Annotated in this window: 56 protein-coding genes, 1 tRNA gene and 1 pseudogene (2 of these 58 only partly in view); 32 read left to right on the forward strand and 26 right to left on the reverse strand. The window is 58.7% G+C overall.

Features of this window, described 5'->3' with window-relative positions; genetic code table 11:
- The 6 genes in view from ACI2JX_RS00815 to ACI2JX_RS00840 are tightly spaced (at most 18 nt apart) and all read left to right on the forward strand, a layout consistent with a single transcriptional unit that may run on beyond the window.
- Positions 1 to 413 carry the 3' portion of a lipopolysaccharide biosynthesis protein gene (locus ACI2JX_RS00815; protein WP_404689144.1) on the forward strand. 1,006 nt of this gene lie to the left of the window's left edge, so the window shows 413 of its 1,419 coding nt (coding positions 1,007-1,419); its start codon lies off the left edge, out of view; it ends in the stop codon at positions 411 to 413.
- Positions 410 to 1,633, forward strand: coding sequence for a glycosyltransferase (locus ACI2JX_RS00820; RefSeq protein ID WP_404689145.1), 1,224 nt, complete (start codon positions 410 to 412; stop codon positions 1,631 to 1,633). Before ACI2JX_RS00815 ends, ACI2JX_RS00820 begins: the two co-directional genes overlap by 4 nt.
- Positions 1,630 to 2,358 carry an acyltransferase gene (locus ACI2JX_RS00825; RefSeq protein WP_404689146.1) on the forward strand — a complete coding sequence of 243 codons (729 nt, stop codon included), beginning with the start codon at positions 1,630 to 1,632 and terminating at the stop codon, positions 2,356 to 2,358. The genes ACI2JX_RS00820 and ACI2JX_RS00825 overlap by 4 nt, the downstream gene beginning before the upstream one ends.
- Before the next feature lie 2 nt (positions 2,359 to 2,360).
- The gene (locus ACI2JX_RS00830; protein WP_404689147.1) at positions 2,361 to 3,554 is read left to right on the forward strand and encodes a hypothetical protein; all 1,194 of its coding nucleotides are present in this window, start codon (positions 2,361 to 2,363) and stop codon (positions 3,552 to 3,554) included.
- Positions 3,542 to 4,645 carry a DUF1972 domain-containing protein gene (locus ACI2JX_RS00835; RefSeq protein ID WP_404689148.1) on the forward strand — a complete coding sequence of 368 codons (1,104 nt, stop codon included), beginning with the start codon at positions 3,542 to 3,544 and terminating at the stop codon, positions 4,643 to 4,645. Before ACI2JX_RS00830 ends, ACI2JX_RS00835 begins: the two co-directional genes overlap by 13 nt.
- A gap of 18 nt (positions 4,646 to 4,663) precedes the next feature.
- Positions 4,664 to 5,548: a methionyl-tRNA formyltransferase gene (locus ACI2JX_RS00840; RefSeq protein ID WP_404689149.1), complete on the forward strand. Its 885-nt coding sequence runs from the start codon at positions 4,664 to 4,666 to the stop codon at positions 5,546 to 5,548.
- 58 nt (positions 5,549 to 5,606) lie between these two features.
- On the opposite strand, the gene ACI2JX_RS00845 is transcribed toward ACI2JX_RS00840, so the two are convergent.
- Both ACI2JX_RS00845 and ACI2JX_RS00850 read right to left on the reverse strand, forming a co-directional pair.
- Positions 5,607 to 6,863 carry an O-antigen ligase family protein gene (locus tag ACI2JX_RS00845; RefSeq protein ID WP_404689150.1) on the reverse strand — a complete coding sequence of 419 codons (1,257 nt, stop codon included), beginning with the start codon at positions 6,861 to 6,863 and terminating at the stop codon, positions 5,607 to 5,609.
- The gene (locus ACI2JX_RS00850; protein WP_264235188.1) at positions 6,853 to 8,232 is read right to left on the reverse strand and encodes an undecaprenyl-phosphate glucose phosphotransferase; all 1,380 of its coding nucleotides are present in this window, start codon (positions 8,230 to 8,232) and stop codon (positions 6,853 to 6,855) included. The genes ACI2JX_RS00845 and ACI2JX_RS00850 overlap by 11 nt, the downstream gene beginning before the upstream one ends.
- A 495-nt stretch (positions 8,233 to 8,727) precedes the next feature.
- Between ACI2JX_RS00850 and rfbC the strand changes: the two genes are divergently transcribed.
- The 5 genes from rfbC (at position 8,728) to ACI2JX_RS00875 (ending at position 12,827) form a co-directional block, all read left to right on the forward strand.
- Positions 8,728 to 9,273, forward strand: coding sequence for a dTDP-4-dehydrorhamnose 3,5-epimerase (rfbC, locus tag ACI2JX_RS00855; protein ID WP_264235189.1), 546 nt, complete (start codon positions 8,728 to 8,730; stop codon positions 9,271 to 9,273).
- 177 nt (positions 9,274 to 9,450) lie between these two features.
- Entirely contained in the window at positions 9,451 to 10,521 is a 1,071-nt protein-coding gene (gene rfbB / locus ACI2JX_RS00860; protein ID WP_264235190.1) for a dTDP-glucose 4,6-dehydratase, read from the forward strand.
- Complete coding sequence (rfbD, locus tag ACI2JX_RS00865; protein WP_404689151.1) at positions 10,518 to 11,414, forward strand: dTDP-4-dehydrorhamnose reductase; 897 nt, start codon at positions 10,518 to 10,520, stop codon at positions 11,412 to 11,414. The genes rfbB and rfbD overlap by 4 nt, the downstream gene beginning before the upstream one ends.
- A gap of 4 nt (positions 11,415 to 11,418) precedes the next feature.
- On the forward strand, positions 11,419 to 12,300 hold the full coding sequence (gene rfbA / locus ACI2JX_RS00870) for a glucose-1-phosphate thymidylyltransferase RfbA (RefSeq protein ID WP_392464783.1): 882 nt from the start codon (positions 11,419 to 11,421) through the stop codon (positions 12,298 to 12,300).
- A 185-nt stretch (positions 12,301 to 12,485) separates the two neighbouring features.
- A complete protein-coding gene (locus ACI2JX_RS00875; protein ID WP_186554780.1) occupies positions 12,486 to 12,827 on the forward strand; it encodes a ComEA family DNA-binding protein in 342 nt (113 codons plus the stop codon).
- A gap of 46 nt (positions 12,828 to 12,873) precedes the next feature.
- Here the strand turns inward: ACI2JX_RS00875 and ACI2JX_RS00880 are convergent, their stop codons facing one another.
- Complete coding sequence (locus ACI2JX_RS00880) at positions 12,874 to 13,041, reverse strand: DUF2897 family protein (protein WP_186554781.1); 168 nt, start codon at positions 13,039 to 13,041, stop codon at positions 12,874 to 12,876.
- A gap of 363 nt (positions 13,042 to 13,404) precedes the next feature.
- On the opposite strand from ACI2JX_RS00880, the gene pyrF reads away from it, so the two are divergent.
- Complete coding sequence (gene pyrF, locus ACI2JX_RS00885) at positions 13,405 to 14,106, forward strand: orotidine-5'-phosphate decarboxylase (protein WP_186554782.1); 702 nt, start codon at positions 13,405 to 13,407, stop codon at positions 14,104 to 14,106.
- Between the two features lie 83 nt (positions 14,107 to 14,189).
- Here the strand turns inward: pyrF and ACI2JX_RS00890 are convergent, their stop codons facing one another.
- Entirely contained in the window at positions 14,190 to 15,191 is a 1,002-nt protein-coding gene (locus tag ACI2JX_RS00890) for an NADP-dependent oxidoreductase (RefSeq protein WP_264235196.1), read from the reverse strand.
- Between the two features lie 229 nt (positions 15,192 to 15,420).
- Here ACI2JX_RS00890 and ACI2JX_RS00895 point away from each other — a divergent pair, with 229 nt between their 5' ends.
- Positions 15,421 to 16,182: an SDR family oxidoreductase gene (locus ACI2JX_RS00895; RefSeq protein WP_404689152.1), complete on the forward strand. Its 762-nt coding sequence runs from the start codon at positions 15,421 to 15,423 to the stop codon at positions 16,180 to 16,182.
- A 7-nt stretch (positions 16,183 to 16,189) separates the two neighbouring features.
- On the opposite strand, the gene ACI2JX_RS00900 is transcribed toward ACI2JX_RS00895, so the two are convergent.
- Positions 16,190 to 17,035: a lipopolysaccharide kinase InaA family protein gene (locus ACI2JX_RS00900; RefSeq protein ID WP_368973568.1), complete on the reverse strand. Its 846-nt coding sequence runs from the start codon at positions 17,033 to 17,035 to the stop codon at positions 16,190 to 16,192.
- A 94-nt stretch (positions 17,036 to 17,129) separates the two neighbouring features.
- A complete protein-coding gene (locus ACI2JX_RS00905; RefSeq protein ID WP_404689153.1) occupies positions 17,130 to 18,293 on the reverse strand; it encodes an MFS transporter in 1,164 nt (387 codons plus the stop codon).
- A 224-nt stretch (positions 18,294 to 18,517) separates the two neighbouring features.
- Here ACI2JX_RS00905 and ACI2JX_RS00910 point away from each other — a divergent pair, with 224 nt between their 5' ends.
- The 3 genes and pseudogenes from ACI2JX_RS00910 (at position 18,518) to ACI2JX_RS00920 (ending at position 21,973) form a co-directional block, all read left to right on the forward strand.
- Positions 18,518 to 19,915, forward strand: coding sequence for a PLP-dependent aminotransferase family protein (locus tag ACI2JX_RS00910; RefSeq protein WP_404689154.1), 1,398 nt, complete (start codon positions 18,518 to 18,520; stop codon positions 19,913 to 19,915).
- Positions 19,916 to 20,887: 972 nt separating this feature from the next.
- A pseudogene (locus ACI2JX_RS00915) lies at positions 20,888 to 21,112 on the forward strand (HAMP domain-containing protein); the annotation flags it as partial.
- Positions 21,113 to 21,130: 18 nt separating this feature from the next.
- Complete coding sequence (locus ACI2JX_RS00920) at positions 21,131 to 21,973, forward strand: methyl-accepting chemotaxis protein (RefSeq protein ID WP_404689515.1); 843 nt, start codon at positions 21,131 to 21,133, stop codon at positions 21,971 to 21,973.
- Between the two features lie 95 nt (positions 21,974 to 22,068).
- On the opposite strand, the gene ACI2JX_RS00925 is transcribed toward ACI2JX_RS00920, so the two are convergent.
- Positions 22,069 to 23,259: a benzoate/H(+) symporter BenE family transporter gene (locus ACI2JX_RS00925; protein WP_404689155.1), complete on the reverse strand. Its 1,191-nt coding sequence runs from the start codon at positions 23,257 to 23,259 to the stop codon at positions 22,069 to 22,071.
- A 142-nt stretch (positions 23,260 to 23,401) separates the two neighbouring features.
- Here ACI2JX_RS00925 and ACI2JX_RS00930 point away from each other — a divergent pair, with 142 nt between their 5' ends.
- On the forward strand, positions 23,402 to 24,004 hold the full coding sequence (locus ACI2JX_RS00930) for a glutathione S-transferase family protein (protein WP_368973563.1): 603 nt from the start codon (positions 23,402 to 23,404) through the stop codon (positions 24,002 to 24,004).
- Between the two features lie 121 nt (positions 24,005 to 24,125).
- On the opposite strand, the gene ACI2JX_RS00935 is transcribed toward ACI2JX_RS00930, so the two are convergent.
- The 5 genes from ACI2JX_RS00935 to ACI2JX_RS00955 form a co-directional block, all read right to left on the reverse strand.
- The gene (locus ACI2JX_RS00935; protein ID WP_186554791.1) at positions 24,126 to 24,497 is read right to left on the reverse strand and encodes a glutaredoxin; all 372 of its coding nucleotides are present in this window, start codon (positions 24,495 to 24,497) and stop codon (positions 24,126 to 24,128) included.
- Positions 24,498 to 24,557: 60 nt separating this feature from the next.
- Positions 24,558 to 25,103: a GTP cyclohydrolase I FolE gene (folE, locus tag ACI2JX_RS00940; protein ID WP_186554792.1), complete on the reverse strand. Its 546-nt coding sequence runs from the start codon at positions 25,101 to 25,103 to the stop codon at positions 24,558 to 24,560.
- 70 nt (positions 25,104 to 25,173) lie between these two features.
- Positions 25,174 to 25,734 carry a Smr/MutS family protein gene (locus tag ACI2JX_RS00945; RefSeq protein WP_186554793.1) on the reverse strand — a complete coding sequence of 187 codons (561 nt, stop codon included), beginning with the start codon at positions 25,732 to 25,734 and terminating at the stop codon, positions 25,174 to 25,176.
- A 242-nt stretch (positions 25,735 to 25,976) separates the two neighbouring features.
- The gene (locus tag ACI2JX_RS00950) at positions 25,977 to 26,297 is read right to left on the reverse strand and encodes a hypothetical protein (protein WP_264237107.1); all 321 of its coding nucleotides are present in this window, start codon (positions 26,295 to 26,297) and stop codon (positions 25,977 to 25,979) included.
- Between the two features lie 80 nt (positions 26,298 to 26,377).
- Positions 26,378 to 26,968 carry a cysteine hydrolase family protein gene (locus ACI2JX_RS00955; protein WP_264237109.1) on the reverse strand — a complete coding sequence of 197 codons (591 nt, stop codon included), beginning with the start codon at positions 26,966 to 26,968 and terminating at the stop codon, positions 26,378 to 26,380.
- Positions 26,969 to 27,146: 178 nt separating this feature from the next.
- On the opposite strand from ACI2JX_RS00955, the gene prmB reads away from it, so the two are divergent.
- Positions 27,147 to 28,055 (forward strand): 50S ribosomal protein L3 N(5)-glutamine methyltransferase, encoded by a 909-nt coding sequence (gene prmB / locus ACI2JX_RS00960; protein WP_404689156.1) that lies wholly within the window; start codon positions 27,147 to 27,149, stop codon positions 28,053 to 28,055.
- Positions 28,056 to 28,194: 139 nt separating this feature from the next.
- Here prmB and ACI2JX_RS00965 read toward each other — a convergent pair whose 3' ends face one another.
- Positions 28,195 to 28,980, reverse strand: coding sequence for a hypothetical protein (locus ACI2JX_RS00965; RefSeq protein ID WP_368973582.1), 786 nt, complete (start codon positions 28,978 to 28,980; stop codon positions 28,195 to 28,197).
- Positions 28,981 to 29,088: 108 nt separating this feature from the next.
- Positions 29,089 to 30,051, reverse strand: coding sequence for an alpha/beta fold hydrolase (locus tag ACI2JX_RS00970; protein ID WP_404689157.1), 963 nt, complete (start codon positions 30,049 to 30,051; stop codon positions 29,089 to 29,091).
- A gap of 235 nt (positions 30,052 to 30,286) precedes the next feature.
- Between ACI2JX_RS00970 and aroC the strand changes: the two genes are divergently transcribed.
- The 3 genes from aroC (at position 30,287) to ACI2JX_RS00985 (ending at position 33,196) form a co-directional block, all read left to right on the forward strand.
- Positions 30,287 to 31,378, forward strand: a complete 1,092-nt coding sequence (gene aroC, locus ACI2JX_RS00975; RefSeq protein ID WP_368973583.1) for a chorismate synthase — start codon at positions 30,287 to 30,289, stop codon at positions 31,376 to 31,378.
- Positions 31,379 to 31,505: 127 nt separating this feature from the next.
- Positions 31,506 to 32,660, forward strand: a complete 1,155-nt coding sequence (locus ACI2JX_RS00980; RefSeq protein ID WP_368973584.1) for an MFS transporter — start codon at positions 31,506 to 31,508, stop codon at positions 32,658 to 32,660.
- Entirely contained in the window at positions 32,660 to 33,196 is a 537-nt protein-coding gene (locus ACI2JX_RS00985) for an oxidase (protein WP_404689158.1), read from the forward strand. The genes ACI2JX_RS00980 and ACI2JX_RS00985 overlap by 1 nt, the downstream gene beginning before the upstream one ends.
- Before the next feature lie 228 nt (positions 33,197 to 33,424).
- Here the strand turns inward: ACI2JX_RS00985 and ACI2JX_RS00990 are convergent, their stop codons facing one another.
- Positions 33,425 to 33,697: a DUF3509 domain-containing protein gene (locus ACI2JX_RS00990; protein WP_186554802.1), complete on the reverse strand. Its 273-nt coding sequence runs from the start codon at positions 33,695 to 33,697 to the stop codon at positions 33,425 to 33,427.
- Positions 33,698 to 33,965: 268 nt separating this feature from the next.
- Between ACI2JX_RS00990 and ACI2JX_RS00995 the strand changes: the two genes are divergently transcribed.
- Both ACI2JX_RS00995 and ACI2JX_RS01000 read left to right on the forward strand, forming a co-directional pair.
- On the forward strand, positions 33,966 to 34,487 hold the full coding sequence (locus ACI2JX_RS00995; protein WP_404689159.1) for an ankyrin repeat domain-containing protein: 522 nt from the start codon (positions 33,966 to 33,968) through the stop codon (positions 34,485 to 34,487).
- A gap of 59 nt (positions 34,488 to 34,546) precedes the next feature.
- The gene (locus ACI2JX_RS01000) at positions 34,547 to 35,077 is read left to right on the forward strand and encodes a hypothetical protein (protein ID WP_404689160.1); all 531 of its coding nucleotides are present in this window, start codon (positions 34,547 to 34,549) and stop codon (positions 35,075 to 35,077) included.
- A 70-nt stretch (positions 35,078 to 35,147) separates the two neighbouring features.
- Here ACI2JX_RS01000 and ACI2JX_RS01005 read toward each other — a convergent pair whose 3' ends face one another.
- A complete protein-coding gene (locus ACI2JX_RS01005; RefSeq protein ID WP_264237119.1) occupies positions 35,148 to 36,086 on the reverse strand; it encodes a ZIP family metal transporter in 939 nt (312 codons plus the stop codon).
- Positions 36,087 to 36,212: 126 nt separating this feature from the next.
- Here ACI2JX_RS01005 and ACI2JX_RS01010 point away from each other — a divergent pair, with 126 nt between their 5' ends.
- The 4 genes from ACI2JX_RS01010 (at position 36,213) to ACI2JX_RS01025 (ending at position 39,602) form a co-directional block, all read left to right on the forward strand.
- Complete coding sequence (locus ACI2JX_RS01010; RefSeq protein WP_264237154.1) at positions 36,213 to 36,404, forward strand: PLDc N-terminal domain-containing protein; 192 nt, start codon at positions 36,213 to 36,215, stop codon at positions 36,402 to 36,404.
- A gap of 221 nt (positions 36,405 to 36,625) precedes the next feature.
- Entirely contained in the window at positions 36,626 to 38,701 is a 2,076-nt protein-coding gene (locus tag ACI2JX_RS01015) for an LTA synthase family protein (protein WP_264237120.1), read from the forward strand.
- A gap of 144 nt (positions 38,702 to 38,845) precedes the next feature.
- Positions 38,846 to 39,082, forward strand: coding sequence for a hypothetical protein (locus tag ACI2JX_RS01020; RefSeq protein WP_186554807.1), 237 nt, complete (start codon positions 38,846 to 38,848; stop codon positions 39,080 to 39,082).
- Between the two features lie 187 nt (positions 39,083 to 39,269).
- Positions 39,270 to 39,602, forward strand: a complete 333-nt coding sequence (locus ACI2JX_RS01025) for a ribonuclease E inhibitor RraB (protein WP_264237122.1) — start codon at positions 39,270 to 39,272, stop codon at positions 39,600 to 39,602.
- Between the two features lie 238 nt (positions 39,603 to 39,840).
- Here the strand turns inward: ACI2JX_RS01025 and ACI2JX_RS01030 are convergent, their stop codons facing one another.
- Positions 39,841 to 40,641 carry a c-type cytochrome gene (locus tag ACI2JX_RS01030; RefSeq protein WP_404689161.1) on the reverse strand — a complete coding sequence of 267 codons (801 nt, stop codon included), beginning with the start codon at positions 40,639 to 40,641 and terminating at the stop codon, positions 39,841 to 39,843.
- 527 nt (positions 40,642 to 41,168) lie between these two features.
- Between ACI2JX_RS01030 and ACI2JX_RS01035 the strand changes: the two genes are divergently transcribed.
- Positions 41,169 to 41,903 carry an amidotransferase gene (locus ACI2JX_RS01035; protein WP_264237124.1) on the forward strand — a complete coding sequence of 245 codons (735 nt, stop codon included), beginning with the start codon at positions 41,169 to 41,171 and terminating at the stop codon, positions 41,901 to 41,903.
- Between the two features lie 338 nt (positions 41,904 to 42,241).
- Here ACI2JX_RS01035 and ACI2JX_RS01040 read toward each other — a convergent pair whose 3' ends face one another.
- The 3 genes from ACI2JX_RS01040 to ACI2JX_RS01050 all read right to left on the reverse strand — a co-directional run bounded on the left by ACI2JX_RS01040 (position 42,242) and on the right by ACI2JX_RS01050 (position 44,838).
- Positions 42,242 to 43,213: a magnesium and cobalt transport protein CorA gene (locus ACI2JX_RS01040; protein WP_264237125.1), complete on the reverse strand. Its 972-nt coding sequence runs from the start codon at positions 43,211 to 43,213 to the stop codon at positions 42,242 to 42,244.
- A 66-nt stretch (positions 43,214 to 43,279) separates the two neighbouring features.
- Positions 43,280 to 43,999 (reverse strand): 1-acyl-sn-glycerol-3-phosphate acyltransferase, encoded by a 720-nt coding sequence (locus ACI2JX_RS01045; protein WP_264237126.1) that lies wholly within the window; start codon positions 43,997 to 43,999, stop codon positions 43,280 to 43,282.
- 149 nt (positions 44,000 to 44,148) lie between these two features.
- Complete coding sequence (locus tag ACI2JX_RS01050) at positions 44,149 to 44,838, reverse strand: crotonase/enoyl-CoA hydratase family protein (protein ID WP_264237127.1); 690 nt, start codon at positions 44,836 to 44,838, stop codon at positions 44,149 to 44,151.
- Positions 44,839 to 45,126: 288 nt separating this feature from the next.
- Between ACI2JX_RS01050 and ACI2JX_RS01055 the strand changes: the two genes are divergently transcribed.
- Positions 45,127 to 45,216, forward strand: a tRNA-Ser gene (locus ACI2JX_RS01055).
- Between the two features lie 228 nt (positions 45,217 to 45,444).
- On the opposite strand, the gene ACI2JX_RS01060 is transcribed toward ACI2JX_RS01055, so the two are convergent.
- The 3 genes from ACI2JX_RS01060 to ACI2JX_RS01070 all read right to left on the reverse strand — a co-directional run bounded on the left by ACI2JX_RS01060 (position 45,445) and on the right by ACI2JX_RS01070 (position 49,447).
- The gene (locus ACI2JX_RS01060) at positions 45,445 to 47,601 is read right to left on the reverse strand and encodes a TonB-dependent siderophore receptor (RefSeq protein ID WP_404689162.1); all 2,157 of its coding nucleotides are present in this window, start codon (positions 47,599 to 47,601) and stop codon (positions 45,445 to 45,447) included.
- A gap of 157 nt (positions 47,602 to 47,758) precedes the next feature.
- Complete coding sequence (locus tag ACI2JX_RS01065) at positions 47,759 to 48,136, reverse strand: hypothetical protein (protein ID WP_264237129.1); 378 nt, start codon at positions 48,134 to 48,136, stop codon at positions 47,759 to 47,761.
- Positions 48,137 to 48,259: 123 nt separating this feature from the next.
- Positions 48,260 to 49,447, reverse strand: a complete 1,188-nt coding sequence (locus ACI2JX_RS01070; RefSeq protein ID WP_368972887.1) for an MFS transporter — start codon at positions 49,445 to 49,447, stop codon at positions 48,260 to 48,262.
- 108 nt (positions 49,448 to 49,555) lie between these two features.
- Here ACI2JX_RS01070 and ACI2JX_RS01075 point away from each other — a divergent pair, with 108 nt between their 5' ends.
- Entirely contained in the window at positions 49,556 to 50,428 is an 873-nt protein-coding gene (locus ACI2JX_RS01075; protein WP_404689163.1) for a LysR family transcriptional regulator, read from the forward strand.
- A 68-nt stretch (positions 50,429 to 50,496) separates the two neighbouring features.
- On the opposite strand, the gene ACI2JX_RS01080 is transcribed toward ACI2JX_RS01075, so the two are convergent.
- Positions 50,497 to 51,246: a 3-oxoacyl-ACP reductase family protein gene (locus ACI2JX_RS01080; RefSeq protein WP_372353345.1), complete on the reverse strand. Its 750-nt coding sequence runs from the start codon at positions 51,244 to 51,246 to the stop codon at positions 50,497 to 50,499.
- Between the two features lie 117 nt (positions 51,247 to 51,363).
- Here ACI2JX_RS01080 and ACI2JX_RS01085 point away from each other — a divergent pair, with 117 nt between their 5' ends.
- Positions 51,364 to 52,302, forward strand: coding sequence for a LysR family transcriptional regulator (locus ACI2JX_RS01085; RefSeq protein WP_404689164.1), 939 nt, complete (start codon positions 51,364 to 51,366; stop codon positions 52,300 to 52,302).
- A gap of 53 nt (positions 52,303 to 52,355) precedes the next feature.
- Here the strand turns inward: ACI2JX_RS01085 and ACI2JX_RS01090 are convergent, their stop codons facing one another.
- Complete coding sequence (locus ACI2JX_RS01090) at positions 52,356 to 52,838, reverse strand: GreA/GreB family elongation factor (protein ID WP_404689165.1); 483 nt, start codon at positions 52,836 to 52,838, stop codon at positions 52,356 to 52,358.
- Positions 52,839 to 52,840: 2 nt separating this feature from the next.
- A complete protein-coding gene (locus tag ACI2JX_RS01095) occupies positions 52,841 to 53,233 on the reverse strand; it encodes a hypothetical protein (RefSeq protein ID WP_264237135.1) in 393 nt (130 codons plus the stop codon).
- 133 nt (positions 53,234 to 53,366) lie between these two features.
- Between ACI2JX_RS01095 and earP the strand changes: the two genes are divergently transcribed.
- Positions 53,367 to 54,194, forward strand: the 5' portion of a protein-coding gene (gene earP, locus ACI2JX_RS01100) for an elongation factor P maturation arginine rhamnosyltransferase EarP (RefSeq protein WP_404689166.1). It continues 306 nt past the right edge of the window; the window shows 828 of its 1,134 coding nt (coding positions 1-828); the start codon lies at positions 53,367 to 53,369; its stop codon lies off the right edge, out of view.

Below are 54,194 nucleotides of genomic sequence, written 5' to 3' on the forward strand. Positions count from 1 at the left end.
TCTATACCTTATCAGAAACTACAGTTGTAGGCATAAATGTTTCTAAAAAAAGTATTTATGCCATGCTGGCCGCGATAATAGCCATGCTGTTCAGTGCGCTCGGCAATTACGTTTTTGTTCCTGAGTTTGGAGCAAAAGGAGCTGCAGTTTCAACCGCCTCGGCTTTTTGGATTTTCCTGGTTTGTCGGACAGAGTTTTCATGTCATGTATGGCGGGCTGTGCCAAGGGTACGGTTATACTGTTCGACTTTGATATGTCTGATTGCTTCAGTTTGTAGTGCTTTGCTTGGTGCGTCTTATAAGTATCATATGATCACTGGCTGGTTCATTCTTGGAGTAGTAGGCGGAATATATTTTAGCGGCACACTTAAAAAGATTTACTGTGAAGATATTTCGCGGAGTGCACTGTCTTGACTTTTACTACTGCTCAAGTAAATGGGCATAGGGTTGATGATATGGAACCTATTAACTTTGTTTGTATTCCTTTTCATGACATAAAACTCGCACAGTTGGAGGGCTTTAGGACTCGAGATTCACACCTGTATCGGTTTTTTGCACAACATGAGCATGTAATGAAAACGGTGGTTCTTAATAGGCCAACCATGCTTTTAGAGCTGCTCCTTAAGCGAAAAACGCTTAAGTCTAGAGGTGAGGTTCTTTATGCTAAAAATGGGTTGTACATTACTAAAATAAATGACCGACTCTTTGCTGTTGATATCCTAGATCTATCATTTTTCCGTCCAGTAGTACATGGCAAAGCGTTTATTCCAACGCTTTATTCAAAGCATGTAAGAAAATATTTAAAAGCCTTGAGTTTCTTGAAGGTGCAGGATTATGTGACGTATGAATCTTCTCCTTTAACAGTTGCATTGTGCGATGAGTTGAAACCTAAGTACAAGGTTTTCGATGGCGTAGATAATCTTTGTAAGCATTCAACATATGCTCGAATCTCACAACAGTTAAGGGAGCTTTACACTCGCGTTATTGATACATACCCTATGATTTTCTTTAACTCTCGCGACTCTGTTCGTTACTTCGGTGCAGATGATAAAAATAATGTAGAGTTTTTGGCAAATGGCGTAGATTTTAATATGTTTCGTGGGGAAGCCACACTTCGACCAACTATCATGGAAGGCATTTCTGGTCCCGTAGTTATTTATGCTGGGAAAATGCAAGAGATGTTGGATACAGAGCTTATTAGAGCCTGTGCCAAGCGGTTGCCTCAGGTGACTTTTTTGCTTCTTGGCAAGGTACTGGATGCGCAAGTAAAAGCTGAACTATCTAACATAGCTAATGTGAAGTTTACTGGTGATATTGCCTATCCAGATTTGCCGGATTATATCCGTAATGCTGACGTATGTTTTATTCCCTACAGGGTAGATAAACAGCATGGCGGGGATCCTATAAAGTTTTATGAGTACATGGCTGCAAACAAAAAAACGCTATCTACTCCGATTGGCGAAATTGAAAAGTATCATAATGGAGAATCTGTAATTGTCTGTGCGAGAGATAAATTTGTTGAAAGCTTAGAGCGGTTGTTAAAATTGGATGCCATAGTTAATAACGACTTGCCGGAATCTATGACGTGGTCTTATAAAGCGGATTACATGGTCAAGAAGGCGATTTCACGATGAGCCAAATGTTTAGAGGGCTTATTTCTTTTCTTATAAGATTGGTTAAAAACGATCCAAGTTATATTGTAGACGCCAATTTAGATTCTAGATCAATACTCCTGGTTCTAGCTGAAAAGGCAATCATGGCACTCCGAGGGGCCGCCATATACCCGTTCTTGCACGCCACTGGTTTTCCTATATTTATAGGGAGGTCTGTAAGACTCAAGCACAAGCATCGCATCACCGCGGGCAGAGGGTGCGTCATAGGTGACAATGTCACTATTGATGCTCTTTCCACGCGAGGTGTTAAACTTGGCAGAAACGTTTCGATACCTGAGAATACATTTATAAGATGCACCGGTATCTTAGGTGATTTAGGTGTAGGGCTCGAGATCGGAGATAATACTGGCTTAGGTCATTTCAATTTTATCAACGCTCAAGGTGGTGTGAAGATAGGTAGTAACGTAATTATTGGGCCTTCCGTGCATGTTTTGTCTGAGAATCATAACTTTGAGGATTCAAGCATACTAATAAAAAATCAAGGTGTTAATAGGCGCGGTATAGTCATCGAAGATGATGTATGGATAGGTGCTTCTGTATGTATTCTTGATGGAGTGACTGTCGGTCAAGGCGCAGTAATTGCTGCAGGTGCTGTTGTTAATCGGGATGTGCCGAAATATGCGGTGGTCGCCGGTTGTCCAGCAAAGGTAATAAAATGGAGAATCACGCCGACTAGTGGTGAGTAATAATGAATATCATTGTTGGGAATAAAAATAGTTATTGTCCGGTATCTCTTATTGTTTTCAGTGGGTTGGTTTTTTTTGTCGGCTTTATAATCCAGATGGTTGGCATCTTATCAATTACAGCGACTAATTGTGCTGCGTTGTTGTCTTTGGTGGGGCTCCTCTTGTTTAATAGAGGGGTTGATGCTAGGTTCAAAAAACATACACTTGCATATTTGGCGCTTTTAGCTTCCTTTTTTATCATTGGCTTGATCAACGGAAGTGATTGGTTAGGTTTTTTAGTTTATCTCTATTACTTTGTTTCCCCACTCATAGTGTTGATGTCATGTACGTTGTGTGTAAATAAATACTACATAACTGATTTCCATGTTTATCGTTGGGCTCCATACTATTTATTATTGCAAATATTTCTAGGTGGTTTTCAGCGGGTTTTCCCTCAAGACATTGTTGGGTTTTCTAAGACCCAGCTTTCTTTGGAAGATACCGTCTCAGGTTCATTTTATTTAGCTTCCGATGCGAGCTTGGCATTCTTTTGTATGCTCCTGAGCATATTTTGTTTATCTGCGTCGCGGATGACGTTGCGTAAGCTTATTATTGTATTGCTTGGTTCTGTAGTCGTGTTTATGACCAATTCTAAAGCGATGCAACTATTGCACGTAATGGTCGTGATTTCAGTTTCAGCTTGTCATGCACTGTCGCGGGATAGCGTTAAAAAAGTCTCGGTGTATTTGTGTTTGGTTTTGTCTGTGATTTGCGTTTTCTTGTTTTTTCATGCTGAAATACTTAGCATATATCAAAACTTCCTGGATATGCTTCAGTATGCATATGATAAGCGGTTGGCTGGAAGTGCAGCGCATAGATTGGCGCCTGTGGGGGAATTATTGTTTGGTGAGTTAAGCTTTTTCGGTAACGGGTTTCTCACCTATTTCAATCCTCTATCGAAGGAGTGGCTGTACTACTCTGGATTCAGTTTGCTTTACTCGCTCTACTTAGATTGCGGTTTAGTTGGGGTGCTATTAGTAAACCTATGGTTTTTATGGTTTATAGTGAAAAACTCAAAATCGATTTCTGTAGCTCTGATAACATACGGGGCTTTCTTTGCGTTTTCACTGTTTAATTTCACGCTAACAGACCTATCTGTTTTGTTCTCTATGTTCTTGCTTTTGCTTTTGTTAAGGGATGAAGAATGTCACATCTAAATATCCTCGGTATCAGAGGGGTTCCGGCGATGCATGGGGGATTCGAAACTTTTGCCGAACGGCTATCACTTTATCTCGTGGGGCGTGGTTGGACCGTTACGGTTTACTGCCAAGAGAATGGAATAGAATCTGATAAATCTTGGACATCTGAATGGCGTGGTATTCAGAGAATACATATCCCAGTTAAGAGTACGGGTGCACTTGGGACGGTTGTATTCGATTTTCTTGCTGCACGTCATGCATTAACCCAGCCAGGACTGTTCTTAACACTGGGTTATAACACTGCTATATTTAATGTCTTGCAGCGTGCCAAGGGACAAGTAAACTTGTTTAATATGGATGGAATCGAATGGCGCCGAGAGAAATGGAGTTTAGTAGCCAAGGCCTGGTTCTGGCTAAATGAAAGGTTTGGGTGCTGGGTGGGTAATCATCTCATTGCTGACCATCCTGAAATCAAAGCACACCTTCAGACGAGAGTTAGTGCTTCCAAAATCACGATGATTCCATATGGAGGAGAGAACGTAATCGAGGCTGATCGGGAAATTATAGCCTCCTATGGTTTAATTCAAAATCAGTATTCAATTGTGATTGCCAGGCCTGAGCCTGAGAACTCTATCTTGGAAATGGTGCGAGCTTTTAGTCGTAAAAGGCGAAATCATTCTCTAGTAATACTTGGAGCCTATGATAAGTCTGCGAACCAATATCATAAAAAAATCCTCGATGCTGCAAGTGATGAGGTTCTTTTCTTGGGTGCGATTTATGACTCTCAAGTAGTTCAAGCCCTTCGCTTCTATTCAAGATGCTATCTCCACGGCCATAAAGTTGGTGGAACGAATCCGTCCTTGGTTGAGGCTCTGGGGGCAGGGTGCGCCGTCATCGCCCATGACAACAAGTTTAATAGATGGGTTGCAGGCGAGTCGGCAGAATACTTTAAGGATGAGGATGGCTTTAGTAACTCTTTCGATAAAATTCTCAGTGATAACGCTCTGCTTGAGAAGATGAAATTGGGTAGCAAATCAATGTTTATGGATAAATTCACTTGGAATGATATTTTGGGGCAATATGAAAAGCTTCTATGTAAGTGGTTATAATTGTTGAGAGCTCGCGAAATGTTTATTTCCAACAAAGTCACTTTGCTAGTGATGACTGAAAAAGGATTGGCTTTTTTAACTGAGGCTCTGGAAAATTATCGCTCGGTGATTGAGGCAGTGATTATTGGTCAGGACTCTTCGGTGATAAATGATTTTTCCGCTGATATCTACGAGCTGTGTACAAGATATGGCGTACCCGCCTGTTACCGATCCGGTGAATTCGAAATAAAAACAGAGTATGCCATGGCTATCTCATGGCGTTGGCTGATAAAGCATCCGGAAAATAAGCTAATTGTATTCCACGATTCGCTGCTGCCTCGTTATAGGGGATTTGCCCCCTTGGTTAATGCGTTGATTAATGGCGAGACGAAGGTTGGTGTCACTGCTTTATTCGGTGCTGCTGATTATGATAGGGGCGATATAATTGCTCAAGCTTCTATTTCTGTAGATTATCCGGCCACAATTAATGAGATGATTGGCAAAATTACAGCTTGCTATATCGATTTAGGAAAAATAGTTTTAAAAAGTATAATGGCCGGAAAGTCTCCAATAGCGCATGCTCAGGACTCAGACAAAGCTACTTATAGCCTTTGGCTCGATGAGAATGATTACAAGATTAATTGGGATAGTTCCGCCTCAGAAATTCGAAGAAAAATTGACGCTGTAGGTTTCCCCTATAAGGGGGCATATTGCTTTGTGGATGACGTCAAGTATCGAATCTTCAGTGCTGAAGAGATACCTGACGTAGCTATTGAGAATAGGGATGCGGGTAAGGTTATTTTTATTGAACAGGGCTCACCAGTTGTGGTTTGCGGTTCGGGTTTGCTGTTAATTAAAGCCTGTACTTCCGAGGAGGGGGTATCACTATTGCCTTTGAAAAAATTTCGCTTGCGATTCACATGAGCATTAATGTTGCTCCCTGTCTGGGAGCAACATATCTATCTATCTTGAATCAGATTTATCAGGCTGTCTTCGGGCAATTTATTTTGCTAGGGACTGCAAGTAATATTGCTATCGGAAGCCAAAATACTGTCCAATAATCGCCAGGTCTGGTGAATATGCGTTCGACATCAGTGATCATCGCTACAAGTCCATAAATTAGAGCCGGCAATGCAAGCTTAACCCAATAGTTTTCTCGTAGCGACCATGCTTTGACTAGCAGTATGACAATCCCTGCTGACATAGTGGAAAGTGCAATCAATCCGCTGTCGTATATCTGTTGCAGGTAGAGACTATGAGCATGTGGGGATATTGCATGTCCATCAGGCCAGTGATAGTCAAAGGGCGTGCCTAATCCATGCCCAAGTAACCACTTCCCTTGCATCTGTTCAAAAAAATACTGCCATATGGGCCCACGACCTGACAATTGTCTGGTATGGAGTTCAACCATTAAATTAGGCCAAAATAGTGTTACAAGAATCCCAGCAGTTAGAGCTCCAAGTGCCAGGGCAAGCCACCCTTTACGAGAGCGCTGTAATACGATGGTTGCGATAGAGCCTACAAACAAAGCGATCCAGGCTCCTCGTGTGTAGGTTAGTAAAACATAGCTTGCTAGTATTAAAAAAATCGCACCCCAAAATACACTCTTGCCCAGCCGTTGGTCTTTTTCGATGGCAGCATACAATGCGTACATCGCCGCTGCTCCATGGAAAATACCAGCCGCCACTGGCCATCCATAGTCAGCGAACTCCCCAATGTCAAGGCGATAAAGTCGGTGGGTCCGATAGCCTAACGGCATTTCAAGAACTGCGAACTGATAGACTATAGTTGCTAGTGCACCAATAGCGATGATCGCAATTGCTGAAAATATAGCCCGACGAAGAAGCTGCTCATTAATGCGCATTGTGTAATGAATTGCCGCAAGGTATAGGGCGATATACATCCCTCGTTTTGCAAGTGCTAATGGATCGGTAGGTGAGTTCGTTGCCCACAGAGTGCTCAAGGCAACCCATATTAAGAACAGTATCCAGATAGAATAATGCAACGAGAGCTGTAATTTTCTTTGGGCTATCTTACACAAAGTGATAAGAAGGGCTGGGAGAAGTAAAAATATATAAATCTGAGTATTTCGTCCGCTCCCAGATTCTATCCAAACCTTTCCAGAAATCTGTATGAAGATTCCTATTGCGATGAGCCAGGTCAAAATCAATGTGCTGACTTGTATCGACTTTCTCAGGGTGCTGGCAGATGGCATTTCTAATGGTTTGTCAGAATGCATTTTTATGAATAAAGCCTTTGTACATAGTTAAAAAAATGATTTTCAAATCGATCCAGAGCGACCAGTTATCGATATACCAGAGGTCATGCTCGACTCTCTTTTGCATTTTCTCTAGTGTGTCGGTTTCTCCTCGATAGCCACTGACCTGGGCCCATCCTGTAATTCCAGGTTTTACTTTGTGGCGCTGCATGTACGATTCAACGAGGTCTTTGTAATATTCGTTATGCGTTAGGGCGTGCGGTCTAGGCCCAACTATAGACATTCTTCCTTGAAGTACATTAAAAAACTGGGGCAGTTCGTCGAGGCTAGTTCTTCGGAGGAATGCGCCTACTTTAGTGATTCGAGAGTCGTTTCGCGATGCTTGTGTTACTCGACAGTCGTCATGTAAGTGCATGGAGCGAAATTTATAGACTTTAAATTTTTTTCCGTTAATTCCGGTTCTATGCTGTTTGAATAGAATGGGGCCAGGTGAAGTGGTTCTAATGGCGATGGCAATGACAATGCAAAGTGGCAGAATACAAAGGCTGATAATGCTTCCGATTACGAGATCCTCCAGCCGCTTTATAACCCTTGCAGGACTATCCATTGGGCTGCAGCTCAAGTCGAGCGAGTATAGGCCTGCGATATAGCTAACTCTGTGATTAAGCAAACGGATATCGCCAAGTTCTGGTATAAACCTGATGGCAACGGTGTGGTGGCGTAATGCATACATTACTGAACGTACTCTTCCGCCTTCACTGAGCGGGAGGGAAAGCCAGACTTCGTGAATTTTCAGTTCTTCAATTTGAGCAATTAGGTTTTCAGTCCACTCTTGACCTACATCAAATTTTACCTTCGCGACAATGATAAATCCGTCTTCTTTCAGGTTTTCATTTGTATTGAATTGAGTTTCAGTGCTGTCAGTGGAGTAGATGACCAGCACACTCTTAAGGTTCATTCCGGAGTTTCGGATTTTACGTAGTAGAACGTATACGACAAGGCGCAGCATTACGCACAAAAAACCGCCGGTTATAATTGTCGTACTAAACCAGATGCGAGAGTAATCTTCGGAGACCTTTAAGAAGAATGATACGGATAAAAGCATTCCAGCGGCTGAAGCCCAGCATGCTATAAGGAGGCTAAGCTGTCTCCAAAACGAGTAGCCTCTTTGAGAACCATAGGCGCCACCTAGGGCAAGGCAAATAACCACAACTATTGCAGTTGTTCCAAGCGCGAGGCTGTATTTTGCCGGCAAGTCGACATTGTGAAAGCGGTAAAAAAAAGCCGCGAGACCAGATGCAAAAACTAACAATATATCGGTAATTGCAAAAAAAAGAGGTACTGGGTAACGCTCGGCAAAGGTGGGTTGATATTTTGGTTTGAGCTGCATGCTATATTTATTTCACTCCCGCATGTGAAAACTGCGTAATTTTTATTACCACTCCGTGGTATGGAGTATGCTTCTATTCAGTCACTGTCAGTCTGCCGAGTATTAAGGCCTTGCACGACCACCGCCCGATGGCCTCACCCTACTGACAACGAGTATGTCGCCGATTGTACCCGAAATTCTAGTCAGGTGGCTTTCTCCTTGCGCGCTCTAGGCTCTACCCCCATTTCCGGGCGCTACAGGTGAAGGGAGTACGGGATGGGTGAGGTTGCGAGGGCATCAGATGCGTGGGGATGACAGCCTCTCTAGAGGAGGCAGTACGAGTGTGGAGCCGGGCGGATGCGTTCTCAGCTAGGTGCGATTTGGTAAAATTTCCCCTATAGTGTGAGGCATGATTGGGGTCCCCATCACATCTTAACCTTGCTATGCTTATGTCAGGACTAATGCCGCAATCATTGATGTGGATAACTGCTAAACTGCCAAAAGAAGGTTTTTCGAGTGGACGCGACTAAGTTGGCTATTCACGATGTCGTTTTGTTTGACCCCAAACTCTATGGAGATGAGCGCGGTTTCTTCTTTGAAAGCTTTAATCATAAAGATTTTTGTAATGCAATCGGCAAGGATGTTAAATTTGTTCAGGATAATCATTCGCGATCAGTGAAAAATGTTCTTAGAGGGCTGCACTATCAAATTCAAAGACCACAAGGGAAGTTAGTGCGCGTTATTGCTGGGGAAGTGTTTGATGTTGCTGTTGACTTGCGTAAGAGTTCTCCAAGTTTTGGTCGTTGGGTTGGGGCGTACTTATCGGCAAATAATAGAAAGCAAATGTGGATACCTGAAGGCTTTGCTCATGGCTTTTTAGTGCTTAGTGATGCAGCTGAGTTTTTATATAAAACCACCGATTATTATGCTCCGGAGCACGAACGCTGTTTGGCATGGGATGATCCTGCGTTAGACATAATTTGGCCGCTATCGGGGGAGCCAGTATTGTCTGAAAAGGACAAGAAAGGTAAGGTTCTTGGCCATGTTGAGTGTTTTGAGTGATTTTGCTGAGTTCAGGCTCACAAAGCTGCGAAATCCTCGATAAACATGGTAGTTATCGGGGCTTTCCTTGTATATCGACCTAGACATACGAGCTAGAGCGGCACCAGCTTTTCAAGATGCTCCAGTTTTTCGCAAGATTCAGTCCTTTTTCATTATCTTACTGAAAAGATCGCAGATATGACTATCTTAGTAACCGGCGGAGCCGGCTTCATCGGCGCCAACTTTGTCCTGGACTGGGTAGCTCAAGCAGATGAGCTGGTCATCAACCTGGATAAGCTAACCTACGCGGGCAACCTGCAGAGCCTGGCGTCCATCGATGGCAACCCCAAGCACCTGTTCGTCCACGGCGATATCGCCGACTCGGCGCTGGTCGAGAAGTTGCTGGCCGAGCATCAGCCGCGTGCGGTGATCAATTTCGCCGCCGAGTCGCATGTCGATCGTTCGATTCATGGCCCGGAAGACTTCATCCAGACCAACATCGTTGGCACTTTCCGCCTGCTCGAAGCGGTGCGCGCCTACTGGAAAGCCCTACCGGGCGATGCGCAGCAAACGTTCCGTTTCCTGCATGTATCCACCGACGAAGTCTATGGCTCCTTGGCGCCTGATGCTCCGGCGTTCACCGAGACGCACCAGTACGAGCCAAACAGCCCTTACTCGGCGAGCAAGGCGGCCAGCGATCACTTGGTGCGCTCCTACCATCACACCTATGGTCTTCCGGTTCTCACCACCAACTGCTCCAACAACTACGGCCCGTACCACTTCCCGGAAAAGCTCATCCCGCTGATGATCGTCAACGCGTTGGGTGGCAAAGGGCTGCCGGTCTACGGAGACGGCCAGCAAATCCGCGACTGGCTGTACGTAAAAGATCACTGCAGCGCGATTCGCCGGGTGCTTGAGGCAGGCACGGTGGGCGAGGTCTACAACGTTGGCGGCTGGAACGAGAAGCCAAATCTCGAGATCGTTAACCGTATCTGCGCTTTGCTCGATGAGCTGCGCCCTCGCGCTGATGGCAAGTCCTACAGCGAGCAGATCACCTTCGTTACCGACCGCCCAGGCCATGACCGCCGTTACGCCATCGATGCGCGCAAACTCGAGCGTGAGCTGGGCTGGAAGCCAGCGGAAACCTTCGAGACCGGCATCCGCAAGACGGTCGAGTGGTATCTGAGCAACTGGCAGTGGGTTGAAAACGTGCAGTCGGGCAACTATCGCGAGTGGGTCGAGAAGAACTACGGCGAGCGCAGCGAATGAAGATTCTGCTGCTTGGTAAAGACGGTCAGGTCGGCTGGGAGCTGCAGCGCAGCCTGGCGCCGCTGGGCGAGGTGCTGGCCCTCAACTCCAAGAGCCAGGATTACTGCGGTGATCTCGCCAATCTGCAAGGTTTGGCGCAGACCGTCCAGGCCTGGGCGCCAGATGTGATTGTCAATGCGGCGGCTTACACCGCAGTAGACAAGGCCGAGTCCGAGCAGGCGCAAGCCCATCGCATCAACGCCGAGGCGCTCGAGGTGCTCGCGCAGGCCGCTGCACGTTCAGGTGCGCTGCTGGTGCATTACTCCACTGACTATGTCTTCCCAGGGGAGGGGCAAACGCCCTGGCGCGAAGAAGACGTGGTGGGGCCGCTGAATGTCTACGGACTGAGCAAGTTGGCTGGAGAGCAGGCTATTCAGGCCTCGGCGTGCTCGCACCTGATCTTCCGCACCTCGTGGGTGTACGCGGCGCGTGGCAATAATTTTGCCAAGACCATGCTGCGCCTGGCTGGCGAGCGAGACACTCTTGGGGTCATCGATGATCAGTTCGGCGCACCAACCGGTGCTGAGTTGATCGCAGATGTGACGGCGCATGCGATCGTCGCCTGGCGCGCCAAGCCTGAACTGGGTGGGCTCTACCATCTTGCGGCAGCGGGTGAAACCACCTGGTGTGGCTATGCGCGATACGTTCTTGAGCTGGCTGAGCAGATGGGCATTGAGCTGAAGGTCAAGGCGCAGGCGGTCTCGGTGTTGACCACTGACGCCTACCCCACGCCTGCGCGGCGGCCGGCCAATTCGCGACTCGATACGCAAAAACTTGAAAAGGCTTTCGGTTTGCAGCTTCCTGACTGGCGCCTGGGCGTTGCGCGGATGCTGACGGAAATACAAGGGAAATAACCGCATGAAACGTAAAGGCATCATTCTGGCAGGCGGCTCGGGTACTCGACTGCACCCTGCAACGTTGGCGATCTCCAAGCAGCTCTTGCCGGTCTACGATAAGCCGATGATCTATTACCCGTTGACTACGCTGATGCTGGCGGGTATCCGCGACATCCTGATCATTTCCACCCCGCAGGACACCCCGCGTTTCGAGCAGTTGTTGGGCGACGGTAATCAGTGGGGCCTGAATATTTCCTACGCCGTGCAACCCTCTCCGGATGGCTTGGCGCAGGCGTTCATCATTGGTGAGCAGTTCATTGGCAATGATCCGTCGGCGTTGGTGTTGGGCGACAACATCTATTACGGCCACGACTTCCAGCACCTGCTGAGCAACGCCAACAGTCGTGCCACTGGTGCTAGCGTGTTCGCCTACCACGTGCACGATCCTGAACGCTATGGCGTGGTTGAATTCGACGCCCAGGGCACCGCGATCAGCCTTGAAGAGAAGCCGCTGCAACCCAAGTCCAGTTACGCAGTAACCGGCCTGTATTTCTACGATCAGGATGTGGTCGAGATCGCCAAGGCCATCAAGCCCTCGCCACGTGGCGAGCTTGAGATCACCGACGTCAACCGCGCCTACCTTGAGCGTAACAAGCTGTCGGTAGAAATCATGGGCCGCGGCTACGCCTGGCTGGATACCGGCACCCACGATTCGTTGCTCGAAGCCAGCCAATACATCGCGACCATCGAGCGCCGCCAGGGCTTGAAAGTGGCATGCCCGGAAGAGGTTTCGTTCCGCCAGGGCTGGATCAGTGCAGAGCAACTTGAAAAGCTTGCCGCCCCTCTTGCGAAGAATGGGTACGGTCAGTATTTGAAACGGTTGTTGCAGGATAAGGTTTATTAATAGGTAAGTTTTAGGTCCTCTTCTTGTGCGACTTTTTGCCCGAGAAGAGGACATAAAATGTGACGTCTAATTCAGTAAAGATTCTCGCCCTTCGCGTACTTTCATCGGCACTTCAGAAGCGCTAGGTTTGTTTGGCAGCTACGGAAACGCTGCCCTGCAATTCTCGTCTCAATGGAGTGTGCCAAATGCGTAATACCGTCCTTTCCTATCTGTTCCTTCCGCTGTTCGCGGGCCTGTCCTTTTCCCTCAGTGCAGCACCCAATCCCGCTCCGGCACCCGCTGAACTAACCGCTAGCGCAGTGGCCACACCGGCAACGGTTGCCCACACGACTCGCGTCAATCTCAACGCTGCCGATGCGCCAACCTTGCAAAAGGAGCTGAACGGGATTGGTAAAGCAAAAGCCGAAGCGATCGTGGCCTACCGTGACGCACACGGGCCATTCACTTCGGTCGATGAATTGCTGGAAATCAAAGGCATCGGCAACGCGATCCTGGATCGCAACCGTGACAAATTAACTGTGGAGTAAGCCCAAGCGTCGATGGCCGATCAACTCATGGTCGGCCATCCAGGCTTTAGCGATCTTTGGCTTCCTTGGCATCCATTTCTGCATTGCGCTCATGAACTTTCTTCAGCTGCTCTTCGGTCAGCGGCAATTTCTTCGCCGTATCGCGCAGCAGCATCAGCCCGCCTACAATCGAGCCAAGCGCTACGATGAGGATCAACCAGGCATACCAGGGCATTGTCTTTCTCCTGCAAAAACGGAAGGCACCGCTTGTATGATTTTTGAGCTAATACTCGTGCCGATGGTTCAATTATAGAGCGCGCCCATACTTGTAGTTCACTTAAGATTTTGCGGCCGCTTGGCGCCCCTTCGCGGCAGTTCGGCGCCCCGACAAGCCCGATCCCCCAGGTATGGCGCCGACCGTCAGAGCGGCGCCGTGCCCGCGAAGGGGCGCAAAGCGGCCCTAAAGCAGGCGACAGGGGCCTTAAGTGAACAGCATCACGCCCACACTTGGGCCAATTCTCATGACCCGCGGGCCCCCATGGCCACGTCACTTCGTTTACAATGCGCGCCGTTTACGACTTGCCAAGAGACTCCGACCATGTCCGCCTGCCAGACGCCCCTGATCGTCGCCCTCGATTTTCCTACCCGTGAGGCCGCTCTGAAGCTGGCTGACCAGCTCGATCCGGCGCTGTGCCGTGTGAAGGTTGGCAAGGAGCTGTTCACCAGCAGCGCTTCGGGCATCGTCGAGACCCTGTGTGCCAAGGGCTTCGAAGTATTCCTCGACCTCAAGTTCCACGATATCCCCAACACCACGGCGATGGCGGTAAAGGCTGCCGCCGAGATGGGCGTGTGGATGGTCAACGTGCATTGCTCCGGCGGCCTGCGCATGATGGCGGCCTGCCGTGAAGAGCTGGCCAAGCGCAGTGGTCCTCAGCCGCTGCTGATCGGCGTAACCGTACTGACCAGCATGGAGCGTGAAGACTTGGCGGGCATCGGCCTGGACATCGAGCCGCAAGAGCAGGTGCTGCGGCTGGCAGCCTTGGCCGAGAAGGCCGGGATGGACGGTCTGGTGTGCTCGGCGCTAGAAGCGCCGGCGTTGAAGGCGGCGCATCCGTCGCTGCAGTTGGTCACTCCAGGCATCCGCCCGGCGGGCAGCGCCCAAGACGATCAACGTCGCATTCTTACCCCGCGTCAGGCCCTGGATGCCGGTTCCGACTATCTGGTAATTGGACGTCCAATCAGTCAGGCAGCGGATCCGGCCCAAGCGCTGGCGGCGGTAGTAGCTGAGATTCGCGGATGAATTGACCGAGTAGGTGCGCCAACGCTGCGCCTACTGAGGTTCGCGCCGGTCACAGCAAGTGTGCCCGGCGCGTGTGCAGCGCGTCAGACCTTCAAAACCAACTTGCCAAAGTTCTCGCCGCTGAACAGCTTGAGCAGCGTCTCCGGGAAGGTGTCCAGCCCGTCCACCACATCTTCCTTGCTCTTGACCTTGCCACTGGCCAACCAGCCGGCGATCTCCTGCGCCGCCTTGCCGTATTCCTTGACGTGGTCCATCACCACGAAGCCTTCCATACGCGCGCGATTGACCAGCAGCGACAGGTAGTTGGCCGGTCCTTTGACCGCTTCTTTGTTGTTGTACTGGCTGATCGCCCCGCAAATCACCACGCGCGCCTTGAAGTTCAAGCGGCTCAGTACGGCATCGAGGATATCCCCGCCGACGTTGTCGAAGTACACGTCCACGCCCTTGGGGCACTCGCGCTTGAGGCCCGCCAGCACGTCTTCGGCCTTGTAGTCGATCACCCCGTCAAAACCCAGCTCATCCTTGAGGTACTGGCACTTCTGCGCGCCGCCGGCAATGCCGACCACCCGGCAGCCTTTGATCTTGGCGATCTGCCCGGCGATGCTGCCCACTGCGCCCGCGGCGCCGGAGATCACTACGGTTTCCCCTTCCTTAGGCTGACCCACGTCGAGCAGGGCAAAGTAGGCGGTCATGCCGGTCATGCCCAGGGCCGAGAGATAGCGGGGCAGGGGGGCGAGCTTGGGGTCGATCTTGTGCAGGCCCTGCGGTTCACCAGTGAAGTAATCCTGCACGCCGAGCGCGCCGCTGACGTGGTCGCCGGGTTGGAAACCTGGGTGCTTGGAGGCGACCACTTCACCCACGCCCAGAGCGCGCATGACCTGGCCTAGGCCCACTGGTGGAATGTAGGACTTGCCTTCATTCATCCAGCCGCGCATTGCAGGGTCAAGCGACAGGTACAGGTTCTTGACCTGGATCTGGCCCTCGGCCGGCTCACTGGCGGGGACTTGTTCGTAGGTGAAATCGTCACGGGTAACGGCGCCGACCGGGCGTTTGGCAAGCAGGAAGCGGCGGTTGGTCTGGGTCATGGCGAATCTCGCTGATAGTAGGCAAAGCCTGTTGATAGTGGTTGGCGCGCGGCGCGGCAAGGTTTACCGGTGTGGCGAATGCCGGGCGATCCACGCGGATGATCGGGAGCTACAGGCACAATCACTGGCAACGATGGTAGCTCAACCGTTGGCCTAATGATGCTGCCCCTGGCAGCGGTCGCCTGACTAGACTCAGGCTCGACTTCAATTTCTGTTGCAGGAGCGAGCGATGAGCATGACCTTTTCCGGCCAGGTCGCCCTGGTCACCGGGGGCGCGGCGGGTATCGGCCGGGCGACGGCACTGGCCTTCGCTACCGAGGGGCTGAGGGTGGTAGTGGCCGACCGCGATGCGCGGGGTGGTGAGGCCACCGTGAGCCTGATTCGTAAGGCAGGGGGCGAGGCGCTGTTCCTGCCCTGCGATGTGACTCAGGACCGCGATGTGCGCCAACTGCACCAGGGCGTTATCGACGTCTATGGCCGTCTTGACTATGCCTTCAACAACGCCGGCATCGAGATCGAGAAGGGCCGCTTGGCCGAGGGCAGCGAAGAAGAGTTCGATGCGATCATGGGCGTCAACGTCAAGGGCGTGTGGTTGTGCATGAAGTACCAGCTGCCGTTGCTGCTGGCCCAGGCCGGTGGGGCGATTGTCAATACCGCGTCGGTGGCAGGCCTGTCGGCTGCGCCGAAGATGAGTATCTACGCTGCCTCCAAGCATGCAGTCATCGGCTTGACCAAGTCGGCGGCCATCGAGTATGCCAAGAAGGGCATTCGGGTTAACGCGGTGTGCCCGGCGGTGATCGACACCGATATGTTCCGCCGCGCCTATGAAGCCGACCCGCGCAAAGCCGAGTTCGCCGCAGCGATGCACCCGGTGGGGCGCATTGGCAAGGTCGAGGAAATTGCCAGTGCGGTGCTGTATCTGTGCAGTGACGGTGCGGCATTCACCACCGGCCACTCGCTGACCGTGGACGGTGGTGCGTTGGCGATCTGAGGAAGGGTTATCCCGCGTTTGGCACTGTCCCTTTGAGGAAGATCTCGCGGCGCTCCAGGCGCCCGATATCTTCATGCTTGGCGATGGCATACACCCGGTCGAACGCGGGCCGGTCGATGGCAGGGAAGTACCGCTGTAGCGCCTGGTCCACGCACGCGTCGAAGTCTGCTTCGGTGATGTAGCGATAGATTTCCCGCAGGTACAGGAAGCCTAACTGAAAGCCCAGGGTTTCACTGAAAAACGCCGTCGGCACGCAGAAACTGTTTTCCAGGTCGATGGCCAGCGGTTGGCGGGTGTCGTCTCGCGGCAGCATGACATTGGCGGCCCACAGGTCCATGTGGCTGATACCACGCTGGTGTAGATCGTGGAGCAATTCAAAAGCCGCTTCGATCACCCTGTGCACTGCGCTCGGGTCGTTGCGAACCTTGCTCAAACCATCATCATGGGCATCCAGAAATTCGGTGATCAGGTACAGGTCCTGCACTAAGCCAAACTTGGAGCGGCTGTAACCAAAGCCGACCAGTCCAGCTACCCGCGCGCCACGTCGGGTGGCTTCGCGGGTGTTGATCAGTTCCTCGATGGTCCAGTCGTAGAGCCCCTTGCTTCTAGGATTGCCGCGCTGCACCCGCCATTTCTTTTTCAGCGAATCGAGTTGCTCACGCTTGGTGAACAACCCACTTTCGCTACAGGCCAGTGGTGCGCTGACGCGTTTGGCGCTAGGCGCCTGTTCGATCAGTTGCTGGAGCGCGCAGCGGGTCTTGGCTGCCAGGGGCGACTGAAAATGTAGCGTGGTATGGCTGTGGCTTAGTACATGGGGGTACTCACTGCGCCAGGTGGGGGAATTCGGGTGCACGCTACATCCTTGGTGGTGTCAAAGTGCTATTGCTTGCTTTCGGTTATCTTACATTTTTTCACAAAATTCCTACAAATCTTTCATCTATTTCTGATCATGAGCATGCGGCTTCGACACGTTCTTTGCGCGCGCTGAGGTGAAGCATCGCCGCAACAATCAAGCAGCCCGCTATCAGCCCTGCGCCAAACATCATCAGCGCTACTCGTGTCCCCAGCGCGTCACTGAGCAACCCGGTAAAAATCACTGGCAGGCTGAACCCCATGTACGCAAGGAGGAAGAACCCGGCACTGGCCCGGGTCTTTTCGCTGCCGGCCAATTGGTTCACCGCCGCCAACCCGCCGAGGTAGATCAAGCCATAGCAAGCGCTGCTCGCGGCCACCGCGCCGAGCAGCACTGCGAGCAGTGCGCCGCTGTCCGCGCCCCAGGCCAACAGGGCATAACTACAAGGCAAGATGGCCAGCCCCAGCAGGGTCGCTTGGGCACTCGGCAAGCGCCGGGCCATGGGCTGGAACAGCAGGCCGCAGCTGATCACGCAGAAGGTGGAAAAGCCTGACCAGGCGCTCAAGCCGTGCTGACGCAAGATCCCTGGCAGCAACGCGATCACCAGGCCGACGCAGGCCCAGGCCAGGAGGATGGCGAAGCCATAGGCGAGGCTGCCGGCCGGGTAGCAGGGCAAGCGCAGCATGGCTGTGCGCTGTGCCGGGCGTGGATCGGGCAAGCGCCACAGCAAAATGATGGCGATGAACGCCAGCAGCAGTTGCAGATGGAAGCTACCTGGGGTCAGGCTCGGTCCGGCAAGGAGGAACAGGCTGGTCAAGGCCGCGCCCAGGCCAAAGCCCAGCGAGGTGCTGGCAGTGACCCAGTTGGCGGCGCGGCTGTTGTCGCTGCCGGTCATCAACTCGCCCATGTAGGCGGTGGCCGTGGCTGAAGCCAGGCCGGTGCCCAGGCCGAGGAACAGGCGCGCGACGCCGAGGGTTTCCAGGCTAGGGGCCAGCAGCATCAGCAGCGTGGCGAGCATCGACAGGCCTAGGGCGGCGAGCATCAGTGGCCGCCGGCCGACCCGATCCGCCAGGCCGCCCAGGGCCAGGAGTATCGGCAGCACGCCGAGTACATAGCCGGAGAATGCCACGGCAGTGGCGGCGGCGCCGCGGCCGGAGAGGTCGGCGTAGGTGATGTAGAGCGGCGCTTGCAGGTTCACCGCGAGGGTGATGATGCACAGGGCGAAGGCCAGCAGGGCGGGGGCGTAGCGATTGGGCATGTCGGGGTGGTCCGTTGGTCCGTGGGTGTTTGTGTCGGCTCTATCGCGGGGCAAGCCCGCTCCCACAGGCCGCGTCGATCACACATGGAGCGGCCTCGTGGGAGCGGGCTTGCCCCGCGATAGAGCCGGCACAGGCCACACTGATGCCCAGCCGCTCCACCAACAAGACACACCCCCAGTCCATTTATGCTTAACTGTTCGCATAAAATCCGCGAACACTTGCCATGAACCTGCAGCTTGATCGCCTCAGCCCCACCCCCCTGGTCCAACAACTCACCGACCAGCTCCAGACCTGGATCGAGCACCAGCGCCTGCGCCCCGGCGCACGCTTACCCTCGATTCGCGCCCTGGCACGAACCCATCAGGTCAGCCCGTCGTGCGTGATCGAGGCTTACGATCGGCTGGTCGCCAGTGGCTGGTTAGAAGCGCGCCACGGCACCGGCTTCTTCGTTGCCGAGCGCAAGCCGGGCCTGGAAACAGCCGACGCCGAACACTGGGGAGAGGCGCTGGATGGCAGCTGGCGCCAGTTCCGCGAAGGCCACGACGAGTTGCTCAAGCTCGGCTGCGGCTGGTTGCCCAACGCGTGGCGCGCGGCTGAGGAACTGGCCCAGGCCATTCGCCAGGTCAGCCGTGGCAACCCTGCCGACTTGTTCGACTACAGCCCGCCGTTGGGCCTGAGCAGCCTGCGCCAGCAGTTGCACAAGCGTCTGGCGCGGCTGGATATTGCGGCGGGTGCCGAACGCATCCTCACCACCCAAGGCGCCAGCCATGGCCTCGATCTGCTGGTGCGCACGCTGCTGCGCCCAGGCGATACGGTACTGGTGGAAAACCCCGGTTACTACAACCTGTACAACCTGCTGCGTGCCCATCAAGTACGCATGCTGCCGGTTCCGCGTACCGTCCATGGCCCTGACTTGCAGGCACTGGAGCAGCTGTTGGTCGAGCATCGCCCGCGCTGCCTGTTCATCAACAGCCTGTACCACAACCCGACCGGCACCAGTCTGACGCCGAAGGCCGCCTACCGCCTGCTGGAAGTGGCCCGCGAGCGAAACGTGCGGATCATCGAGGACGATATCTACGCCGATTTCCAGGAAGGTCCGGCCACCCGCCTGGCTACCCTCGACAGCGAGCAGCGGGTGATCTACCTGGCCAGTTTCTCCAAAACCCTCAGCAGTTCGCTGCGAGTCGGCTATCTGGTGGCCGACAAGGACCTGATTGCACGTTTGGCCGAGCTGAAAATGGTCAGTGGTATCGGCAACTCGCGCTTCGCCGAGCAGGTGGTGGCGCAGATGCTCGCCAATGGCAGCTATCGCAAGAGCGTGCAGCGTTTGCGCGTGCGTCTGGGGCAGCACATGGCCAAGTTGCTCGGCCAGCTTGAAGGCTATGGCTGGCAGGTGTTCTGTGAGCCGTATGGTGGGATGTTCGTCTGGGCGCGGGTGCCGGGTCGCGACTTCGCGAGCCTTGAGCGGCTGGCACTGGAACATGCAGTACTGCTCACGCCGGGCAGCGCCTTCGATGTTCAGGGGGCTGCCAGTGATTGGTTGCGGATCAATGTCGCCTACGGGCAGGACCAACGTGCCCAAGCCTTCCTTCAGCATGCAGGGCGACCTTCAGCGGCCTGAAAGCGACACGCTCATAGCTATTTGACACCATTCTGGCGCCAAGGACTTGTGAGCATCCTCTCGCCATTGTCACTCTTGCCCTTCAGAAAAGCCTGACAGGGCGAGGGGGAATCGGCGATGGCAGTGACCAAGCACGGCGTTCTGGCCAATCTCGGCATGGCTCGCAAGCTCGGCTTGGGCTTTGCTTTAGTCCTGTTGCTGACCCTGGCGGTGGCGGCGATTGGCGTGTTTGCGCTGTACAGCGTCGGTCAGCGCTTTGATGGCTTGCGCCAGATGACCCAGTTCAATACCGACCTGTTGCGCTTGCGCCAGCTCGAACAGGGCTTTGCCTTGCGCTCCGACAGTGAGGACGCCGAGGCTTTGCGCACTGGCCTGCAAGGGCTGATCGAACGTGCCCGTGGGGTCGCGCAATTGAGCGCGAGCGAGGCTGACTTGACCGCCTATGGCCAGGCCTTCGACACCTTCGTTGAAGCTGTACAGGCCAAGGAGCTGGCGCTGGACATGGCCAGTTGGTCGGTCTCAAGCGTGGCCAATAACCTCGATGTACTGCAGGCGGGGTTGGCTGACGATGGCAGCTACACCCTCAAGCAGTCTCAGGGCCAGCAAGGCGGTGAGTTTCTCGAACAGGCCGCGCAGGTGGCCCAGGTGTCGCGGCTGATGTTGCAGGCGATGGACGAGGCGCGGGTGCGACTGGAGCAGGGGCGCAAGGGCGAGGAGGCGGTCAACCAGGGGCGGATCGCCCAGACCGTCGAGGCGGCCAGCCTGGTCGAGCAGCTCAAGACCTCGGTCAGCGACAGTGGTTACCAGAGTGTATTGGGCGAGGTCGCTGGGCATATCGCCAGCTTCTCCGAAAAGCTCAACGAATACACCGACCTACTGGCCAAAGAGCAGGGCCTCAAGGCGCAGTTGCAGGCGCGTGCCGACCAGGTCACCGCCAGGGTCGATCAGGCCTACAGCAGTCAGGAACAGGCCATGCAGAGCGAGCTCAAACGCAACGCCCTGGCGATTTCTCTGGCTACTGCGCTGGCGCTGCTGGCCGGGGTGCTGGCGGCGTGGCTGATCACCCGTGCTGTGGTTGGCCCGCTCAAGCGGGTGATCACCCGTGCCCAACGGATTGCCGCCGGTGACTTAGGCATGCAGGCCGAAGCGCCGCGGGGCGATGAAGTCGGCCAGCTGTTGCAGGCCATGCAGCAGATGGCGGCGGGCCTGTCAGGCATGGTCAGTGGTTTGCAGCAGGGTATCGAGCAGTTGGCTGGCAGCGCTCAGTCGCTGTCGAGCGTGACCGAGCAGACCAACCGCGAGGTCGGCAGCCAGAAAGAAGAAACCGAGCAAGTTGCCACCGCCATGCAACAGATGACCGCCACCGTGCATGACGTGGCGCGCAATGCCGAAGAAGCCGCCCAGGCCGCGCAGGCTGCCGATGACAAGGTCGAATCCGGCCAGCAGGTGGTGCGCCAGAGCATGCAGCGCATCGAACAGCTGGCGGCGGCGGCAGAGACCGCCAGCGCCGGTATCGAGAGCCTGAGTGCAGAGATTCATACCATTGGCGATGTCCTTGAGGTGATCAAGAGCGTGGCCGAGCAGACCAACCTGCTGGCGCTCAATGCGGCGATCGAAGCAGCGCGGGCCGGGGAGCAAGGGCGCGGTTTTGCCGTGGTCGCCGATGAGGTGCGGGCTCTGGCCAGGAGGACCCGGCAATCGACCGAGGAGATCGAGCGTTTGGTCGCAAGCTTGCGTGGCAACGCCCAGCAGTCGGTGGCGCAGATTCGCGGGAGTACCGAACTGGTGCGCTTGGCGGTGGCGGATGCGCTGCATACCGAAAGCGCACTGGGTAGCATTGCCACGGCGGTGTCATTGATCCAGCAGATGAACCAGCAGATTGCCGCCGCGGCCGAGCAGCAGAGTTCGGTCGCCGAGGAGATCAGCCGCAGTGTCACGCAGATTCGCGGCAGTGCCGATCAGGCTGCGCTGGCGATGCGCGACAATGCCCAGTCGAGTGTGCAGCTGGCGCAGTTGGGGGATGAGTTGAAGGGGATGGTCGGGCATTTCAGGCTCTGAGCAGAGCCTGAGTAGCGTGCCGGCAGATCGGGCCTCACCGCAGCCCTGCAGGAGCGGGCTTGTCGCGCGATGAAACCCGCTCAGCCATCAACATTTCAAGCCCTACGTGGATTGAGGATCAGCAAGGTAATCACCCCCGCCACGATCCCCCAGAACGCCGAGCCAATCGAAAACAAGGTAAAGCCCGACGCCGTTACCATGAAGGTAATCAGCGCCGCCTCGCGCTCGCGCGCCTCACTCATGGCCACGCTCAAGCCATTCATGATCGAACCGAACAGCGCCAACGCCGCAATCGACAGCACCAGCTCCTTGGGCAGGGCGGCAAACAGTGCGGCCAAGGTCGCGCCGAACACGCCGGCGATGCCATAGAAGATCCCGCACCACACCGCTGCGGTATATCGCTTGCTCGGGTCTTCATGGGCGTGCGGCCCGGTGCAGATCGCCGCGCTGATCGCCGCCAGGTTCACCCCGTGCGAGCCAAACGGTGCCAGCAGCAACGAAGCAAAACCGGTCGCCGAGATCAGCGGCGAGGCCGGCACCTGGTAACCATCGGCGCGCAATACCGCCACCCCCGGCATGTTCTGCGAGGTCATCGCTACCACGAACAATGGGATGCCAATGCTGATGGTCGCTGCCAGCGAGAAGCTCGGCGTGGTCCACACCGGCTTGGCCACTTCCAGGTTGAAGCCGCTGAAATCCAGCAGGCCCAGCGCGCCAGACAGCGCCGTACCCACTACCAACGCGGCCAGCACGCAATAGCGCGGTGACAGGCGCTTGACCAGCAGGTAACTGAAGAACATGCCCAGGACCAGCAAGGTCCGGTGCTGCGCGGCAACGAAAATCTCACTGCCGATCTTGAACAGGATCCCAGCCAGCAGTGCCGATGCCAGTGATGCTGGAATCCGTTTGACCAGGCGCTCGAAGCTGCCCGTCAGGCCGCAGATGAGCACCAGTACGGCGCAGGTGATATACGCGCCGATCGCTTCGCCGTAGCTGACGCCGCCTAAGCTGGTGATCAGCAGCGCCGCTCCCGGCGTCGACCAGGCCACGGTGATCGGCGTGCGATAGCGCAGCGACAGGCCAATGCTGCAGATCGCCATGCCGATCGACAGCGCCCAGATCCATGAGGAGATCTGCGCTGTGGTCAATCCGGCCGCCTGGCCGGCCTGGAACATCAACACCAGCGAGCTGGTATAGCCGGTGAGCATGGCGATGAAGCCGGCGACCACCGCCGATGGGGAGCTGTCTGCCAATGGGCGCAGGCGCGCTGAAGTGGCATCGGTCATGGTGCAATCCTTGTACTTGTAAGCAGTTTTTGCAGACTAACGCGGCAAGCGTTGATCCTTGCCATACAGCGACCATTGCATTTAGCCGTACAGTCGCCAACTATTGGGCCTATATCGGCAACTGCATTGAAGGGGAGGGGCGATGTACAAGGTCTATGGGGACTACCAGTCGGGCAACTGCTACAAGATCAAGCTGATGCTGCATTTGCTCGATCGTCCGTATCAATGGCATCCGGTGGACATTCTCAAGGGTGAGACCGAGACGCCGGAGTTTCTCGCCATGAACCCCAATGGCAAGGTGCCGGTGCTGGAGCTCGAAGATGGCAGTTATCTTTGGGAGTCCAACGCGATTCTCAACTTCTTGGCTGACGGCAGCGAGTTTTTGCCCAGCGAGCCGCGTCTGCGTACCCAGGTGTTGCAGTGGCAGTTTTTCGAGCAGTACAGCCATGAGCCGTACATTGCGGTGGCGCGCTTCATCCAGTTTTATCTAGGTCTGCCGCAGGAGCGGCTTGAGGAATACAAGGGGCTGCACAAGGGCGGCTACAAAGCGCTGCGGGTGATGGAAAAGCAGCTGCAGATGACGCCGTATCTGGTCGGGCAGCAGTATTCGATTGCCGATGTGGCGTTGTATGCCTATACCCATGTGGCGCACCAGGGTGGGTTTGATCTGGGCGCATACCCTGCGGTGCAGGCGTGGTTGGCGCGGGTGGCTGCGCATCCGCGGCATGTGCCGATGGGCGAGTAACGCTATCGGCGGGGCAAGCCCGCTCCCACGTGTGTAGCTGCATTGGCGCAAGTCGGGCGAGAGCTGGCTGCGTGGGAGCGGGCTTGCCCCGCGATGAGGCCAGCACGCCCCCCCAAAAAAATCAAACGCCGGCGAAACGCTTGTCTAAGTAGGCAATGATTTCCTTGGACTCATACATCCAGGTCACCTGGCCTTGTTCCTCGATACGCAAGCACGGCACTTTCACCCGGCCGCCACCTTCAAGCAAGGCCTGGCGGTGCTGCGGGTCATTCTTGGCATCACGCAGCGCCACCGGCACATTCAGCCGATGCAGGTTGCGTCGGGTCTTGACGCAGAACGGGCAGGCGTGGAACTGGTACAGCGCCAGGCCCTTGGCCTGTTGCTCGACCAGCGCCTGGGCCGCCGGGTCACGCTTTTGCTTGGCCGGGCGGCTGATCCAGTCGCCGAACACGATAAGCTGGCCGAGGCCGACCCGCAGGGCTTTGACGATCATGGGCAACTCCTGAAAAAATAAAAAGCCGACCCTGAGGGCCGGCTTGGGATCACGCGCCGATCACTTGATCAGGCTGAGGAACTCGCTGCGAGTCGCGGCGTTTTCGCGGAACTGACCGAGCATCACCGAAGTGATCATGGTCGAGTTCTGCTTCTCGACACCGCGCATCATCATGCACATGTGCTTGGCTTCGATGACCACCGCAACGCCGGCAGCGCCAGTGACCTGCTCGATGGCTTCGGCAACCTGGCGGCTCAGGTTTTCCTGGATCTGCAGGCGGCGGGCAAACATGTCGACGATCCGCGCAACCTTGGACAGGCCTAGTACTTTGCCCTGCGGTAGGTAGGCCACGTGGGCCTTGCCGATGAACGGCAGCATGTGGTGCTCGCACATCGAGTAGAGCTCGATGTCCCGGACCAGCACCATCTCGCTGTTGTCGGAGCTGAACAGCGCGCCGTTGGTGACCTCTTCCAGGGTCTGTTCATAACCGCGGCAAAGGTACTTCATGGCCTTTGCGGCCCGCTTGGGCGTGTCCAGCAAGCCCTCACGGGAGACGTCCTCGCCAAGTTGGCTGAGGATCTCGGTGTAGTTCTGTTCCAGGGACATGTATCTACCTGTAGGGAATAAACGCAAAAAAGAAGGGTACGGCGGCAAGGGCGGCGCTGCAAGCGCGGCGTTATTCGTCGCGCCCGTCGAGCATGGTCCGTTTGAGTATCACGTACACCGCGCCGGTGCCGCCGTGGCGCGCCTGGCAGGAGGTGAAGCCCAGTACTTGCGGGTGCTGGCGCAGCCAGGTGTTGACGTGGCTCTTGATCATCGGCCGCTTGCCGTCCAGCCGCGCTGCCTTGCCGTGGGTGACCCGCACGCAACGCACTTCCAGCTTGGTCGCCTCGGCGAGAAACGCCCAGAGGATCTCGCGGGCCTTTTCCACGCTCATGCCATGCAGGTCGATGCTGCCTTCGAAAGGGATCTGACCGAGCTTGAGCTTGCGGATCTGGCCTTCCTGTACGCCGTCGCGACGCCACATCAGCTCGTCTTCGGCGCCCACGTCGATAACGAACTGATCCGACATGCCATCGACCACCAGCGGTTGGTCGCTGCGTACCGTAGCCGACTGGCGCAGGCCGGCCAGCTGCTTGCGGTCAGCCTTGGGTTTGCCGACCTCGGCACGGTCGTGCTTGATCGGCTTGACGCCGCGCACTTCGGCATGGAACAGGGAAAAATCGTCGTCTTGCATGCAGGCCTCCACGTGGGCGGCGTAGTTTACGCGAGTGCGCGCCTGCGTACACCTGTGCTGGCCCATCGCGGGACAAGCCCGCTCCCACGAGTTATCCGCAGAGCTATGGCGCCATTAAGTGGGCTTGCCCTCGCGACGAGGCCAGCACCGACAGCCAGCTCAGTCGTGCTCATTCATCAGATGCGGTGACCATTACGTGGGAGCGGGCTTGCCCCGCGATGACGCCAGCACTGACAACCAACTCAGTCGTGCTTCTTCATCAGATGCGGCGACAGGTTCAACTCTCGCCCTCGACGCAGGCGAATGCGACTACGGCGCCAGAAACGCACGCCCATCCACAGCAACAATAACCCCACCGCCAGCAGGATGCCCGACAGCGGCCGATTGGCATTGAGTTCGGCAAGTGCGGCGTAATTGCCCAACAGACCGGCAAAACCGGCCATCGCCAGAAGTATGCCGAGCGTCGCCAGCAGGGCAGACAGCCCGGCAGCCAGGCGCGCGCCCCAGTTACGCGGTTCGCGCGGGCGCAGGCGCTTGGCGTCGAAACTGCCTTTGAGCTTCATTCCGATTTCCTCTATGGGTATCCGGAGTTCGACCTGCCCGTGGCTATCAGGTTCCGCCCGTCTGCCGGGCGGTCACGCGCTCAGACCAGGCTGGCGGTAGGGGCGACGCAGGCGAAGTTGTCGGCCATCACGGCCATTTCGCACTGGTGGATCTGCGCGGCAGGAATCACGCCATCCTTGAACGCCAGGTCGCGGGTTGCCGAAGCATCCTCGACCAGCGTGCAACGATAACCATAGTCCTTGGCGCGGCGCACGGTGGTGCTGACGCTGGAGTGGCTCATAAAGCCGCAGACGATCAGGTCCAGGTGGCCTTTGTCCTGCAGGGTTTCGTGCAGCTTGGTGTTCTTGAAGGCGTTGGGCATGCGCTTTTCGATGATGATTTCATCGCCACGCGGCTCCAGGCCTTCGATGAACTCGCCGCGCGGGCCCTGTGGGTCGAACAGGCCGCCAACAGTACCCAGGTGACGGACGTGGATGATCGGGCGACCGGCTTTACGCGCGGCCTCGAGCAACCTGGCGATGTTGGCCACGGCCTCGTCCATGCCCGACAGCGCCAGGGGACCGCTGAGGTACTCCTTCTGCGCATCGATGATGATCAGGCTGGCGTTGCCCAGCTTGGCCGGCGGGTAGTCGCGGCCACTGAGGCGGAACATCGTGGTTGTAACGGACATCAAGGGCTCCTTCAGTAGGGCTTTTGTGCGCCTATTGTCCCTTGCTTGGCCGCTAATGGGAATGGTTGACATCGTAACCTGCGTGTTTACTGGCCTGTGGCTACTTGTTGGGGATGGGGTGGAACATTTCAGCGGGTGGGCCTGTTAGACTTTTGTCCTGTCTGAAAAGGAGTACCCCGTGATCACATCCCGCCTGCGCACCCTGCGCGACTACATCCGCTGGGCAGTCAGCCGCTTCCACGAGCATGAGCTGTTCTTCGGCCACGGTGCCGACAACGCCTGGGACGAGGCCCGCCTGCTGGTGCTGGGGGCCGTGCACCTGCCATGGGAGGTGGCTGACAGCTACCTGGATTGCCAGCTCGAGGATGACGAGCGAGTGCGTCTGCAGCATCTGCTCAAGCGCCGCATCGAAGAGCGCGTGCCCACCGCCTACCTGCTCGGCGAGGCCTGGTTCTGCGGGATGTCGTTCCTGGTCGATGAGCGTGTGCTGGTGCCGCGTTCACCGATTGGCGAGCTGATCGAAAAACGTTTCGAGCCGTGGCTGGCGCAAGAGCCGGCCCGCATTCTTGACCTGTGCACGGGCTCCGGCTGCATCGGTATCGTTGCCGCCGAGGTGTTCCCTGAGGCGCAAGTGATATTGGCCGATTTGTCGTTCGACGCGCTGGAAGTGGCCAACCAGAACATCGAACGCCATGGTCTGGATGAGCGGGTGTTCACCGTGCAGGGCGATGGCTTCGCCGGGTTGCCGGGGCAGCGCTTCGACTTGATCCTGTCCAACCCGCCGTATGTCGATGCCGAAGATTTTGCCGACATGCCGGCCGAGTACCAGCACGAGCCGGAGCTGGGTTTGGCGTGCGGTAACGATGGCCTGGACCTGGTACGGCGAATGTTGGCTGAGGCGGCTGACCACCTGACCGAGAAAGGCTTGCTGATCGTCGAGGTGGGCAACAGCCAGGTGCATGTCGAGACGCTGTACCCGGAAGTCGATTTTGCCTGGCTCGAATTCGAGCGCGGCGGCCATGGGGTGTTCATGTTGACGGCTGAGCAGTGCCGCCAGCATCAGGAGCTGTTCGCCTCGCGCGTCTGAAGCCAATGTAAGGGCCTGTGGGAGCGGGCGTGTCCCGCGATAGCGTTAGACCAGGCGACATCTATCGCATTGGCCATCGCTATCGCGGGACTAGCCCGCTCCCACCGCTCTAGTGCAACCGCGAAGAGCCGCCAGGCGCCTAGCGCGTAGCAATCCAGATCAACAGCCCCGCCTGGAACACCGCAAACGCCACCAGGCAGGTAATGGTAAAGCGCAGCCCGCTGTCTTCGCGGCGGTACTTGGCCACCCGCTCATCGCGCTCGCGCAGTTGCGCTTCTTTTTCCTGCAACGTCTGCTCGGCCTGTTGCAGCATGCCGGCCGATTCCAGCGTATCGATCCTTTGGACCTTCTCGGCGTTCCAGCCGCCCTTGAGCTGACCGACCGCCACCTCCACGGTGCGCCCCTTGAGCACCTGGCCGTCGTTGTACTCCACCTCTACACCGATACTGCGCAAGACATGGTCGCGGCGCAGGCGGGTGTCTTCGTTGAGCGCATCCTTGTTCGGCAGAGTCATGCCTTCAACGCGGTAGTGCGACCAGTTGGCCTGTAACCACTGCACCGCCTGGCCCAGCAGGTAGCGGCCCAGACCACGATTGAGGGGTTCTATTTGCAGCCCGGCTTCAGCGCCAATGCTGACCAGGCGCTGGCCGTGATCGACACGGATATCCAGCTGGTTCTGCTCTTTTCGCACCTTCTGCCCGGGCAAGCGGATTTCCATGCGTAGCAGGCTGTGCTCCTTGTTGTGCCGCTCGACATAGCCGAACTGCACGAAGCGCAGCGGACGGGCGCCACTGTTGCGGTCGGTGGGCAATGGCGCCAGGCGCAGCAGCTGGAAATGTTCAGCGGCCACATCCGCCCAGGGCAGCGGGGCGCTCTCCGGGGCTTGCGGCTCTTCGGTCGCCTCAGCGGCGGGGGCATCGGTCATCACGGGCTTCCTCACATGCACGATGGCCGGATATCGCAGGATTTCCCCCGCAATAACCGGCCGATGCCTGCTTATCGGCAGCAGCGGTCAGTACTGTAGGGGCACGCCCTACGCCTGCGGCAATTGGCGAATGAAAGCGACGATCCGTTGGCCCAGTTCGCGCGCCAGCGGCAGCTCAGGATTCTGATAGCTCTCACGCTGGCCGCTCATGGCTCGCGGACTGATACGCAGCATGTGGTTCATGCCATCGATCAGCGCCAGCTGGGCATCGGGCTTGGCCGCCTGCAAGCGCTCGGCATCGGCCACGTCCACTTGCACATCGTTGCGCCCCTGGATGATCAGGGCAGGCACTTTAAGCTGGCCGAAGGCGCCGGCCGGGTCCTGGCGCAGCAACGAGATCAGGTAGGGCTGCACCGAAGGGCGGAACACTTCGCGCAGTGCTGGCGGCACATCCAGGCTGGTTTGGCCGGCTTGCAGGCGGTCGATCAAGGCGTTGCCGCGCGCCAGTTGCGCCGCTGGCAGGCGCTGCGCCAGTTGCTCGCGAAGCACCTGCGCCACTGGCCGTCCGCTGCCGGCGACAGTGATGACGGCGCTGGCGCCGGCTTGTTCGGCGGCCAGGGTGGCGATCAGCGCACCTTCACTGTGGCCGAGCAGAATCAGCGGGCCAAAACGCGGGTCGGCCTGAAGTTTGCGGCTCCAGGCCACGGTGTCTGCAACGTAGCGCTCCACGCTCAGTTCGCGCTCGTCCGGGGTGGCCGGCTGGCTGGCGGCAACCCCGCGTTTGTCGAAGCGCACACTGGCGATGTGCTCGCCGGCCAGCAGCAGGGCCAGTCGCTTGAGGTTGTCGATTCGCCCGCCCGCAGGGTTGTTGCCGTCGCGGTCGGTTGGACCGGAACCGGCGATGATCAATACCACTGGCGGCGGGGTGTCCTGCTGGGGCAATAGCAGGCTGCCGTGCAGCACGCCCTGGCCGGTGTCCAAGTCGATCGGACGTTGCAGGACGGTGGGGGCGGCAGCATTGGCGAAGGTGGTGCAGAACAGCAGCAACAAGGCGGCGAAGCGCAGCATCATGGGGTACTTCATGAGGAGATGAGGGTTGGACCTGGAGGCCTGATTAAGGTTCTGCCAGTGCACTTGATTGTGCGTCATCGTGCAAATCTTGCGGTCCACTCCCTCCCTGTGGGAGTGGGCTAGCCTGCGAAGAGGCCGGAACTGACAACCAAGGGCTTGGATTTCCTTCGCAAATCTGCCGCTTTCCGTATACTGGCCGCCTCATCCAAACTTCAGGCTGATTCGCGGAGCGTCCATGTCCGGCAATACCTACGGCAAGCTGTTCACTGTCACCACCGCTGGCGAAAGCCATGGCCCGGCGTTGGTCGCCATTGTCGATGGGTGCCCGCCAGGCCTGGAGATTTCCCTGGCCGATCTGCAGCACGACCTCGACCGGCGTAAGCCCGGCACCAGCCGGCACACCACCCAGCGTCAGGAACCGGACGAAGTCGAGATCCTTTCCGGGGTGTTCGAAGGCCGAACCACGGGCTGCTCGATTGGCCTGCTGATCCGCAATACCGATCAGAAATCCAAGGACTACTCGGCGATCAAGGACCTGTTCCGCCCCGCCCACGCCGACTACACCTACCACCACAAGTATGGCCTGCGCGACTACCGTGGCGGTGGTCGCAGCTCGGCGCGGGAAACCGCCATGCGCGTCGCTGCCGGTGCCATCGCCAAGAAGTACCTGGCCAGCCAAGGCATCAGCGTACGGGGCTACATGAGCCAGCTGGGCCCCATCGAAATCCCGTTCAAAACGTGGGACTCGGTCGAAGACAATGCCTTCTTCAGCCCGGACCCGGCCAAGGTGCCAGAGCTTGAGGCCTACATGGACCAACTGCGCCGTGACCAGGACTCGGTCGGGGCCAAGATCACTGTGGTGGCCGAAGGCGTCATGCCGGGCTTGGGCGAGCCGATCTTCGATCGCCTGGATGCCGAGCTTGCCCACGCGCTGATGAGCATCAACGCGGTCAAGGGCGTGGAAATCGGCGCTGGTTTCGCCAGTGTCGCCCAGCGTGGCACCGAGCACCGTGATGAGCTGACCCCGCAAGGCTTCCTCAGCAACAATGCGGGCGGCATTCTCGGTGGTATTTCCTCCGGCCAGCCAATCGTTGCCCATCTGGCACTCAAGCCCACGTCGAGCATCACCACCCCGGGTCGTTCGATCGATGTCGATGGCAACCCGGTCGAAGTGATTACCAAGGGCCGCCATGATCCCTGCGTAGGCATCCGCGCCACGCCGATTGCCGAGGCGATGATGGCCATCGTGCTGATGGATCACCTGCTGCGCCATCGTGCGCAGAATGCCGATGTGCGAGTCAATACTCCCGTTTTGGGCCAGCTTTAATCAGCGTTGATCGGCGTAGGCCCTATCGCGGGGCAAGCCAGCGCCTACACGGTCTTTGTAGGCGCTGGCTTGCCTGCGAGAGGGCCGCAAAGCGGCCCCCAATGATCACCACAAAGCGCACTGCCCCATGACGCCAATTCCCTACTGGCGCCTGTCCAGTTTCTACCTGTTCTACTTCGCCCTGCTCGGCTCCACCGCGCCGTTCCTGGCGTTGTACTTCGATCACCTCGGCTTCTCCCCGGCGCGCATTGGCGAGCTGGTCGCCATCCCCATGCTGATGCGTTGCGTCGCCCCCAACCTGTGGGGCTGGCTGGGTGATCGCAGCGGCCAGCGCCTGCTGATCGTGCGCCTGGGGGCGTTGTCGACCCTGGCGACGTTCTCGCTGATCTTCTTCGGTAAAAGCTACGCCTGGCTGGCGCTGGTGATGGCCCTGCATGCGTTCTTCTGGCATGCGGTACTGCCGCAATTCGAGGTGATTACCCTGGCCCACCTGCACGGCCAGACCTCACGCTACAGCCAGGTGCGGCTGTGGGGCTCGATCGGCTTCATCCTCACCGTGGTGGGCCTGGGCCGGCTGTTCGAATGGCTGAGCCTGGATATCTACCCGGTGGCGCTGGTCACCATCATGGCCGGTATCTTCCTCGCCAGCCTGTGGGTGCCCAATGCCCAGCCGGTGGAACATGCTGAGCGTAGCGGGGCAGGGGGCTTCCTGCGCCAGCTGCTGGCGCCTGGGGTGATCGCGTTCTACCTGTGCGTGGCGCTGATGCAGCTAAGCCACGGGCCGTACTACACCTTCCTTACCCTGCACCTGGAACACTTGGGCTACAGCCGCGGTAGTATCGGCTTGCTGTGGGCGCTAGGCGTGGTTGCGGAGGTCTTGATGTTCATGGCCATGAGCCGGATCTTCGCGCGTTTTTCGGTGCGCCGGGTGCTGCTGCTCAGCTTTGTCCTGGCGGGGCTGCGCTGGCTGCTGTTGGGTAACCTGGCCGAAGTGCCGGCCGCGCTGATCTTCGCCCAGCTGTTGCATGCGGCAACCTTTGGTTGTTTCCACGCCGCCTCGATCGCCTTCGTCCAAGCCAGCTTCGGCGCACGCCAGCAAGGCCAGGGCCAGGCGCTGTACGCGGCGTTGTCGGGCACAGGCGGCGCGTTAGGCGCGTTGTATTCGGGCTACAGTTGGAAATTGCTGGGCCCACACTTCACCTTTGGTATGGCCAGCGTCGCAGCCTTTGCCGCAGCCGTTATCATTGCGACTCGAATGACCGATAGCAGGAACAGCCCCTGATGAGCATCCTCAGCGTTTTTCACCCGTCAAGCCCGGGCCTTCCCAACAAGTTGCTGACCCACCATGACGACATTGTCACGACCCTCGCCGAGCAGGGTGTGCGCTTCATGCACCAGCCGCATGAGCTGCGGGTTCGCCCTGGGACGGGTCTGGACGAAGTGCTCGACGCCTGCCGTGAGCCATTGGACCGGCTGATGACCGAGCATGGCTGTGCGGCCTATGCGTTGCTTAACCGTGATGGCGTGGATGCGGCGCAGGTCGATCTGCGTAACGAGCATGTGCATGGCGGCGATGAGATGTTCGCGGTGATCAGCGGGCGGGCTCAGGTCACCCTGCGGGTAGGCGAGTATGTGTATGCCGTGCTGTGCGAGAAGGGCGATGTGCTCATTGTGCCGGCCCAGGTTCGGCGTTGGATTGACCTGGGGGATACGCCGTTTTGTCTGGCGCTGCGGTTATTCCGCGATGAGCAGGCGATGGCGCCGCGCTTTACCGGTGATGCGGCTGCGCTGGCATTTGCGGGTATCGCCGAATTCTGAGGTTTAGCACTCCGGCCCTATCGCGGGGCAAGCCCGCTCCCACGTAATCAGCTTCAGCAGCGAACTACGTGGGAACCCTTCGCGGGACAAGCCCGCTCCCACGTAATCAGCTTCAGCAGCGAACTACGTGGGAGCCCTTCGCGGGACAAGCCCGCTCCCACGTAATTTAGCTTCAGCAGGAAACTACGTGGGAGCGGGCTTGCCCCGCGATAGCAGTGGTACTGACACTCAGCGATAAGTCGGCAGCGCAAACCGCTGCTGGCTCTGCAGCATCGAGATCACCGGCAGCTCACTGGCCTGTTCCGCGAGGTCGCGGCGAATCGCGCTGATCGCCCACGACAGCTGCTCGGCACTGTGCAGTTGGCCGTAAGTCAGTACTCGGCGGGTGACCACGCCATCAGCGGCACGCAGGGTCAGCAGGATGCCGCCGTCCGGGCGGGCCTGGGTAGCGACCTGATAGGCGGAAAACACCGAGGCGAACTTTTGCTGAATGAGGTCCATATCAACTCCTGACTGTTGTGTTGGCAGACGTGAGTTGATCGTTGCAGTGACCGTGCCAGTCTTTTTCTCTGATTAAATCCCTTTAAAATCAGTTATTTACATGATTTTCACGAGAAGGTCTTCGTGCATAGTGCATGGTCGTGCATTTTGCACAGTGCATTTTGCATGGCCATAGAGCCAGCCTCTGGGCTCAATAGAATCTGAACCTTTGACCGATCAGGGGGGCCTGACAAAGACTTGGGCTCTAAATTTTGCCAGGAGGTTCAGAATGTCCGACCAACAGCCCGCCACCATGAACGACGACGAAGCCGCAGCCTTTGCCGAAGAGGTGTTCGAGCGCGCTCGCCGCGGTGATGCCCAGATGCTTGGGCGTTTGCTTACCAGCGGCCTGCCGGCCAACCTGCGCAACCACAAGGGCGATACCCTGCTGATGCTTGCCAGCTACCATGGCCATCATGATGCCGTGCAAGTGCTGTTGAGCCATGGCGCCGATCCATTGATCGCCAACGACAACGGCCAATTGCCCATCGCTGGCGCCGCGTTCAAGGGCGATCTGGCGATGATTCGCCTGCTGCTCGAGCACGGCGTACCGGTGGATGCCGCCGCCGCCGACGGGCGCACGGCGTTGATGCTGGCGGCGATGTTCAATCGCAGCGAAATTCTCGACTACCTGCTGGCCCAGGGCGCCGACCCTGCGCGCCAGGATGCCCGAGGCGCCAATGCCCTTGCCGCTGCCCAAACCATGGGCGCGGTCGACACCGCTGCGCGCTTGCAGGCGCTGGCCGGCTAACCCTCAGGGGGCGTTTGCAGCTATCCTTGGTGACTTTTTCACCATTGCAGAGCCCCCTCATGAAAGACCAATTGCGCGAATTCATCAGCCTCGTCGGCGCCGGTTGCATGCCCGATGACGAGATCGAGCGCATTGCCGACGAGGCCGCTCAGGCCTACGCCGACCCCGCCGCGTTTCTGGCCGCCAACCCGGATATCAACTACGACGACACCTTCCCGATCCCGCTGGGTGAGTGGATTGTGCTCGGTAGCCTGCCGGATACCGTGCTGTTCCAGGCCGACAGCTATCAGGAGCTGTTCCAGAACATCACGGATTCGTTCGACAAGAGCGTACCGTTCAACCTCAAGCCCAAGCAGCTGGCGAAAACCGAGCCATTGACCGCACTCAACCGCATCCAGGTGCAGATGGGCGCGCTGAACAAGGAAGCCGGCGGCTATGTGCTGCTCAACTTCAGCCAGTTACTCGATGACGAGTTGCAGATGGTGATGGTCGGTAAGAATGACCTGGCGCGGGTGCTGGAGTTGGGCGCTGAGGTGGGGATCGCCGTGGAGCCAGCGTTGGAGGCCTTGAAGGTCGCTGTGCACAACTGACAGCGGTTGTCGCCAGTGCCGGCCTCATCGCGGGGCGAGCCGCAGCGATGAGGCCGGCACTGGCAACCCATCAGCCCAACGCGGTATCCAGAAACATCATCACCCCAAAGCCGCCCATCAACCCCAGCGTCGCCGCCGTCTGATGGCCATTACGGTGGGTTTCGGGGATCACCTCATGCGACACCACAAAGATCATCGCCCCTGCAGCCAGGCCCATGCTGATCGGGTAGGCGAGGGCAAAGCCGGTGGAGATCCCCAGGCCGATCACGGCCCCCAAAGGCTCCATCAGCCCTGAGCCAATTGCCACCAGCGCCGCTTTGAGGTTCGACAGCCCCGTAGCCCGCAGGGCCAGGGCCACTGCCAAGCCCTCAGGAATGTCCTGAATCGCGATGGCGCTGGTCAACGGCAAGCCAATGTTCATGTCGCCATTGGTAAAGCTCACGCCAATGGCCATGCCTTCGGGCAGGTTGTGCAAGGTGATCGCCAGCACGAACAGCCACACCCGGCTGATCCGCTCCGCTTCGGGGCCACAAGGGCCGGTGCTTTCATGTTCGTGTGGGGTAAAACGGTCCAGGCCCAGCATCAACAGCACGCCCAGGCCCATCCCCAGGACCACGGTGAACGCCGCCGCCGGGCCGTTGCCGGTAATCTCACGGGCCGCATCGAGACCGGGCAGAATCAGCGAAAACGAGCTCGCCGCGAGCATCATCCCCGCCGCAAAGCCAAGCATCACGTCCTGGCTGCGCGCGCTGACATCACGTAGTACCACCGCCAGCACTGCGCCCAACGCGGTAGCGCCAAAACCTGCCAATCCGCCGAGCAGCGCCAGGTGCAGGTTTTGCGAGTGATCACCGTTGACTGCATTCCACATGCTGGCCAGCAGCAGGATAACAATCGCGAGCAGACTCACACCCAGGCCGGCACTGAGCCAGGGGGCATTCAGGGCTTGTTGCCGCCAGGCGCTCAGCATCGAGGCTGGGGCGGCGCTTTGAGTGTTGGCAGGTGGCATGCGGACCTCATGACAATGAATGAAATCAGTCTAACCAGTGACCTGCGCCGCTGCCCAAGGATTCCCTTCTATCGGCGTGATAGACGCTATGCTCTGCCGCACACGGATTTTTTCAGGAGCGAAGGTATGGGCTCGACATTCAATGGCCTGGTAGGCCTGATCATATTGGCATTGGACATTTGGGCGATTGCGAATGTTCTGAAAAGTGGTGCCGAAGTGGGCATCAAGGTGCTGTGGACTTTGCTGATTCTGTTGCTGCCGGTCATTGGCCTGATCATCTGGGCGATTGCTGGCCCAAGAGGCAACATCCGCCTCTGAGCCCCCCGCTAGCAGGGGCAGTGCGGATTGGCGTGGAGGCGGAATAACCCTGCGAGGGGCAATCCCGCGCCGTCTGTCGGCGTTCGTGACAAAATTTTCACACTGGATTAACCAGAATCCGCGCCGCACAATGCTGCGTTAGTCCAACGCCACGATTGATGGCAGGGCTCTGTGGCGATGTCGCCTTCCCGCAAACCCGCAATCCTAGGATCTCCCCATTCATGGCTAACACGGATGCCTTGAAACAACGGGCCGTGCCGGTCCCGTTCGCGCCGACCCTCAAATCGCACTTGGCTTATACCTTGCTGTGCGGCCTGGTGATCATGCTGATGCTCAGCCTGGTGCGCCTGGGGCTGCTGGTCTACAACAGCGACATGATCGGCGACACCCCTTACTCCACCGTGGCCGAGGGCTTCCTCAACGGCTTGCGCTTCGACCTGCGGGTGGTGGTGTACATCAGCATTCCGCTGCTGCTGGCAGTGCTCAGCCCTTGGGCGATGGCCCGGCGCGGCTTCTTCCGCCTGTGGCTGACCCTGGCCGCCAGTACGGTGATGTTCCTCGGCCTGATGGAGATGGACTTCTACCGCGAGTTCCATCAGCGCTTGAACGGCCTGGTGTTCCAGTACATCAAGGAAGACCCCAAGACCGTCATGAGCATGCTCTGGTACGGCTTCCCGGTGGTCCGCTACATACTGGCCTGGCTGGTCGGTACCTGGTTGCTGAGCCTGCTGTTCAAGGGCATCGATCGCCTGACCCGTGGCAGCGGCGCAAACGCAAGCGTCAGCCCACGTGCGCCGGTTGCCTGGTATGGCCGCCTGGCGGTGTTCATGGTCATCCTGCTGGTGGCGGTGATCGCCGCGCGTGGCACCCTGCGCCAGGGCCCGCCAATGCGCTGGGGTGATGCCTTCACCACCGACTCCAACTTCGTCAACCAGTTGGGCCTGAACGGCACCTTGACCCTGATCGACGCTGCCCACAGCCGCTTTGGCGAAGACCGCAGCAATATCTGGAAGGCCACCCTCGATCCAGTGGTCGCTCAGGAGGCGGTACGCAACCTGCTGCTGACCCCTAACGATACCCTGGTCGATACCGATGAAGCGGCCGTACGCCGTGACTTCGTGCCACCTGCCGAGCGCACCCTGCCGGTCAAGAACGTGGTGGTGATCCTCATGGAGAGCTTCGCCGGTCACTCGGTGGGCGCCCTGGGTAGCCCGAACAACATCACTCCGTACTTCGACAAGCTGGCCAAGGAGGGTCTGCTGTTCGACCGCTTCTTCTCAAACGGCACCCATACCCACCAGGGCATGTTCGCCACCATGGCGTGCTTCCCGAACCTGCCAGGCTTCGAGTACCTGATGCAAACGCCAGAGGGCGGCCACAAGCTGTCCGGCCTGCCAGCGCTGCTCAGTGCCCGTGACTACGACGACGTCTATGTCTATAACGGCGACTTTGCCTGGGACAACCAGTCTGGTTTCTTCGGCAACCAGGGCATGACCACCTTCATCGGCCGCAATGACTTCGTCAACCCGGTGTTCTCCGACCCGACCTGGGGCGTGTCCGACCAGGACATGTTCGACCGCGGCGCCGAAGAGCTGGCCAAGAACTACGGCAAGAAACCGTTCTACGCGCTGCTGCAGACGCTTTCCAACCACACCCCGTACGCGCTGCCTAAAGACCTGCCGGTGGAGCCGGTGACCGGCCAGGGCCGTCTGGATGAGCACTTGACCGCCATGCGCTACTCCGACTGGGCCCTGGGCCAGTTCTTCGAGAAGGCGCGCAAGGAGCCGTACTTCAAGGAGACCCTGTTCGTCATCGTTGGCGACCACGGCTTTGGCAACAGCCAACAGGTTACCGAATTGGACCTGGGCCGCTTCAACGTGCCGCTGCTGCTGATTGCGCCGGGGATCCAGGAGAAATTCGGCGCCGTTGACCACACCGTGGGCACCCAGGTCGACATCGTGCCGACCATCATGGGCCGTCTCGGTGGCCAGACCCGTCACCAGTGCTGGGGCCGCGACCTGCTCAACCTGCCTGAAGGTGATCCGGGGGTGGGCATCATCAAGCCATCGGGCAGCGAGCAGATCGTCGGCCTAATCAAGGGTGATCACATCCTGATCGAGTCCAAGGACATGAGCCCGCGCCTGTACCGCTACCAACTGGGCCGCGAGTTCAAGGCCGAGCTGGTTGAAAGCGAGGATCAGCCGCACATGCTGAAAAACCTCGAGGCTTACATCCAGACTGCGACCAAGAGCCTGCTGGATAACACGGCAGGTGTAATCCACGGCACGCCGAAGTAATTCGGGTCGTGCTGTAAACGAGGCTCGCCGGGTGACCGGCGGGCCTTTTTCATGCTCGCTCGGCAGCCATGCTGAACAATGTCCTTATGCAGGGGTCAAGCTAGAACGGATGTCACTCATTGCTGTATCGAGGAGGGCTATTCAATGAAAGAGTGGGAAGTCATCTTTGCCGACCAGAAAGGCGAAACCACCACGCTGCTGCTGACTGCCGAGCAGCGTCCCAGTGACGAGGATGCGGCGCGGGCCATCCGCTCGCACCTGTTTCCAGTGATGGACGAACTGGACCTCAACGACTTCCAAGACCGCAGCCAATCCCCCACCGCACGCTGGCTCAAGGAGCAAAGCGGCGTGTCGATCACCGATATCCGCGAATTGCCGTAAAACGGCGCCGCTCTGGCGTAGTGCTCTGAGAGGCACTACGCTGGGTGAACACCTCGGTCTTTTCTGCGGGCCGGGGTGGGTTTCATTCGCGTCTTGCATCAGCTCGATCTGTCCGGCATCGCCAACCCGCCGGCAGGTGCGTAGTGCACGGAAAGTCTATCCATTGCTTTATTCAGGAGGACGATTCATGAGCAGCCAGAACGACGATATCAGCAGCAGTGTCCTGCGCCAGATGAAAGCTGGCGGTTTCGACTTCACCCAGATCCACCCCATCGAGTTCTACGCGGTATTTCCCAATGAAGACGGCGCGCGCCAGGCCGCCGGACAGTTTCGTGGCGAGTCACTCAATGCTCAGGTGCGTGAACGTGACGATGGTGGTTGGAATCTTGAATTGAGCAAGATCATGTATGCCACCTACCGGGGCATCGGTGCTTTCGAGGAGGCCTTCGAGGGGGTTGTCGTGCCCCTTGGCGGTGAGGTCGAAGGGTGGGGCGTCAAGCATGAACGACAGACTGCCTGAGGTTTGAGCAGGGGGCTGCTGTGCAGCCATCGCAGGCTTGGCCATTCAAGTCGATCACAAGAGTTATTGAATCATGCCTGCACTGAAGCGTTCTCCAAACGATGCTCACAGCCCAGTGTGATGGTGGCAACACGGGCCTCTTCGCGGGCAAGCCCGCTGCTACAGGTACCCCGTTGAGTTCGAAGCCAGCGTGGTACCTGTGGGAGCGGGCTTGCCCGCGAAAGGGCCAACGGGTGCTTCAAGGCTTGCGCTTGGCCATATGCCGCAGATACGCCAGCAACGCGTCCAGCTCGTGCTCATTCAGCACACTTTGCGCAAACCCGGGCATCTTCGCCTGCGGCCAATGTCGCAAGCTTTGCGGGTCGCGAATGTATTGACGCAAAAACCCGGGCTGGAAGTATTCCGTTGGATTATGCGGCAGGTTCAAATCCGGGCCGAACTGGGCGTCGCCTGCGCCATTGAGGCGGTGGCAGGCCAGGCAGTTTTGCTGGAACAGGGCAAAGCCTTGTCGCACCGGATCGCTACTGGGCAATTTGGCATCGGGTAGTAGGGCTGGAAAACGTTGCTCGACCGACTCCAACTTGCGGATCGTGGCAATCTGGAACGGCCACTGTTCCGGGCGAATGCCGCTGGCCTGTGGCTCGGTCCATACCAGATAGAACGGCCCCGCACTTGGCTTACCCGGCGTCAGCGCCGGCCAGGGCTGGGCGGGGTCTTCAATGGCGAGCCAGGCGCGGGCCGGCCCCTGTTGCAATAAGGGCGCGGCTGGCATTTCGGCGGCAAAGCCATCCAAGGCTACGGCCTGCAGGTGGTCGGCTGGCTGGATGCCTTCAAGCAACACCGCGAGGGGCACAGCGCGATAATGCATGGCGCGTTTATAGGCCACGTCCTGGGCGATATCGAGGGTGCGCGCTTGGGGATGGCTGAGCAGCTCGGCGCTGTCCCATCGGTGCGTGCCATCACCCAGCTCCAGGTTCAATTGCGCTGCCGCCAAGGGCAGGCTGAACATCAAGACGAGCAGGGCAAGGCATCGGCGCATAGGTAGTCTCCAACCATCAAGGTCGGCAGGTTACCTGTGCTCGGCCAGAAAACTCCACAGATGCTGTCAGCCAAATAGCCGAGTGAGGTTCGGCAGGATCAGCAGCAGTGTAGTGGCGAACAATATGAGTCCGGCTTGGCGTACTTTGGATTGTCTGAACATGGCGGACCGCCTTCTTGTTGTTATTCCTGAATAGCCTTTGGCTTCCCTGTCTTCGCGTCGGGTCGATCGCAGTGGCGTAGTTGCACGCCTACTCCTGCATGCCTCTTGTTTTGTGGATATAAACCAACAGTAGGGCGAACGTTATCCATGTTTCAGAACCCTTTGTTCTAAATCAATGATGATCAAGTTCCTTTGGTTTTAAGGCCACTGGCTAGCACGCTGGCATGGCGGGGCTAGACCGCTGCGCGAGGGTGGTTACCAAGGGTTACAGGGCTTACCGTTCGTCAGTGCAACCCCTTGCTTGTACGTCCCTTTCGCGTCAGTCTCTAGCACAATTTCCACACATGTCGTTCAGGACTATCGCTATGTCGTTACGCATCTGCATCCTTGAAACCGATGTTCTGCGACCGGAGTTGACGGCGCAGTATCAGGGCTACGGAAGGATGTTCGAGCAGTTGTTCTCGCGTCAGCCGGTTGCGGCCGAATTTCAGGTGTACAACGTGATGAATGGCGACTATCCCCCTGACGGCGAAAAGTTCGATGCCTATCTGGTTACGGGGAGCAAGGCTGACTCGTTTGGCACGGATCCGTGGATCCAGACGCTGAAGGCGTACTTGCTCAAACTGTATGAGCGTGGCGAGAAGTTGCTCGGCGTGTGTTTCGGTCATCAAGTGCTGGCGCTGGTGCTAGGTGGCAAAGCCGAGCGCGCCGATCGCGGCTGGGGCGTTGGCATTCATCGCTATAGCCTGGCGGCGCATGCGCCGTGGATGGATCCTGAGGTTTCTGAGCTGACCTTGCTGATTAGCCACCAGGATCAGGTCACTGAACTGCCAGAAGGCGCTACGGTGATTGCGTCCAGTGATTTCTGCCCGAACGCGGCGTATCACATTCGCGACCAGGTGCTGTGCTTCCAGGGGCACCCGGAGTTCGTCCATGACTACTCGCGGGCGTTGCTCGATGCGCGTCAGGAATATTTGGGCGATGAGGTGTACCAGCGGGCGATTGCCAGCCTGGCGACTGAGCACCAGGGAGATCTGGTTGGAAAGTGGATGCTCAAGTTCATTGGGCATTCGACGAAAGGCAACGAGAGCGCTGCCTGATTAGAGATTGTTAGTGCTTTTGCCGACGCTATCGCGGGGCAAGCCCGCTCCCACGCCGGTATGTGGATCTGGCGTGGGAGCGGGCTTGCCCAGCTATAACCACTCTGAGCGCCCCCCACGCCAGGGCGACTTGCCAGCGTGGGAGCGGGCTTGTCTCGCGATAGCGTTGAACAGGCAATAACCCCTCTGAGCGCCCCCACGCCAGGGCGACTTACCAGCGTGGGAGCGGGCTTGTCTCGCGATAGCGTTGAACAGGCAATAACCCCTCTGAGCGCCCCCACGCCATGGCGACTTACCCGCGTGGGAGCGGGCTTGCCCCGCGATAGCGTTGCTACAAGCTACAACCACCCCGAGCGCTTGAAGCTGGCATACAACCCGGCGCAGCCCAAGCCAATCACCCCCAGCACCGCAAAATACCCATAGTGCCACTCCAGCTCCGGCATATTCTGAAAGTTCATCCCATAGATCCCGGCAATCGCCGTGGGAAACGCCAAGATCGCCGCCCAGGCGGCAAACTTGCGCTGGGTTATGCTTTGCCGTGACGACTCCAACAGCATGCCAATCTCGATGGTCTGGCTGGCGATATCGCGAATGCTCACCAGATCTTCCATTTGCCGAGTGACGTGGATCTGCACGTCCCTGAAGTACGGGCGCATGTTCTTGTCGATGAATGGGAAGCTCAAGCGCTGCAGCTCTTCACTGATCTCCACCATCGGCGCGACGTAGCGACGCAGCCTTAAAATGTCGCGACGCAGGCTGTGCAGGCGCTGGATGTCTTCTTCCTTGAGCGAATTGCTCAGCACACTTTGCTCCAGCTCCTCGATCTCACCGTGGATTGCCTCGCTGACCGGCTGGTAGTTCTCGGTGACGAAATCGAGTAACGCATACAGCACGAAGTCTTCGCCGTGCTCGAGCAGCAGCGGCCGTGCCTCGCAGCGCTGACGCACCAGGGCATAGGATTTGGAGTGGCCATTGCGGCAGGTGATGATGTAGCCGTTGCCGGCAAAGATGTGGGTCTCGATGAACTCCAGCTTGCCTTCGTGGCGAACCGGCGAATAAGTGACGATGAACAGCGCGTCACCGAAGGTCTCCAACTTGGGCCGGCTGTGCTTTTCCAGCGCGTCTTCGATGGCCAACTCGTGCAGGTTGAACTGGCACTGCAGGTTGGCCAGCTCTTCGGCGTTGGGCTCTTCCAGGCCGATCCAGACGAAGTGGCCGGGCTTTTTCGCCCACTCGCTGCCTTCGTCGATGCTGATATTGGTGACCTTTCTCCCGGCGCTGTACACCGCCGCTGCGACGACTCGACCCATGGTTGCCCGCTTATTCGGTTGAACACGTGACACAGCTTGGGCTGTGTCTGGCCAGAGAGCAACCGATCAGGCGTGCGGTAGCTCGGTTTCCATGCGGTCCAGGCATTGCTGCATCTGCGTGCGGCACTGCTCGATCAGCGCCGGCACATCCTGCTTGCTCAAGCCTGCAGTGTCGATCGGAGGCAGCGAGCGGATGATCACTGTGCGCTGGCGCCAGCTGTTGAGGCCCAGGCGCTTGGCATAGCGGCTGACGCACACCGGCACGATCGGCACGCCAGCGTCGATGGCCATGTGGAAGGCACCTTTCTTGAACGGGGCCAACTGCTCGGCAGGGTTGCGGGTGCCTTCAGGGAAAATCCAGATCGAGGTGTCGTCACGCAAGATGCCGGTGGTTAGCTGCATCGCCTTGCGCGCCTGGTAGGCATTGTTGCGGTCGACCAGTACATTGCCGCCCAGCCAGAACAGCTGGCCGAACAGCGGGATCCAGCCCAGGCTCTTCTTACCAATGGCCACGGTGCGTTGAGGCACTACCTGGCCGATGATGAACAGGTCGAAGTTCGATTGATGGTTGGCGACGATCACGCAGCCTGGCGGCTGGTCATGCAGCGGGCCGACCTCGGCCTTGACCTTGATGCGCATCAGCCAGGCGGCTGGCACGCTGTACAGGCGGGCATAGAGGCGGCTGTTGTCGGGGTTGAATGGACGGCACAGGCCAATCACCAGGCCGACTATGCCGACCAGCAGAAAGTGCAGCCCCAGCAGGAGCATGCGAAGCAGATAAAGCATGGTATGACTCACACCAGACAGTCGCGGGCAGTGTACGACTGTGCACTGGTGGGGGCAAACCTTCTGCTGTCAGTGTTGGCTTCATCGTAGGGCAAGCCCGCACCTACACGGTGTGTGGGTGGGCGCGCCCCGCGATGAGGCCGGGAGGATCAGCCCATATGTTCCTGATCACGAATAATCGCGTCATCCAGCAGCTCCAGCAGCGCTTTGCGCACTTTGAGCTTGGTGTTCTTGTGCGCCAGCATGTTGAGCTTCTTCAAGTCGCGCGCCACGTGCAGTGCTGTCTCGTGCAACTGCTCGGCCGGCACCACCTTGTCGAGGAAGCCGGCATCCAGCGCGTCCTTAGGGTCGAACATCTCGGCATTGATCACCGAGCGGTGGAACGCCGAGCGGCGCAGGCGATCGCGGGCCAGCTCGATACCGGCGTAGTGCATGGTCATACCGATCTGCACTTCGTTCAGGCCGATCTTGTACGGCCCTTCGACACCGATCCGATAGTCGCCTGACAGCAGCAGGAAGGCGCCTTTGGCGACTGCATGGCCTGGGCAGGCAACGATTACCGGGAAGGGGTGCGAGAGCAGGCGACGGGCCAGGGTGGAGCCCGCGGTGACTAGGCCAACGGCTTGTTGGGGGCCAGAGGTCATGACTTTCAGGTCGTAGCCGCCGGAAAGGATGCCTGGCTGGCCGGTGATGATCACCACTGCACGGTCGGCTACTGCCTGGTCCAGGGCGGCGTTGAAGGCGGTGATGACATCCGGCGAAATGGCGTTGACCTTGCCGTTGTTCAGGGTCAGGGTGGCGATGCCGTCTTCGGCATGGTAGGTAATCAGCTCGCTCATGGCAGAGTCCTTTGGATGGCGTGGCAATGACGTTACCCAGCACGGGGGAGCAGGTAAAGAAGCAAGGCTGACTGATCAGTCAGACATTGGCCGCTATGCCTTGCCGCTTGGGTGCGCAGTCCAGGCCACAGGTAAAAGTGCTGGGTACAATGGCAGCATTGCCCTGGCCGGCCGATTTTTCGCTCGATATGCTTAAGCGCATGAAAATTCTGAAAAAAACGCTTGCCAAGATTACAGCCTTCAACTAAATTAGCGCGCCTCGACAGGCTGAATAGCTTGAAGAGAAACGGTGAAGTGTCCGAGTGGTCGAAGGAGCACGCCTGGAAAGTGTGTATACGAGAAATCGTATCAAGGGTTCAAATCCCTTCTTCACCGCCACATTCTACGAGAAGCCCCCGAACTGAAAGGTTCGGGGGCTTTTTGTTTTGCGGTGCGTTTTAGAGGGTATTCAGGGCTGGTTAAATGCAGCGCAGCTGCTGGCGCTATCGCGAGGCAAGCCCGCTCCCACGCAGGTTTGGGGTTGATCTCCCACGCAGGTTCGAGGTCGATCTAGCGTGGGAGCGGGCTTGCCCCGCGATGAGGCCAGCACTGGCACCACTCAACCCATCAAAAACTCACTGTCGCTGACAAGCGTGCGGTACGCGGCGCGCCCTGGAACAGGTAGTTGTCGCCCAGGTAATCCCCCACATCCCGCCAGTAACGCTTGTCAAAGACGTTATCCACGGTCAGGCGCAGCACCGTGTCGTACCCGCCAACCATGGTGCGGTAGCGGCTACCGACATCGAACACGGTATAGCCACCCACCTCGACGTTGCCCGCCTGACTTGCGTACTTGCTGGCGCTGTAGCGCGCTCCGCCGAGCAGCGCGAGACCCGCGACCGGCAGGCTGTATTCGGCCTGCAAGGCGGCGCGCAGCGTGGGCACGTTGATCGCCTGATGGCCCTCGTAGGCATCGGTGCCGCTGTTCTGCACCCGGGCGCGGATTGCTGCCGCGCTGGCCTGGATCTGCAAGCGCGAAGTGACCCAGCCGCTGGCGCCGAGCTCAACGCCGGTGTTCTTTTGTTGGCCCTGTTGCACGTAGGTGAAACCAGTGGCGTCGGGGCGGGCGTACTGGTAGGCCTGGCGGATCTGGAACAGCGCGGCACTCAAGCTCATGCCCTGCCAGTCGCGCTTGATGCCCACTTCCAGTTGCCGTGACAGGGTGGGGGCGAGGATCTCGGCGGCATTGCTGGCGAACCAAGGCGCGGTGCCCCCCGCGGATAGCCCTTTGGAATAGCTGGCATACAGCGTGGTGTCTGGCTGCGGCTTGTAGATCAACGCCGCGTTGGGCAGCAATTGATACTGCTGGGTATGCCGGCCGGCCAGGCCAGTTTCATCCCAGGTCTTCTCATCCAGGCGGACTTCACGCGCGCCGAGCACGGTTTGCCAGTGTTCGTTGAAGGTGATGCGGTCGCTGAAAAATACCCCGTACTGGCGGCTGTCCAGGCGGCGTTCACTGGAGCCGATGGGGCGTTCAGAAGGGGCCACGGCAGGTGCGCCGGTGGCGATGTTACCGCTGCCGACAAATTCGTTGTAGTAGGGGCGCTGGTCGAGGGTGCGACGCTGGGCACTGGTGCCAACGGTTAGCTCATGGCCCAGGCCCAATGCATCGAAACGACCGTTGAGCACGGCTTGTACTTCGTCAGTGCGGCGGGTGTCGTCGGGGCTGCGGAAGTCATAGATGTCGTAATCGCCTTGCGGACTGAAGTAGTTCGGCACAGCTGCGCTTGCACAGCTTGTCGAGCCGTAGCAGCCCCAGGCGAACGAGCTGTAGTCATCGATCACCACCTTGCTGCGCGAAGCGCTCAAGGTGCCGGTCCAGTCGTCATTGAAACGGTACTCGAAGCGCCCGCCGAGGTTCAGCGAGTCGTTCTGTACTGGCTTGGCCCAGTGCTGATAAGCCAGCCGGTCATCCGGGTCAATGCCGTGCGGCAGCTCGCTGCCACCCAGCAATTGATAGCCCGGTACTGATCGCTGTTCGCGGTGCTGATATTCAGCGTCCAGTTGCAGGGTGGCATTGGCGCTGATCTGCCAGTCGAACGCTAGCGAGGCGAAGTCGCGCTTGCCATCGGCATGATCGACGTAGGAGCGGATGTCCTCATGGGCCAGGTTGGCGCGCAGGCCAAATTGCCGCTCACTGCCAAACCAGCCGCCCAGGTCGGTGGCCAGGTAGCGCTCGCCTTGCTCGTTGGTCGAGACCGTGACGCTGCGTACGTCTTCTGCGCGCTTGGTCACGTAGTTGACCAGCCCGCCGGGTTCGGCCACGCCGCTCTGCAACCCCGACAGCCCCTTGAGCAGCTCGACCTGCTGCTTGTTCTCCAGCGCCACGTTCTGCTCGCCCACCACGGTCTGGCCGTTGATCTTGTAGCTGCTGGCGGCGTTGAGCTCAAAGCCGCGCACGTTGAAGTTCTCGTAGTAGCCGATCGGCGCATAGCTTTCGCCAACCGAGGCATCGCTTTGCAGCACCTCGCTGAGCTTGCGCACCTGGCGGTCTTGCAGCAACTGTTGGCTGAACACGCTGATCGACGCCGGGGTGTCGAGCAGTGGCGCTGGCTGAAAGCCGCCCACCAGGGCCTCGCGCGGTTGGTAGCCGCCGTCGCCATACAGCTCCGAGATACGCACCGGGGCCAGGGTCACGCTGTCGTCGGCAAGGCCATGGCCGCTGTGCAGGGCAAGGCCCAGGCTGAGCAGGCTCAGGGGCAGACGAGGGCGAAGCGAGGTCATGCGGGCTCCTTGATGGGCATACGCGCCGTTGTCGGTCGGCTGTTATTGGGGGAGGGCTGGGCAGATAAAAAGGGCGCCATGTTAGCAGGCACAGATGCGCTGAGCGCCCCTATTTCAGGAGCGCTCAGGCAAATAGACGATCAGGGTCTGGTGTGATTCAGGCGGCCGGGCGGCGTTGGTGCTGACGCCAATTGTCGTCGATTTTCGACCAGGTCTTGCCATCAGTGATGGCCATCAGCTTGCGACCATCCTTGAAGGTGGCGAGGAAGGTCGCTTCTTCTTCCTTGCCACCCAGCCAGAGGCCGGCGATCAGCCCGACTGGGCCGGCCACCAGCGCGCCGGCAACGCCCCAGCCAAGGGCGGTGCCCAGGCTGCGGTTGGTTTCCAGGCTGGCCAGCTTGAGTTCCTTTATCCGCGCCAGCGAGATCCGCTCGCCAGGCGAAGGGCTGCGTGGGGTCTTGAGTGTGAGCGATCCATTGCGATACTCGCCTTCACCTAGCAAGAAATCGCCGGATTGCACCGTGAGTCTTGTCATTGGGTCGTCCTGTCAGTGGGAGGGCTGTTGACCACCGCCTATGCAGCTCTTTGCCTGTGAGCAAGTCAACGGCGAGGCGACGGAGGGTCGTGCGGTCGCTTGTCGCGTCAGCCGCTGGCCTGTTCAAACCGCTTGAATCAGCACCTTGCGCTTGCGCTCTGCCAGCCCCCAAACCACCAGGGCCAAGCTGCCGATCAGCAGCCCGGCGACGACGATCCCCAGCCATCCCTGACGTTCGAACAGTTGCGTGCCCAGCAGCGAACCTAATGCGCCACCGATGAAGTAGCAGGTGATATAGCCGGCATTGAGCCGCGTGCGTGCCTCTGGCCGCAAACCGATCACCGCATTCTGATTACTCACGTGCACCAGCTGCACGGCCAGGTCCAGCACCAGCACGCCGACCAACAGCGCCAGCAGCGAATGCTCGGCAAAGCCCAGTGGTATCCACGACAGCAGCAAGGCGATCAGCCCGACCGTGGTGCCCAGCGAGCCCTTGCCGCGATCAGCCAGGCGCCCAGCCCAGTTGGCCGACAGCGCGCCCGCAGCGCCGGCCAAACCGAACAGACCGATCACCGCGTCGGAGTAGTGATACGGCTCGCGCGCCAGCAGAAACGCCAGTGGCGTCCAGAACAGCCCGAACAGGCTGAACGCCAACAGCCCCAGCAGTGAGCGCAAGCGCAGCACCGGCTCTTCGATGAACAGACGAAATACCGAGCCGATCAACGCCGGGTATTTCAGCCCGGCATGGCTGTTGTGTTGTGGCAGGCTGCGGTACAGGGCGATGGCGCTGACGGCCATCAGTACTGCCGCCAGCACATAGATACTGCGCCAGCCACCCAGCTCGGCCATGAAGCCTGCGGCGGTACGCGCCAGCAGGATGCCCAGCAACAGCCCACTCATCAGCGTGCCCACCGCGCGCCCACGATGCTCTGGGGCGGTCAGGCTGGCGGCCATGGGCACCAGGATCTGCGCCACGACCGAGAACAACCCGGTCAAGGCGGTGCCGAACAGCAGCCACGGCAGGCTGGGGGCACAGGCGCTGATGATCAGGCCAAGGGTAGAAATGCCGATCATGATCACGATCAAACGGCGTTGTTCGAACAGATCGCCCAGCGGCGCCAGCAGCAACAGGCCGGCGCCATAGCTGAGCTGCGCGGCGATGACGATGGTGCCGGCACTGGCGGTGCTCAGGCCGAACTGCTCGGCGATGCTGTGTAGCAGTGGCTGGGCGTAGTAGTTGCTGGCCACGGCCAGGCCGGTGGCAGTCGCCATCAGCAGGATTAGGGCACGACTGAGGGTCGGGGCGTTCATGGTGGTTCTCATTGCGGGCAGTAGGAAAGTGCGCTCAGTATCGGTAAGTATCTGGCATGACACCAATGTATAGTTTTCACATTATCTATCTCGATTACAGATCAATCCATGAATCTCAAGCAGCTCGAATATGCCTTGGCCGTAGCCGATACCGGCAGTTTCACCCGCGCCGCCGAGCGCTGCCATGTGGTGCAGTCGGCGCTTAGTCATCAGGTGGCACGGCTGGAGGCGCAGTTGGGCGTCAGTCTGTTCGAGCGTACCTCGCGGCGGGTGCGCCTGACCCCGGCTGGCGAAGCCTTCGTGCTCAGCGCGCGGCCAGCGCTGGAGGCTGCCCAGCGCATTGCCGATGACGTGGCGGCTGCCTGTGGGCAGGTGCGCGGGCGGCTGTCGATCGGTGAGATCAGTTCGTTGACGGCGCTCGATCTGGTCGATCTGCTGGCGCTGTTTCATGCGCGTTATCCGGCGGTGGACGTGCGCTGGCTGACCGCCAAGAGTGAGTTGCTGGTGGCCGATGTCTGTGAGCGGCGCCTGGATGTAGGTTTTATCGGCTTGTGGCAGGGCGAAGTGTTGCAGGGCGTGCACCACCGTTTGTTGGGCCGGGAAGAACTGGTCGCAGTGCTGCCGCCTGGGCATACCTTGGCAGGACGTGGGCGGCTGGCCTTGGCCGATATTGCCGATCAGGTATTGGTCGACTTTCCCGAAGGCACTGGTGCCCGGCGCCAGACCGATGAGGCCTTCCAGGCGGCAGGATTGGTGCATCGGGTTCAGTTCGAGATCGGCCATATTCGCCTGGTGGAAAAGTTTGTCCAGCGTGGCCTGGCGATCGGGCTGGTGCCGGAACGGATTGCCAATGAGTTTGCTGGGGTCGGTGTGGCTCGCTTGGATGATGCCCCTGTGCGGCATTTGTATGCGGTGTGGTCGAGCAGTCCGACCGCAGCAGCGCGCGCATTCCTTGAGGTGTTGGAACAACGCCTGGCCTAGTACCCACTCTCACCCCCTTTCTTTGTAGGCGCGGCGCACCGCCGCGGCTACAAAGAGAGGGGCATCCCTCAGGCAGAGAAACCACCATCAGCCGTCAAGCTCGCGCCAGTGATGTATCCAGCCTCAGGCCCAGCGAGATAGGCGACGAAGCTGGCGATCTCTTCGACATGGCCATAGCGCCCAATCGCCATTAGCGGAATCAAGCTCTCGGCAAAATCCCCCGCGGCCGGGTTCATGTCGGTGTCGACGGGCCCAGGCTGTACGTTGTTGACGGTAATCCCCTGCGGCCCAAGGTCACGCGCCAGGCCCTTGGTCAGGCCAACCAGCGCCGACTTGCTCATCGCATACGGCGCGCCACCGGCAAACGGCATGCGCTCGGCATTGGTGCTGCCGATATTGATGATCCGGCCACCTTGGCCCATGTGCCGGGCAGCGGCTTGGCTGGCAACGAACACACTGCGCACGTTGACGGCGAGGATCCGGTCGAAGTCGGCCAGGTCGAACTCGGCCACTGGCGCCACCGCCAGCACACCTGCGTTGTTGACCAGGATGTCGAGCCTACCGAATGCCTTAACGGTCGCCTCCACAGCCTGCTGCACAGCGCTGGCATCGGCACTGTCGGCGCGCAAGGCCAAGGCTTTGCCGCCAGCATCGTTGATTTCTGCTGCCAGGGCTTCGGCGGGGCCTGCCGAGCTGACATAGGTAAAGGCCACCTGCGCCCCTTCCTTGGCCAGGCGGCGCACGATCGCCGCACCGATGCCGCGCGAACCGCCCTGGACCAGGGCTACCTTGGTGTCGAGAGTAAGTGACTGGGACATGCTGATCTCCTGCAAGTGAAAGGCTGGATGCCTTGGGATGGGAGAAGTATCGGCTGTGGATTACCTGCTGATAAGATGGCAATCGCGATCAGCAGAGTAAACCTGAGGTTGGTAATCATGGCCATGGAGTCGTTCAGCACGCTGGAGTGCTTTATTCGCAGCGCCGAGGTCGGCAGCTTCGCCGAGGCTGCCCGACGCCTGAGTCTGACCCCGGCAGCGGTGGGCAAGAACGTCGCCCAGCTGGAGGCGCGGCTGGGTGTGCGACTGTTCCAGCGTAGTACGCGCAAGCTGACCCTGACCGAAGCGGGGCAGCGATTCCTCGCCGAGGTGAGCGACAGCTTTCGCACCATTCAATACGCCATGGCCAACCTGGCCAGCGCCGAAGGCCAGCCGGCCGGGCTGTTGCGGGTGAGCATGGGAACGGTTTTCGGGCGTTTGTACGTGCTGCCGCTACTGGCTGAATTTCTTCAGCGCTACCCGGCGATCACTCCCGACTGGCACTTCGACAACCGGCAGGTCGACCTGATTGGCCAAGGCTTCGATGCGGCGATCGGCGGCGGTTTCGATCTGCCGCCGGGGGTGGTAGCGCGCAGGCTGACCCCGGCACACCGAGTGCTGGTCGCCTCGCCGGCTTATCGCCAGCAGCATGGGCCTATCGAGCAGCCAGAAGACTTGCCCCGCCACGCTGGGATTTTGATCCGCTCGCCGCAAACCGGCCGCGTGCGCTCCTGGCCGCTGACCAGTCGCTGGCAGGAGCAACGGCCCTTGCAGCTGCGTCAGGCCATGACCATGAGTGACTCCGACGCCGCCTGCGCGGTGGCTGAACAGGGTTTGGGCATCGCCCTGGTCAGCCTGCCGTTTGCCGTGCCTTACCTGACCTCAGGCAGGCTGCAGCGCGTGTTGCCGGACTGGTATGTGGATGATGGCAACATCAGTCTCTATTACGCCGAGCACAAGCTGTTGCCGGGCAAGACCCGGGCGTTCATCGATTTCGTGGTGGAGCGGTTTGCGGCGCAGGGGCTGGTAAAGCGCTTTGATGCGCTGGAGGCGCTATAGAAGGCACCAGTGCCGATCTTGTGGCAGCGGGCTTGCCCCGCGATGAGGCCAGGTCAGACGACATCGATCACAATCGACACCTGCGCCACCCCAGCCACCTGCAAACTCACCTCATCATCAACCCGCTTGCCGATCAACAACTGCCCCAGCGGAGAACGTGGCGTAATCACGGTGACCATCTGCTCGCCCTCGCCAATCTTCAGCCCAGCCCCTTGCGGCCCGAGAAACAGCATCCTCTGGTGACCCTGCTCATCTTCCAAAGTCACCAGGTTACTGATCTGAATGCCCCGCGCCGGATCATAGTCACGCATGATCAACTGCTGATACGTCAGCAACGCCTGGCGAATCTCGGCGGTGCGCCGCGCTTGCCCGGTGGCCAGGTACGAAGCCTCAAGGCCCAAGGTGTCGTACTTGTTCTCGGCGATGTTCTCTTCGGCCGTGGCTGTTTCATAGGCGGTCTGGGCGGCGCGGCGCAGCACTTCGACGTCGTCTTCCAGGGTTTGCACGATGCGCGCGAGCAGGGTGGTCTTGTTCATGGTCAGTAGCAGAACTCCAGCACGTTGGCCTGGCTCTTGTCGGTTGGGGCGGTGCGGTTTTGTTGCAGCCAGAACTGACACTTGGGATTGTTCAGGTTGCGCGGGTTGCCTTGGGCGGCATCAGCGGCCTGTTGCGCCTCTTGCTGGTGGAGGATGTCCTTGTACCGCTCGAACATTTGCGCCTGGGCATCGGCGGGCGGTGCCGGTGGCGGGGCAGGTGCGACGATTGCTGGCGCCACTGCGTGGGCGACTGGCGTCACCTGTTCAGGCCACCAGCGCAGTGCCAGCCACAGGCTCAGGCCAATGGCGACGGCGCCCAGCCACAGGCCCAAGGCCACGCAGAGGATCAATTGCACGGGCTTGAGGGTAATCTTCAGTTCGCGGCGGCGGTACATGGCGGCCTCCTGGCAGGGCGGGTCATGCCGGCATTGTCGCATGGGGGGCGAGAAATATTCAGCGCCAGTGCTTTTGTCAGCCAGCATTTATCCGCACAATCGGCGGTTTTTCCGCGCGGCGAGGGAAGTGGGCATGAAAACCACGTGGGACATTTTCTGCACGGTCGTCGACAACTACGGCGATATTGGCGTGACCTGGCGCCTGGCCCGCCAGTTGGTGGCCGAGCATGACCTGGCGGTGCGCCTGTGGGTCGATGACCTGAACGCCTTCGTCCGCCTGTGCCCAGAGGCCGACGCCAGCGCCGAGCAGCAATGCCAGCAGGGCGTTGACGTGCGCCATTGGCCGGCTGACTGGCAGGGCGCTGCCCCGGCGCAGGTGGTGGTTGGGGCCTTCGCCTGCGTATTGCCGGCGGCCTATGTCGAGGCGATGCGCGCGCAAGCCACGCCGCCGCTATGGCTTAACCTTGACTATCTGAGCGCTGAAGATTGGGTGGAGGGCTGCCATGGCCTGCCGTCGCCTCAGGCCAACGGCCTGCGCAAGATGTTCTTCTTCCCAGGGTTTACCGCAAACACCGGGGGGCTGCTGCGCGAAGCCTCGCTGCTGGCGCGCCGCGATGCTTTCCAGCAAACGCCTGGCGAGCGGGCGAGGTTTCTTCAGGGGCTTGGCGTGCAGGTTGAAGCGTCGGCGCGGTTGATCTCCCTGTTCGCCTACGAAAACCCGCAGTTGGCCAATTGGCTCGATGTGCTGGCGGCAGATCTGCAGCCCAGCCATTTGCTGGTGCCGCAAGGGCGGGTGCTGGCTGATCTCGCTTGCTGGTTGGGCGAGGCGCACTTGCCAGTTGGGGCAATCCACCAGCGTGGCGCCCTGACGGTGCAGGTGCTGCCTTTCGTCAGCCAGGACGACTACGACAAGTTGCTCTGGGCCTGCGACTTCAACGCCGTGCGCGGCGAGGATTCATTC

The sequence above is a fragment of the Pseudomonas sp. NPDC088890 genome (assembly GCF_044900155.1).
Classification (GTDB): Bacteria; Pseudomonadota; Gammaproteobacteria; order Pseudomonadales; family Pseudomonadaceae; genus Aquipseudomonas; species Aquipseudomonas urmiensis.

Coding starts and splice junctions, on each gene's coding strand:
- ACI2JX_RS01050 (WP_264237127.1), bottom strand. CDS start 44,838: ATGAGCGAGCTGATTACCTACCATGCCGAAGACGGCATCGCCACCCTG.
- ACI2JX_RS00845 (WP_404689150.1), bottom strand. CDS start 6,863: ATGCATTCTGACAAACCATTAGAAATGCCATCTGCCAGCACCCTGAGA.
- ACI2JX_RS00895 (WP_404689152.1), top strand. CDS start 15,421: ATGAGCATGACCTTTTCCGGCCAGGTCGCCCTGGTCACCGGGGGCGCG.
- ACI2JX_RS00880 (WP_186554781.1), bottom strand. CDS start 13,041: ATGCCCTGGTATGCCTGGTTGATCCTCATCGTAGCGCTTGGCTCGATT.
- ACI2JX_RS00935 (WP_186554791.1), bottom strand. CDS start 24,497: ATGATCGTCAAAGCCCTGCGGGTCGGCCTCGGCCAGCTTATCGTGTTC.
- ACI2JX_RS00875 (WP_186554780.1), top strand. CDS start 12,486: ATGCGTAATACCGTCCTTTCCTATCTGTTCCTTCCGCTGTTCGCGGGC.
- ACI2JX_RS00950 (WP_264237107.1), bottom strand. CDS start 26,297: ATGAAGCTCAAAGGCAGTTTCGACGCCAAGCGCCTGCGCCCGCGCGAA.
- ACI2JX_RS00840 (WP_404689149.1), top strand. CDS start 4,664: ATGTTTATTTCCAACAAAGTCACTTTGCTAGTGATGACTGAAAAAGGA.
- ACI2JX_RS00990 (WP_186554802.1), bottom strand. CDS start 33,697: ATGGACCTCATTCAGCAAAAGTTCGCCTCGGTGTTTTCCGCCTATCAG.
- ACI2JX_RS00925 (WP_404689155.1), bottom strand. CDS start 23,259: ATGACCGATGCCACTTCAGCGCGCCTGCGCCCATTGGCAGACAGCTCC.
- ACI2JX_RS01020 (WP_186554807.1), top strand. CDS start 38,846: ATGAAAGAGTGGGAAGTCATCTTTGCCGACCAGAAAGGCGAAACCACC.
- ACI2JX_RS01025 (WP_264237122.1), top strand. CDS start 39,270: ATGAGCAGCCAGAACGACGATATCAGCAGCAGTGTCCTGCGCCAGATG.
- ACI2JX_RS00930 (WP_368973563.1), top strand. CDS start 23,402: ATGTACAAGGTCTATGGGGACTACCAGTCGGGCAACTGCTACAAGATC.
- ACI2JX_RS01085 (WP_404689164.1), top strand. CDS start 51,364: ATGGCCATGGAGTCGTTCAGCACGCTGGAGTGCTTTATTCGCAGCGCC.
- ACI2JX_RS01065 (WP_264237129.1), bottom strand. CDS start 48,136: ATGACAAGACTCACGGTGCAATCCGGCGATTTCTTGCTAGGTGAAGGC.
- ACI2JX_RS00835 (WP_404689148.1), top strand. CDS start 3,542: ATGTCACATCTAAATATCCTCGGTATCAGAGGGGTTCCGGCGATGCAT.
- ACI2JX_RS01090 (WP_404689165.1), bottom strand. CDS start 52,838: ATGAACAAGACCACCCTGCTCGCGCGCATCGTGCAAACCCTGGAAGAC.
- ACI2JX_RS00955 (WP_264237109.1), bottom strand. CDS start 26,968: ATGTCCGTTACAACCACGATGTTCCGCCTCAGTGGCCGCGACTACCCG.
- ACI2JX_RS00850 (WP_264235188.1), bottom strand. CDS start 8,232: ATGCAGCTCAAACCAAAATATCAACCCACCTTTGCCGAGCGTTACCCA.
- ACI2JX_RS01035 (WP_264237124.1), top strand. CDS start 41,169: ATGTCGTTACGCATCTGCATCCTTGAAACCGATGTTCTGCGACCGGAG.
- ACI2JX_RS01040 (WP_264237125.1), bottom strand. CDS start 43,213: ATGGGTCGAGTCGTCGCAGCGGCGGTGTACAGCGCCGGGAGAAAGGTC.
- ACI2JX_RS00830 (WP_404689147.1), top strand. CDS start 2,361: ATGAATATCATTGTTGGGAATAAAAATAGTTATTGTCCGGTATCTCTT.
- ACI2JX_RS01045 (WP_264237126.1), bottom strand. CDS start 43,999: ATGCTTTATCTGCTTCGCATGCTCCTGCTGGGGCTGCACTTTCTGCTG.
- ACI2JX_RS00890 (WP_264235196.1), bottom strand. CDS start 15,191: ATGACCCAGACCAACCGCCGCTTCCTGCTTGCCAAACGCCCGGTCGGC.
- ACI2JX_RS00910 (WP_404689154.1), top strand. CDS start 18,518: ATGAACCTGCAGCTTGATCGCCTCAGCCCCACCCCCCTGGTCCAACAA.
- pyrF (WP_186554782.1), top strand. CDS start 13,405: ATGTCCGCCTGCCAGACGCCCCTGATCGTCGCCCTCGATTTTCCTACC.
- ACI2JX_RS01070 (WP_368972887.1), bottom strand. CDS start 49,447: ATGAACGCCCCGACCCTCAGTCGTGCCCTAATCCTGCTGATGGCGACT.
- ACI2JX_RS01095 (WP_264237135.1), bottom strand. CDS start 53,233: ATGTACCGCCGCCGCGAACTGAAGATTACCCTCAAGCCCGTGCAATTG.
- ACI2JX_RS01030 (WP_404689161.1), bottom strand. CDS start 40,641: ATGCGCCGATGCCTTGCCCTGCTCGTCTTGATGTTCAGCCTGCCCTTG.
- rfbA (WP_392464783.1), top strand. CDS start 11,419: ATGAAACGTAAAGGCATCATTCTGGCAGGCGGCTCGGGTACTCGACTG.
- rfbB (WP_264235190.1), top strand. CDS start 9,451: ATGACTATCTTAGTAACCGGCGGAGCCGGCTTCATCGGCGCCAACTTT.
- ACI2JX_RS01005 (WP_264237119.1), bottom strand. CDS start 36,086: ATGCCACCTGCCAACACTCAAAGCGCCGCCCCAGCCTCGATGCTGAGC.
- ACI2JX_RS00905 (WP_404689153.1), bottom strand. CDS start 18,293: ATGCCCAATCGCTACGCCCCCGCCCTGCTGGCCTTCGCCCTGTGCATC.
- ACI2JX_RS01010 (WP_264237154.1), top strand. CDS start 36,213: ATGGGCTCGACATTCAATGGCCTGGTAGGCCTGATCATATTGGCATTG.
- ACI2JX_RS00945 (WP_186554793.1), bottom strand. CDS start 25,734: ATGCAAGACGACGATTTTTCCCTGTTCCATGCCGAAGTGCGCGGCGTC.
- ACI2JX_RS00970 (WP_404689157.1), bottom strand. CDS start 30,051: ATGATGCTGCGCTTCGCCGCCTTGTTGCTGCTGTTCTGCACCACCTTC.
- ACI2JX_RS01080 (WP_372353345.1), bottom strand. CDS start 51,246: ATGTCCCAGTCACTTACTCTCGACACCAAGGTAGCCCTGGTCCAGGGC.
- ACI2JX_RS00965 (WP_368973582.1), bottom strand. CDS start 28,980: ATGACCGATGCCCCCGCCGCTGAGGCGACCGAAGAGCCGCAAGCCCCG.
- ACI2JX_RS01060 (WP_404689162.1), bottom strand. CDS start 47,601: ATGACCTCGCTTCGCCCTCGTCTGCCCCTGAGCCTGCTCAGCCTGGGC.
- ACI2JX_RS00985 (WP_404689158.1), top strand. CDS start 32,660: ATGAGCATCCTCAGCGTTTTTCACCCGTCAAGCCCGGGCCTTCCCAAC.
- aroC (WP_368973583.1), top strand. CDS start 30,287: ATGTCCGGCAATACCTACGGCAAGCTGTTCACTGTCACCACCGCTGGC.
- ACI2JX_RS00995 (WP_404689159.1), top strand. CDS start 33,966: ATGTCCGACCAACAGCCCGCCACCATGAACGACGACGAAGCCGCAGCC.
- ACI2JX_RS01015 (WP_264237120.1), top strand. CDS start 36,626: ATGGCTAACACGGATGCCTTGAAACAACGGGCCGTGCCGGTCCCGTTC.
- ACI2JX_RS00980 (WP_368973584.1), top strand. CDS start 31,506: ATGACGCCAATTCCCTACTGGCGCCTGTCCAGTTTCTACCTGTTCTAC.
- ACI2JX_RS01000 (WP_404689160.1), top strand. CDS start 34,547: ATGAAAGACCAATTGCGCGAATTCATCAGCCTCGTCGGCGCCGGTTGC.
- rfbD (WP_404689151.1), top strand. CDS start 10,518: ATGAAGATTCTGCTGCTTGGTAAAGACGGTCAGGTCGGCTGGGAGCTG.
- ACI2JX_RS00920 (WP_404689515.1), top strand. CDS start 21,131: ATGGTCAGTGGTTTGCAGCAGGGTATCGAGCAGTTGGCTGGCAGCGCT.
- ACI2JX_RS01075 (WP_404689163.1), top strand. CDS start 49,556: ATGAATCTCAAGCAGCTCGAATATGCCTTGGCCGTAGCCGATACCGGC.
- ACI2JX_RS00825 (WP_404689146.1), top strand. CDS start 1,630: ATGAGCCAAATGTTTAGAGGGCTTATTTCTTTTCTTATAAGATTGGTT.
- folE (WP_186554792.1), bottom strand. CDS start 25,103: ATGTCCCTGGAACAGAACTACACCGAGATCCTCAGCCAACTTGGCGAG.